The organism is Halomonas sp. IOP_14 (assembly GCF_021021315.1).
In the GTDB taxonomy this organism is placed as follows: Bacteria; Pseudomonadota; Gammaproteobacteria; order Pseudomonadales; family Halomonadaceae; genus Vreelandella; species Vreelandella titanicae.
Genome location: NZ_JAINWD010000044.1, coordinates 1 through 42,979, shown reverse-complemented (window position 1 = coordinate 42,979; position 42,979 = coordinate 1). Strand labels below are relative to the sequence as shown.

The following is a 42,979-nucleotide window of genomic DNA, read 5'->3' as shown; positions in this document are numbered from 1 at the left end:
CGTGGGTGCGGCTGGCGAACTCAACGGTGAGTGCAAACGTCTCCGACAGCGCTTCGCGGTGGGTAAAACTCACCACCGCCGTGTCAGTAGCCCCGGGAAGGGACAAAGTAAACTGAAGACCCGTATTATCAGCCATTGGAAGCCCCCTCTCCGCGGCCACTGCCGATTAAAATACCGCCGCAGACAGCTGCATGATCGGTCAGTGCAACCGGCTTATTGTCCAGCGTGATGATTAAGCGACTAGCCACTACCATTTTTCGTCCCATTACTGTTCCTCCGCTGCTGTTTTTCTAGATTGGGTGACGGCAGTTGTGGCTATCAGCAGCGCTTCACAATCGGCGCTTAAAAGCCTTGGCTGCCGCTGCCTTACTCATCCCATTTTGCTGGCGCTTCGTAGCTCGCCACCTCAAAAGCATCGACGTACATGCGCTGAAACCCCGCCGCTTCCAGGCTTTGAATCGCCGTGTGGCACGCGAGCGGTAGCCGCGTTTGTAGCGGCACACCGCTTAGACTCAGCCGCGCAGCGGTCAGCAGGCGTGCGCCATGGCCGCTGCCTTTCCACTCTTGGCTGATAAAGAAGAAGCGAAGCTGCCAGGCGGCTTCGTCATCGGGTCGGCACGCCAACACCATCCCCAACGGCGGGCCATCCCCATGGCGTAGGGCGAGTAAACGCCCCTGCCAGTGCTCAACGTGCTCTTGCTCGCGCTGCAACCACACCTGGCGATGCAGGGTAAATTCCAGCGCGCGGCGCAGCGTATCCAGGTAGGCCTTATCACGCAGTACCCAGGGCGAATGCCCTTTTGCATCGGCACGCTGGACGGCTTCGATAAAACTATCGATATCCCCTTCGCGGGCGCTTTCAAGCGCGCGGGAAGATGCTTGGCCATTAACATCAGGGCCGCTATCCACATGACCACCTGGGTGGTCATGGGTCGTGCTAGCTGAGGGGGAGAGCCACTGCTTAAGTTTCGTCAGCATAGGGCCCTCGTTCTGCATAGAGTGCCGACGGTAACTGGAAGCCTGCGGCGGGCGAACGGGTAAAGGGGTTGGGGGCGCTATCGGTAAATAGGCGATAACGCATAGCGCCCCCGTCCACGTTGAAACGTAGCTCTAACTCACGCTCATTAACGCTGGTGATGTTTGCCTCTTCCAACAGCCGGAACCAAGCCCAGGCGCCATCGCGGGTTATACTCCGCGGCGAGTGATTTACCTGGCTGGGCACCATGGTGATGCGGCTATCCGTGCCGCCACGCAACGTATTTGGCCAAATCATGGAGACCCGACTACTGGCGCTGTGAGTGTAATCAATGAGCTGGCCATCGGCACTGATCACACTGCGCCGCTTGTCGGGGCTTAAGCTGATCGGCTCAAGAGCGAACTCGACGTCTAGCGCACCATCAGGGCCAAAATAGGCACGGCGAATTTGTTCCGCCTGTGACACAGCGGCAAACACGCTCTCACGCAGTAGCGAATTACCCTGGGTATCCACCAGTTGCTCAGGCGCACCTTCGATAAAGGGCTGCAAGTTATCCTGATAGAAGTTGTCGAGGATACCTTCAGGAGCAAAGAAGGCTTCAAAGTCGCTTAGCGAAGCATCCCGGCTTGCACTGGGCACCAGCGGATAGCGCCCGGCTAAACGCTCTTGATAGGGTGCCACTACCTCATCTATCCAGATATTTTCCAGGTGACTGATAGCGCTTGCCATGATGAGCTGCCAGCTTTGATCCGCCAGGCTTTTCAACATGCTTGCGACAGGCTCGGGCGAGCTGTCAGCAATACGCTGCAGGCGATAAATAGGGTCATCACCGCGCAGCGATAAGCGGTCACGCGCGCCAATGAAAGCGGCGCGCCCTGGGTCGCTGGCTTCTTCTATATCAAGCAGGTAATCACGCAGCTCCGTTACCGCCGATTTGATCTCTTCCAGGGAGGAGGGATCCCCCTCTTGAGGATTGGAGAGCTTGTTAATCGCGGTAAACTGCTGCTCGATATCGTGAGCAAGCTGATAGCGCGGTGAACGCTGCAGCGCTTCACGGGCTTCCTCGTCATCTTCAGGCAGTTCCGGATAGAGACGGGTATTCTGCTCGACCGCTGCTAACAGACGGTCTAGGGGGCGCTCGGCGCTGACCAGCGCATCGGCGACCACCGCTGCCTGATGAATGTCCGGCAGGGGCACAAGCTGGGTATTGCGCAGGGCATCACGCCAACTCACGCGATAGTCACTGACATAATAGTCACGCAGGGCGTTTTGCAGTTGCTGACGGTCAGCGTTGCTGAAATTGATGTCTTCGCGCTGATCCAATACCCACAAGTCGATAAGCGCTAGCTCGGTTGCCCTATCCAACTGCTGCAGGAAGTGATTTTCGAAGCCACCCCGGGTAACCAGATACGGCAGTTGCACATACGAGGGTTCATCGTTACGCGCCATAAACACCGTGTTGAACATCGACCCCACCTGACGGCGCAGATCGAGAGGATCACCGCGACGGCTACTGTCAGCTTTCATGGTGGCGTAGACCCGCTCATCCATCGGCAGGCGTGATAGGTCATCTATCGCGGCGACCAAGCTGCCGCGTAGTGGCGCCATGGCATATTCAGCGCGCCGATTACCAGCGGCAACCCGGCTTTCCAAATCGCTGTGCTGCAGGGCGTAATCTAAATGAGCCAGTAAGCGGTCTTGGATTTCACCACGCTGGGGGAAATCCGACTGCCAACGCTGCGCCATAAAGTCGTGTACGCGTTCGGGCTGGCGGCCACTGGCGTCAGACATCATGCGCAAAATGCGCAGCAGCGCCAGCTTGGCGTTACTGCCCTCCTCTTCGCGGTTCATGTCATCCATGATGCCCACCATCAACGCCGGCAGGAATTGGTATTCCAACATGGCGAGGTAAGCATTCTCTAACTGGCCACCAATAATGTGGCCTTGATAAAGCCCCATATCGGCAAGGAAAGGGGTATGCGTTCGGTAGCCCTCGAAGGTTTGCATCGCATCGCGTAGGCGATCCAACGGCGCCAGCATTTCGTAGCCCGTTGGGTCGTCGCTCTGAAACTCTTCGGGATGGGTGGCCAGGAAAGTTTCCGCCCGATGCTCGACGGTGGAAAGCGAGGTCGCGTTTTTCTGGTAGAAATGACTCCACCCACCGATCATTACCGCAGCCACTAACATGCAGCCAACAATGCATGCTTGGCGAATACGCTGTCGGCGATGGGCGACTTTGGCGTTATCACCGGCCAGCCCCGCTTCTGGATAAATGACTTTCTCAAACAGTTCTTCAGTGAAATACAGCGCGCTGCGCGTCGCACGGTGCGCAGGCTGAACGCTTTCGGACATGCCATAACGGCGTGCCGCAGCATCCACGAAAGGGTCTTCAGGCACCCCCTGCTGATAAACCGAGGTGAAATACGTGCCGCGTACAATCGCCGCGGTGGAAAAACGGTCGCTGGAGAGCGCCTCGTTGAGGAAACCGAGCAGCACATCGCGCAGCCCTGCTAGCTGGCGCACAAAGCGAAATACCGATTCCCGTTCTTCCCGGTCGCGGCACTCTGCCAGCATGGTGGGCATTGCGCGGTTAAGGCGTTCCAGCATGTTGTCGTAAGCGGCGGCGAACTCTTCTTCCCACTGTCCCGGTGTATCAATGGATTTAGCCGAGAAGGTAAAGCCTAACGGCGCCCGCCGTGCAGCACGGGAGTAATGGCGGAAGAAATCGTCAAAACCGTGCAGCAAATCCATTTTACTGAAGGTGACGTAAACCGGTAACCGGCTGCCGTGGCGCTCCATCAACTCGCGCAGGCGGCTGCGTAACAGCGTTGCGTACGCTTTACGAACGGCTACCTGGGCGTGGCTAAGACGGGCTAGATCCAACACCAGCACAACGCCGTCCAGCGGGCGGCGTGGGCGGTTACGCTCTAGCCACTCGGTGAAGTGATCCCATAGGCGGCTATTCAGTTCGTCAGGCTCGCCAGTTTCCAGTGCGCCTTGGGTCAATAACTCGCCATCAGGGTCGATGAGTATCGCTTTATCGCCAATCCACCAGTCAAAACCAAAGCGGTTTTTCTTGCTGCTGATGCCAGAGGCTTTCATGACATTGGACAGCGCAAAGTTTTGCCCAGAGCGGTTGACCAAGCTGGTTTTGCCCGCGTTTTCGACCCCCATGACCAAATACCAGGGAAGGCGATAGCGGCTGCTGTCCCCACTGCCAACGCTATCAATGATTTCGGATAATACGTTGTTCAGCGAGGTTTCCTGCTGGTCGATACTCTCCTGAATAGGGTCTGACTGCTGCGACTCCATATCCTGCGCGAGCTCATCGGCTTCGCGCAGTCGACGGGAAAGCCGAACGCCCCAAATCAGCGCCACTAACGTTACCAGCGCCAAGGTGGCCAGTAACCGATTGACCCAGGGGCCTAATGGGTAACTGTCTCGTACCTCCCAGCTAGGCCCTAACCACCAGATGGCCACTAATAGGAGCACGATTAATACGCCCCACATGGCCATGGAAAGCCGCCCTAACCCCTTGACTCTGTTAGCTTGCGCTTTGGCGCGATTGTGAGTGCTCTGTGCACGTGAAAAGCCGGGCACCCAGCGGCTCAGCTTTGATTTCAATGTTCCCCACATGAGCCTTTAATCCTCGTCCCTAGTGATAAAGTCGATCATCGTTGTCATGTCCTAAGCGATGCCTGAAGCCGCGAAACCAGCGCTGGTTCCCACTGCTCTAAATCAAGTTCATTAACAGTTTGGTGCAGCGTGCTGTAGTGCTGCTGGGCGAGCGTTTCTAGCCCCGCCTCCTGCAGCAAATCAGCGCTGGCCAAGCGCCAGTACGTGCTCTCGCGCAAGGAGCGTGCCGACGCTAACCCCTGGTCAAGCACCTGCAAGGCAGGCCCTAACCCTTCACTCCCCATATAGCTACGCGCTTCCTCTAACCCCGCGTGCCATGTTTCACCGCCACCGGCGCCGTCATTTGCGCCGCTGCCCGCGCCGCTATACAGCCACTGCTGCGTTTCTTTATCTAAAAAAGGCGAGCCATCGTTAAACGTTAACGACTCAATACCGGGGAGCCTTTCCACGAACCGCACCGACTCATCACGAATAGCCTCAGCGCAGCGCGGCCGCCCTAGGCGCTTGGCCAGCTCGGCACTCAAGCGGTGTCCTTCTAGCCAGTAGGGGCTGACCGCAACGCTTTTCTCTATGCGCTGCCAAAGCGCTTCGTCACTGCCCCGGGAAAGCGCCTCTCGATAATCCGCCACACGGTCAGCAGCCACAGGGGCTAACTCGGTACGCCCCCCTTCCCTTGCAGCAGGTAACGCCTGGATGGCGCTCCAGATGGCATAGCGACGCAAGCGGTATGCCAGCGGCTCGCCCGGGTTTTGCTCGTTTAGAAAATCGGCCATTTTGAGCAGAGACTGGCGGTTGGCGCGCTCATTGCCCGCCTCCAGACGCAGTTCGGGGACTTTTGCCCCACCGGGCTGCTCAACCTTTTCAGCACTGCTGGAGGAAGAAGACGCGGCCGTCCGTGCATCGCTACCGGAAGCGTCGCCGCCTTGAGAGGCCGATGCAGCACGGTTTTGATTAGGCTGCTTTTCATCCAGCAGGCGCATCAGCTCGTCAAGTGAGTCAGCGGGCAACTGCTTGTCCGCGGCTAACGTTTGCAGTTTTTCCAACGAGTGGCGGCAGGCCAGAAACTCATCCTCGGCATTATGAAAGTCGAGGCCCGCGGCAAGCTTCAGCGTGCGTTGGGTAAATTGCTGGAACAGCCTGGGCCGCAACTTAGCCCCACGTGCGCCATTGAAGGGGTATGCCAACGCCCACCAGGCTTCAAGACAACCGGCCAGCAGCCTTAGGGAAAGCGCGAAACGCACGCCATTGCCTTCATGCTGCAGGCAGTGCAGCAAGTGTCCCAACACCTTTAGGTCTTTGCCCTTATGGCTGAGCATAGTGATTGCTAATGCTTCTGCCGTGTCCCAATCGACGTCTTGGTGCTGCAATGAGCCGACCTTCATCATTTCAGCCTCAAGGCGCAGGTAGTCGGCGCTGTCCTCCAGCACAACGCCGATCTCCTCACCCTGCTCATTGGCAGGCAGAGGCGCTAGCAGGGGTTCAAGGTGACTATCCGCCGTTATACGCATCACGAACTCCTATACCCACTACCAGCGACAGGCGCTGCGAAGCGGTTGAATTTGCTGACGCAGTCCTGATACATCAAAACGCAGCCCGTCCAGAGCCCCTGCGTCGCTACTCAACACAAGCTCGTTGGCGCTCAATAATTGCCGCAGCGTTTCAATGGCGGGCAGGCCGCGCCCACCGCTTACCACGTGGCCATCATCGCGCACTCTCCACTGTTGAGAGACATCACGCCCATCCGCGACGACCCGCAACGACACGCGGGGCGTATCCAAGGCATTGGGCAGGTGCACCTGGAAGCGGGTAATTAACTTCTCGCAGGCCAGTACTAATACGGGCCGCGGAGGCGTTGTGCCCCGTGCGGGCACCGTCATTAATACCTGGCTTCCCTCGGCGCTCACTATCAGGCCAAAGTCATCGGGATTGCGTTTCTCTTCTTGGCTGACAACTGCGTGCCAAAGTGGCGGCAGTTCAGCGCTATCACTCGGTGTGCTCTGCTCGTCCAGGAACAGATTGTCGTAGCACCCCAGGCGATCCAAACGCGAGCTTTCTTGGCCACACTGATGCGCCTGTTCCAATACAACTGCGCTATCCTCTGCTTGTAGTGCGCTGCTCATGCTTAGTAGCCAGAGGCAAATCAATAGCCTGTGCTGCCATCGGCAACTTACGAATGTCACTTTCATTTAGCATCCAGTTCTAGCAATTGGCATTTGTGGGAGAGCGTTCGCTTGGGTATTCCCAGGCTCTCTGCTGCAAGGGCACGATTCCCGCCGTAGTAAAGCAATCGCTGGCTAATCAATTGCGCTTCATAATCACGAACCGCTTGGCGCAGATCATGGATCTTATTCAGCGTGCCGCTGGTTTCTGGTGTCGCTGAATCAGCGCCACTGGCGGTATCGCTGGGCAGGAGCAAGGCTTCAATATCGCCACCGGCGGGGGTCATGGCGCAGGCATAATCGATCAAGTTTTTGAGCTCACGCACGTTGCCGGGGTAATCACGCTCTTTTAGCTGCCGCAACGCGGCGGGTGTGATGCCCATCTCACTGCGTTCTTCCCGTACACAGAAATCAGCAACAAAGTGCTCGGCCAGAAAGGCGATGTCTTCACGCCGTGCCGACAGCGAAGGCAGCGAAAGCGGGAACTGGCCTAAGCGATAATAGAGGTCAGCGCGAAACCGCTGCTGTTTGATCTGCTCGCGTAGCGGCTGATGGGTAGCCGCAATAAGACGCAGGTCTGCACAGCGTTCTTCATTCGACCCTAAGGGGCGATAGCGGCCGCTCTCCAGCACCCTGAGCAGTTTGGCTTGCAGCGCTAGCGGCATATCGCCGATTTCATCCAGAAACAGCGTACCGCCGTCGGCTTGGGCGATGAGCCCTTCCCTGGCTTGATCAGCGCCTGAAAACGCCCCTTTGGAGTGGCCGAACAGCTCCGACTCGAGCAGCGACTCGGGGATCGCGGCACAGTTAATCGCCATGAACGGCGCCTTGGCGCGTGCCGAGAAACGGTGAATCGCTCTCGCCACGAGGTCTTTGCCGGTACCGGTTTCGCCCTGGAGCAACACCGCTAAATTGGTTTCGGCCGCACGAATCACCTGCTGCCGAAGCTCTTGCATGGCGATGGAGTTACCCAGCAAATCACTCGCAAGCTTGGCCGCTAACCCCTGGCGCCGGGTGTTGTCGTTGAGCTTGGCTAACGAGTCACGCAATACCGCTGATTTCTGACGCTCTCCCTGACTGCTTGCCAGGCGCGACCACAACCGACACAGCAGGGCCTCAAAAGCGACAAAATCGCTACACTCCATGAGGTTCGTCAAGGTTGCCGCTTCCGTGACGAAGGCCAGCACGCCTAGCCACTCCCGCGAACTGTCCTGGAGTCGTAACGGCCTCACGTGTAGCCGCAAGTCGCCACTGAGGGAGGCTATTTGGGCTTGAAAACCGGGATGATCAAGCCGGGTACGCGCTTCCCCCACGCCCAGTGTCACCGGTTTACCGCTGCGGATGGCATGGGCGTAGGGGTGACTAAACTCATCACAGTTGAAGCGCGCCTCACTATTATCACGGCCCACCCAGCGGCCGCTGCTGTCTAGATAGAGGCACTCCACCCACGCCAAGCCCAGGCTATTACCCAGCAGTTGCCGACTGCGTAAGCGCAGCTCCCGTGGTGTGGTACTTTCAACCAACGCAAGCGCCATGGGCATAGCCGCCAGCCCAGCTAAAGGCTGCGCTTCGCTAGCATTGCGCTGGTCAAGAGCCTTTACCTGCATGGCGCTATGCCACCTCCGCAGTAAAGACACCGCTGTCGGCATCCGTGCCCAACACTACCCGGCTAACGTTCTCGCGCCGTGCCATACGCTCAAGCAGGGCACGGGAAAGCGGCGGCAGCAGTTCACCGTCGATCACCGACTCCAGCATGCGTGCGCCGTTTTCACTCCGCGTCGCACGTTTACAAATTGCCTCGGCCAGGCTGTCATCCAGCACCACCTCGGCATGGCGATGGCGCTCACGGATGCGTGTTGCCAAGGTATCCAGCTTGGCCTTGACGATGTCACGCAGGGTATCGCCGTCCAGCGGCAAGTAAGGCACCACTTCCATACGCGCTAATAGCGCCGGTTTAAAGAACTCAGCCAGCACCGGGTAGAGCGCGGCATCCAGCGCTGCTGGGTCATCGCCATAGCTAACGATGGCTTCGTAGCCCAGGTTAGAGGTCAGGAAGAACAGCACGTTTTTGCAATCGATAACGCGCCCTTCCCCGTCGGCCAGTTCGCCTTTATCAAACGCCTGGTAGAAGAGGTTAAGCACATCGGGATGGGCTTTTTCGACTTCGTCCAGCAGCACCACCGAATAAGGGCGCTGACGGATCGCTTCGGTGAGTAGCCCGCCCTCGCCAAACCCGACATACCCCGGCGGCGAACCAATCAGACGTGAAACCGTGTGCTTCTCTTGGTATTCCGACATATTGATCGTGGTAAGAAACTGACGACCGCCATACAGCTGGTCGGCAATTTGCACCACGGTTTCGGTTTTACCCACGCCGCTGGGGCCTACCAGCAGAAATGCGCCCAATGGCCGCCCCGGGCGACGGAGATCCGCACGCGCGGTTAGCAAGTGGCGATGGATACGCTCAATCGCACTGCCCTGCCCCTGGATTAGCGCATCCAGATGGGTCGGCAGTTCGGTGAGGCGGGTTAGCTCGTCGCTGGTCATACGCTCGACCGGTACGCCGGTCCAGTCGCCAATCACCTGGGCAATTTGCGCCTCTTCAACGCTGGGATTAACCAGCGCAAACGTCTCTTGCAGTTGGGCCAGCTGCTGCTCCCGTTCGGCGAGTTCTTGATGCACGCCCTCGGGAAGTTGATCAACGGCATCATTATCCGTTGCCTCTAGCAGTTGGCGGTGTAGCGCCACAATGGCATCGACGCATTCGCGCTGCGCTTGCCAGGCGGCTTCCAGGCTTGCCAACTCCTCTTCCAGCTTGGCTAAGCGTTCGGTTAAGTCGTGGTGGCGTTCACTATCCGGTTCGCGCCCCAGCAGACGTTCACGCTCGACCTGATCGCGCTCACGTAGCGCGGCGATATGTTCACTCTGTAAGTGGCTTAGCTTGCGGGGCGGGGTATCCAGAGCCTGCGCCAATCGGGTACAGGCGGTATCCAGCACATCAATGGCTTTGTCAGGCAATTGCCGTCCGGCCAGGTAACGGGCAGAAAGCGCAGCGGCAGCACGCAGGCCGCTATCGCCGATCAGCACGCCGTGGGCGCGCTCATACACATCCCGCAAACCGCGCAGGATGACCAGTGCCTGTTCTACGCTTGGCTCGGAAAGCGCAATGGGCTGGAAGCGCCGCGACAGCGCCGGATCTTTTTCAAAGTACTTTTTGTACTCACGCCAGGTAGTGGCGGCGATAGTACGCAACTCGCCCCGGGCCAGGGCGGGCTTGAGCAAGTTGGCCGCGTCACCGCCGCCTTCCTGGTTACCAGCACCGATCAGCGTGTGCGCTTCATCTATAAATAGCAGCGTGGGACGAGGGGCGTTTTTGACTTCGTCAATCACCGCTTTAAGGCGCTTTTCAAACTCGCCTTTCACCGCGGCACCGGCTTGTAGCGCACCTAGATCAAGGGTCAGCAACTCAACACCTGCCAGCGCAGCGGGTACTTGTCCCGCCACAATGCGTGCTGCTAAACCTTCTACCACAGCACTTTTACCCACCCCGGCATCGCCAATCACAATGGGGTTGTTTTTGCGCCGACGCCCCAGGATATCGAGCATTTGGTCGATTTCCGGGTCACGCCCCAGCACAGGGTCAAGCTCACCCTTGCGCGCCTGTTCGGTCAGCGAGGTAGCAAAACGGGCGAGTGCGCTGTCATCGCCAGCAGGATGAGCAGCCTGGCGTTGTTTAGCGTCGGCACCCTCCCGAGGTGCTTCGGCTGAATCGGCCGTAAGACGCTCCAAGTGGCGGCGTAGATTTTCGCGATTGATATCTTCCAGTAGCGCCGTGCTCTTCGGACCTAAATAGCGCGGGGCGTTGTGCAGTAGCGCCGTGAAAAGCACGCCGCTGCGAAGCGCTTGATGTCCATACTCGGTGGCTGCCAGTAACCACGCGTCCTGCAGCAGCTCTACCAATAACGGCGAAAAGCTGGGTGTCGACACCTCAAGATCACGAGGCGGACGGCTCTCCTCAGCCATTCGTGCGCGCAGCTCCTCGACATCAATATCAAGCGTTTCCAGCAGTAAGCGCACATCACATAGCGGCTGGTCGACCAGCGCCAGCAGCAGGTGCCCGGTGGTCACCTCCGGTGCTTGCTGCTCTGCGCACAGCACGGCGGCCTGCTCGAGGCCATGACGAGAAATTCCATTCAGTCGACTAATAAGCGCCGGTAGCTCTACCCTAAGCATGCTATCTCCTAACGATAAATCTGATCGAGTAAAGCTCTGACTTGCTCAGCCTGCTGATCCAGCGACCAAGAAAGCCCCAAATAAATACCCACCAACGTAACGCCGAACAGGGCAAAGATGGCCCACAGCGGTAACCCCTCGTGCATCCCTTTGCCACGCCCTTTCACCACATGCCTAAGTGGCTGGGTCAGCATCTCATCTGGCGGCTCATCAAGTGACGCCAGTTGATCGCCCAGCGCGCGTACAATCTGGTCGTACTCTTCACGACCATGGGTTTTCACCCGGTAACGCCCCTCAAACCCAAGGCACAGGCACAAATAGATAAAGGCCAGCATGTCGCGATAGCGATGAGGCTCTTGCTGCAGCCGCGCGAGGATAGAGAAAACTTTTTCGCCACCCCAGGTCTCGTTATGAAACCTCGCTAGCAGCGAGTGCTCAGCCCACACGCTCTGCCTCCCCCAGGGCATGCCCATCACGGTTTCATCGATAAACGAGCAAAGCACATAGCGGTAGGCGAGCAGTGTCGGGCGGTCATACCCCTGTTCGGTTAGCTCAATTTCGATAGAGGCAATTTCGTCCACTACCTGACGATATAAGCGCTCGAGATCATCAGCGCCGTCCACCTGTCGGACGCGCACCGCCATGCCCAGCAGGCTGCTCGATGCATCGACCAGCGGGTTTAAGTTGTGCCCGCGCAGCCGAAACCAGTAGTCCTCGTCAGCATTCAGGTGCTGGGCATGGCTATGCACCAACTGCTCAACGCCGCTGTCTTTTATTTGATCTTCATGGCGAACCGGCTCACCCATCGGGTAGTCGTTTTTGGCGTCATCTTGATGCGTGGCAATATCTTGCATGGCTTAACTCCTGATCGCCCAAAACTGCATCTCCAACCCGGGAAATTCGCCCGCCACGTGGAAGGCAAAACCGCTTGCACCATCCAGCATTCCCCAGGCTTCGCTTTGTCGGCTGAGTTGGAAATAGGTATAGCCCGCGTGATAAGGCAACTCACGAGGGGCCACCGGTAACGGCTCCAAGGGCACACCCGGTAATTGCAGACTAATAAGGTCGCGAATACGCTCGACGCTGGCCACTTTGGTTTGCTGTAGAAACTGCTTACGCAGGCGCTCGCTAGGCATATCGGCGCGCACTGCCAAAATGAACTCGGCTGTTTCGAACAGGCTGGTATCCGAAAGCGGCGCCACAAGTAGGCCGAATTTCCGTGTCTGTATCTGAATGGCGATCGCGCGGGGTTCAAGCACGGTGGAGAGCGCTTGGCGCATCATCTGCATCAAGGGCCGGAATCCGCGCTCGGGATGCTCATGGTCATAAGCAGGGCACTCAGGCGGCAAACGCGACTCATCGGTAAACGTCACCAACTCACAAGCTATTTCGTGCATGGTGTCGTAAAGCCGTTCTGGGTGAACTTGCCCTAAACGCGCCAGATGCTGAAAACGCGGCTGAGCACGGTTCAGTAGCTGCAGCAGCATGAAATCCGTTACGTCGGCCACCCCTGCCTGATTGGGCGTCGACAGCCGCTGAGCAATATTACGCGCCCGTTCTCGCATCAAACCCGCCATCTCACCCACAAACCGCTGCAGGCTTGGCGCTGCTTGCACGTTCATTAAGGTGGGGATAAATTGCTCATCCAGTACCAAGCTGCCGTCGGGGCGACGCTCTAGAATGCGCGTAACGGCCAAGCAGGCATAACCACTGCGGTCTTCTTGCTCTAACAACAAGCGCGGTGAAACGCGCGCCACATCCAGGTCGGCCATATCACCGTCGCGGGAGTGCAGGTCGCGCACGCTGCGCGGCGAAAGGCGATAACGTGCGGGCAGTTCGTCATCGGGCCAGCGCACTTCCCCGACGCTATCCGTGGCTAGCGGCAAGCCTAAATAGACCACCTGGTTAGTAATGCCCGCATCAACAACTTCCAGTGCAGAAGGCTCTAAATCATCCTCAGGCAATTGGAAAGCAACGCCATCGGGCATGACGCCACTCGCCCGGCTAATCGCAATCCGGCCAAAGCTTAAAAACTCGTTGTTCAACTCCAGGGTCAAAAATCCGTACAGATAGTGACTAACCCCTTTAAGCCGCGTATCAATCAACCCTTCAAGGCTGCGCTGCTGCTGTTGAAAGTGCTGCGGCTTGATAAATAGCCCTTCACTCCATACCACGCGATTGCGACTGGCCATCACTCTTCCTTCCTTAGTTCTACTTCACTGTTGCGCAGATGAACCAGCAAGTGATAATTCTCTGAACTGGCCTTCACTTTGACGACTTTCTTCCACTCCGCCTCGTTTGGCTCAGCGTAGAACGCAATCAAACCGATATAGCGCGTGTCCTCTTCAATGGCGAAGGGTTCGTAGAATTTCCACTGGCCAGGTAGCAAGGTGAAGTCGTCATGGGTCAGATAGTTCGTGCCCAATGCCGCCTCCATATCCTCACTTAACTGATCCATGTCAGCCGCCATTAGCATGGAGTCATCTTTAAGCTGCAAAATTTGAAAGCGCAGCGGCGTCCCCTCGCCATCGATGTTTGGGTTCACATCGGGCTCTGCGACCATGCTTAAATCGACCAGCGTGGGCTGATCTTCTGGATAGCCAACCGGTATCGAGGGGTCTAGCATGACTTCCCAGGCTTTACCGGCTGCTTCACGGGTCGAGGCACAGCCCGTGATTGACAGCAGCACTAAAAGCACCCCAACAAGCCCGAGGCTCTTGGCCTTGCTCATGCGCCCTCCCGCTGCTGGCGACGAACAGACTGGTCATACGCCTGCTCGAAAACCTCCCAGAACAGTTTTTGGAAACCTAGCTGGCGGCCTGAGTTAAGCTCGTGGTAGTAGTGGCGGTACATTTCCCAGGCCCAGCTGTTTTCATCTTCAATGCGGGTGCCTGCCCCCCGATAAGCATGGAAACGTTTGAGCAGCGCTTCAGGTGAAAAGGCATCCAAAATAGCGGTTAGGGCGTACTCAATGGCTTCCTCAACTGCCGCTTGGTGATGGCCTTGATGACGCAGGCACTCCCCCACTGCTTCGGGCGCCGAAAGGTGAACCGGGCTGCGCTGGGCCGAAAACATCGTCTCGACAGTGGCCTCGTACGCCTGGCCAAGGCGCAGGGGATTATCTTCGATAGGCTGTAAACGACGATCCCGGAGGGGGTATTTGCTATCGTTTTGGGTTTGCTGCAGAGCACGTAAGCCATTAATAGCAGCCCGTAACGTATGGCCCGCTTCTTCAAGAAACGCCTGCTGCTCTTCGCTATCACGGAAGGGAATGTCGATATCCAACCCCCTTAATAGCGGGTCGGCCCCCACATGGCCAAGGGAACGGCCACTAGGCTTTTGCCAGCGATCCTCTAACTGCTCGCCAACGGAACGTTCGAGGTCATCTATTGCCCGCTCATCCATGCTACTGCTCCTCTTTGTCTGGTTGCCTGCTGTATAGCCGTTTGGCGAATGACTACTTGGTGAATAACCGCTTGGTGAATAGCTGTCCGGTGAATGGCTGCCTAGCTTGCGTTTGATCGCGGGCATGCGAACAGCGCCTTCGCGCCGCTCTTGCTGGTCACGCCCCACACTTCCTTCAACGCGCCGCTCGGAGCCAAGCAACTCAGGCATCTCTTCAATGGATTCGGAAAGCTGAGCATTGGCAGCACGAGGGTCGAGAGCGGCCATTGGGTCTTCGTGCCCCACTCCACGCGCTACCCCGCCAAGAGCCTCCATGGGATCTTCTTTTTTTGCGGCTTCCGCACGTAGCGGCTGGTCTTCTTGAACCAACGGGCGGCCATATGCATCTACCGCCTCCTGCTCTTCATTGACTAACGAGGCCAGAGGTTGAGCACCGGGTTGAGTACTCTGCCGATCACCCAAATGCACTTTAAGACGGTACTCGCCGACTAGCACTTCATCGCCCTCGCTCAAAGCGACCTTACGGTTTCGCCCAATCGGCAGGGTGGCGCGATTGATAAAGGTGTGCCCGCTGCTATCAATCAGGCAGAACTTGCCGTCAATTTTGCTCACTTGGGCATGCTGCGGGCGAATGCGGCCGGCGTGATCTTGCAATAACCAGTCATCATCGGTTGAGCAGCCCAGGGTGCCGCCGATTTCATGAAAGACATGACTACTTGTTGAACGGCCTTCTAGGCGCTCACTATTGGCAATGACCAGCGTTACAGCGGAAATTGGGTTGGCGTTCATTGTTTAACCTGTCATCTGAATACGCACTCGGCGGCGTTTTGAGGCGCTGCCGGACTCGGGATTAACAAAGGTGGTCCAGCCGAGCTGGCAGGTGCCAGCATCGCCTAACCGCATCGGTTTTACGGCGCTGGGTAACAGCTCTAGCTCGAGGTCGTAGGCCAACGGCTCGCGTAGCACAAACTCAACCAAAGTGCGCAATGGGGCATGCTCCCTGCCGTCGGGTAGGAAGTCGCGAAAACGCTCCAAGGTAAGGCCAAATAGACCCAGCACAAATTTGCCGTTAACATCAGCAACGCGCTCACCGGCCACCACATCGCTGCCTAACGTCATTGCTGCCATACCGCTTCGGCTGCGTTGATCCATCGGAATCTGAACCCAGCGATGTACCCACTCTTCAATCTGCACATCATCAAGGTCAAAGCAGTGCCCTACGATGCTGCAGACGACCTCGGGTGAACGCGAACGGCCTGCCAGCAAACCGGCATAAGCCAGCATCTTGCTCCAGTTGATAGGCGTCTCAACGCGCAGGTCACTGTCCGCCAACCCCACCAAAGCAAAAATGGCCGCCGAGAACCCATCGCTAGCACCATCCTGATAGCGGATGTAGTGGCGATATTTACGCCAACTGCGGTGCACTAACGCCAGTAAGCGGTTATTGAAAAAGTCCAGGAAATCGCCTGCAACACCGTCGTGGTGGGCGGCCTCATGCGCTAATGTTTCAAGGTAATAGCTGGGCAGCGGCGACTGAGACCCCTGCAGACCCAAGAAGCTAACTTCCAGCTCATAATGGCCCTCAGGCTGAAAAGCCAGTGAGAGCACATCACTGCTGGGAAAGCCTAGTGACGCTGAAGCGCTATAGCGCACGCGCTCAAAAGCGGGCGCACCTCGCTGAGCGCACTCTAGGTCATCGCCATGATGACGATGCAGAAGCTCTACTAGCTGATAAAAATCGTAACGCCGCGCCTTTGCCATCAAAGGGGCAAGCGCTACATCAGAGGCTGTTGCCCCGACTGTAAGGTCCATTTGTAGCGCTCGTGATTTTGACGGTTAATAACATGCAGCTCATGAAACGAGTTGATGCTGGCGTACAAGGAGAAGAACCGCGCCAGCACACTGCCAAATAAATACAGACTCCCTTCGTCGCCAAAGGCATCTTGATCCAGCGTCATGACCGAACGCAGGCCTCGAATGGGAAGGCCTTTTTTCAGTCGGTCAATGGGCTGCGTTTCAATGCTAACGATGCCTGCCAGCCGTTTTTGAGCCACTCGCTCGGCCTGCCGATCCACCAGGGCTCGGAAATCATAGGCACGCAATACTGAGCACAGAGCATCTCGCTCCAGTAGCGATAAGTAGTTAAGCGATAAATTAGAGATCAGCGTCCATAGCAGGCTGCCGTCTAGCGTGGGCCGTAACACTGGCGTGGGGCGGGTGATATTTTGAAACATGGCATACGAGGGGCTCTCTTCCGTTGAGTAGCAAATATCGCCTACCGTCAAACGCTCAGGCAGCTCTCGATTACTACACGTCAATCCGAGCGAGACGGTTTCGGACATACCGATGTAGCTGCGCTCATCGCCACGCACAAAGGAGATGTCGTGATCAAATCCATCCCCGCGCAAGCTGTCGCGCACGCGAAGACGGTAGTAGGAGGCATCGTTGCCACGGTCTCTCTTGACTTGGTGTTGAAAGCTTTCAAAAGGCACGTACTCACGCGGCGTACCGCGCCCTTTACCGGTCTCGTTCTCTAACCAGCCTTCCACCTTATCGACGCTAAAAATTTCATAGTGTCCGGGAGATCGACTATTGGGGTGAATGCGGTATTCACTGCGCTCCCCGCTGACATCAACAGGCTCTGCATCGTGAGAGAACAGGTTGATCGCCGGCGAGCAATACAGAGCGAAATGCTCGTCTCTCACCCGTGCGTCGGTCGGTAACGTACGCTCAAACTCTAGGCGCAAAATAATTTTGTCTGCGGGAATGGCCGGCAAGTGTTGGCTCAGGGCTGTTACATCAAAGAAATGGAAAGCCTCTGGAAAACACAAGTATTCCTGCAGTATCCGATACCCTTGATACACATTCCTCGGGTAGGGCAGTAGTGCATGATGGCGATCAAAACCAACCGGCTGCAGCAACTGCTTGGGCAGAGGCAGCCGTTTGCCATCAATTTCCAGCTCTACGCGCGCTAGGTAGTGGCTCATCCACAGGTAAAGCGTGCGCGCTGTATAAGCGTCTCCACCCAGGTGCAGACGCAATGTATCAATCCCCATCGCGCTGAGAGGCTGATCACTATGTACATCAAGCGCCAACTCAACAATGGAGGCATCACGTGTATGGCGTGCCTCAACCCCCGCATGCTCCAGCGGATAGAGCGTCACGTCATGACAAGTGCGGAACATGCAGGTAGTGCCATCCACTGGCTTACTGGCCAATTCCGTACCCCGCTCCAGGAGCTGATGGGTACTCAGCGCATGCCACGTAGGGGTAAATTGCACCACGGTCATGCTAGGCACCGGGCGCAAGTAGTTCGGCCATAGCATGCTGATCAGCGAATGGGTAAGTTCGGGGAACTCATCCTCCACTTTTTCGCGCATACGGCCAGTTAGAAAGGCAAAGCCTTCTAATAGACGTTCAACATCAGGATCGGTACTGCGCTCTGACAAGAAGCGACTCAGGCCGGGGTTGCCCTCCGCAAATTCTCGCCCTTGGCGCTTCAGAAAATTGAGCTCGTCCCGGTAATAGCGATTTAGCATTCGGGCCTCGCAAGCCTATCAGTTAAGACACTGATAGCGCTTATTATTGAGCAATAAGTCGATCGTGGCGTGGGCGTTATCTCGCCCTAACGCTACGGTGGCATGTACTTGAAAATGCAGTTGTAAGGGATCGCCATTATTGGGTAATGACTCAACTTCAACGTGCTGAACCCGCGGCTCAAAGCGTTCGATGCATTGCCGAATGGCGCGCTGGATATTCAGCTCTAAATCCAGCACGCCGATCGTTGCATCATTGAAGTCCAGCAACCCCAACTCAGGCTCACAGGCGCTATTGCCCGGATGACTGTTGAGCAACTCCACTAAGTGTCGTTTGATCGACTCAACAGTTTCCGCCAGCCTCTCATCCTCCCCATGCGCTAACGGCTGTTCAGGCATCGCAAGACGCTCAAACAGACGGCTACCTAGCAGGCTGCCATGGTTAATAGCCATGATGGAGAGGTTCCCTTATTCCTTGTCGAGACGTCCGACTAACGACAGCTCAAAGTTGGCACCCATGTACTTAAAGTGCGGGCGCACCGACATAGACACCTGGTACCAACCCGGATCGCCTTCGACATCCGACACCTGAATAGAGGCGGCACGCAGCGGGCGGCGGCTGCGTACATCGGAGGGCGGGTTCTCTTGGTCGGCCACGTATTGGCGGATCCAGGTATTCAGCTCACGCTCAAGGTCTTGACGCTCTTTCCATGAACCGATCTGTTCACGCTGGAGCACTTTAATGTAGTGAGCCAGGCGGTTGATGATGAACATATACGGCAGTTGAGTACCCAGTTTGTAGTTGGTCTCAGCGTCTTTGCCTTCGGGCGTGTTCGGAAATACCTTGGGCTTTTGTACGGAGTTAGCCGAGAAGAAAGCAGCGTTATCGCTGCCCTTACGCATCGTTAACGAAATAAAGCCTTCTTCAGCCATTTCGAACTCGCGGCGATCCGTTACCAGCACCTCGGTGGGGATTTTAGCCTGCAACTGACCTAGCGCTTCGTAGGTGTGGACAGGCAAGTTTTCAACCGCACCGCCGCTTTGGGGGCCAATAATGTTCGGGCACCAGCGGTATTTTGCAAAGCTGTCGGTCAAGCGCTCGGCCAGCAGGTACGCCGTATTACCCCAAAGATAATGGTCGTGATCTTCGCTGACGGTTTCACGATAGTTAAATGTCTTGATGGGGTTTTCGACCGGGTCGTAGGGCATCCGCAGCAAGAAACGAGGCGCCGTCAGACCTAAATAGCGCGCGTCTTCTGACTCGCGCAGACTACGCCAGCGCGCGTACTTGGGCCCTTCAAAGATGGCTTTAAAATCTTTGATATTGGGCAGCTCTTCAAAGCTATCGATGCCGAAGAAGGAAGGCGCCACCGCTGACAGGAACGGCGCATGGGCCATCGCCCCTACAGCAGCCGTGTGCTGCAGTAGTTTCATATCAGGGGTCGAGGGGGTGAAATCATAATGCCCGATAATCCCTGCTACCGGCTCACCGCCAAACTGACCATACCCGCCAGCATAAACGTGTTGGTAGAGCCCGCTTTGGGTAATTTCCGGGGCAAACTCAAAGTCATCCAGCAGTTCTTCTTTGGTGGCGTGAAGCACATCAAGCTTAATATTTTCGCGGAAATCGGTGCGGTCGACCAACAGCTTCAAGCCACGCCACGCAGACTCCAGCTGCTGAAAGCTATTGTCGTGAAGAATCTCATCAACTTGCCGACTAATTTTCCGGTCAAGTTCAACGATCATGCTATCTACAACGGCTTTATTAACCTGCGGGGCAGCGTTCTCGCCGCTTAACAGTTCGGAAATAAAAGCGGCAACGCCTTGCTTGGCAACGTCGTAGCCCTCATCCGCTGGAGCCATACGCGTCTGCGCCATCACTTGGTCAAGTAAAGAAACCTCTTCCTGGGCTTCCACCGTTTGGCTTTTCTTTTGCGCCGTATCACTCATAGAGATGCCTCGAATACAATCCGGTTACTGGACTAGCACGAAAATAAGAATGCTTAATCGTTACGATTAGGGTCAGAATCAAGCAGCTCTAGCTCCGCCAACAGCTGCTGACGCGTTTCGTCACTTTCGAGTAGCTTCTGCAAACGATCACGAAAAGCAGGTACGTTGCCCAGCGGCCCCTTCAATGCCACCAACGCCTCCCTTAATTCGACTAGCTTACGCAGCTCCGGCACCTGCCGAGCGATACTGTCGGGCGCAAAATCATGGAGTGATTTAAATTCCAAATTGACGGCCAAATCGCTTGCTTCACCCTCTTCTTGCAACCGATTGGGAACCGCAGCCTGCAAGCCAAGGTTCGCTTCGCGCATAACAGACTGGAAGTTATTCTTATCAACAGAAACAGCTTCACGCTCCTCAATGGAGGTATCTTCCTCGCCTCCCTTGAAGTCACCGACCACCAATAATTTCAACGGCAGTTCAGTCTCGGCCTGCTGATCACCTGTAGCGGGTACATACTTGATATTGATGCGCTCTTTCGGCGCGACCGTTCCTTGCTTAGCCATGGTTTTCGCCCGTAAAAATTAGAACATTTTCGATTCAAAGAAGAATGCTTATTAATTGCGGGAAAGTACCGGATTTACACCGAAAGTACCAAATGGCTCTAAGCAGGTATTGCGACAATCTGAGAGAAGAAGACTTTCAAGAAGGCGTATTTTACGACCTTTTTCGCGAATTTTAGCAGCACAATAAAAGGAACTAATTAAAACTAACTCTTAAAAACCGCATTTGTAAGAGATCTCTTACAAAAACTGTCAGTGATTTCTTACAAAACGGAGAGCAAAATTCATACAAGAGAGGTGCTTAAATGGGCAGCGCCGTCATTTTTAGCGGCAAAAATATTGCTCCCATGGCCCTATTTCTGCTTAAAATTCCAAGAAAGGCTTTAGTCATAAAGCAAGGTAACGGTAGATGCAACCCAGCGTTACTAAGCGCTTGTAGATGTAACGAGCAAGCAAGCAAGTTCTTGCCCTGCCAGGCAATATCTTGCCCAGCACAGGCAACTTTTTGCCCCGCAGAAAGAAGCGCCCTACACAACAAAAACATAACATATTGATATATAACAAATTTAAAAACTTGGCCCTGAAGTTGCTCTATTGTCTGAGTCCACGTGACATTTCTTTAATTTTTCAGTCAAGGAGCAGACCATGCCAACACCATGTTATATCAGCATCGAAGGCCAAACTCAGGGCAACATCACTTCAGGCGCTTTTACCCCTGACTCCGTAGGCAACATCTACGTTGAAGGTCATGAAGACCAAATGCTGGTGCAGGAATTCAAGCATGTCGTTACCGTACCCACTGACCCGCAGTCTGGTCAGCCGTCCGGTCAACGTGCTCACAAGCCCTTCATCTTCACCGTTGCTCTGAACAAAGCAGTACCGCTGATGTACAACGCACTAGCATCTGGTGAAATGCTGCCCAATGTTGAGCTGAAGTGGTACCGCACCTCTGTAGAAGGTAAGCAGGAGCACTTCTTCACCACCACGCTGACCGATGCCACCATCGTTGACATCAATCTGCGTATGCCCCACGCCCAAGACATCCAAAAATCTGAATTCACCCAGTTGATGGATGTGTCACTGGCTTACCGTAAGATTGATTGGGAACACACTGTTGCTGGCACCTCTGGTTCCGACGACTGGCGCGCCCCGATCGAAGGTTAAGCTGTTGCTAATAGCCTAGCCCTGGCCTGAAAAACAAGGCCTGAAACAAGCGAAGCCCCTTCCACTTGGAAGGGGCTTCGTCGTTTCTGCTCTATTGCTGCAGGTGTTTCGCTATTGGTATTGCGCCAAGGCTCTGGGATTAAACAAACCGCCCCAAACCTACCGTTGAACGGAGACGATCCATCGTTACAACAGCTTCTTCCCGCGCCCGTTCGGCGCCTTTTTGCAACACAGCCTCAATGTGGGCCGGGTCTTCCATCAGCGCATTATAGCGTTCACGCGGCGCGCTCAAGTGTGCATTCAAGTACTCAAACACTTGATCCTTAGCCGCGCCCCAGCCAATACCGTTCACGTACTGCTCACGTAGACTAGCGGTCTCTTCAGGTGTCGCAAAAGCGGAGTAGATTTGAAACAGCGTGCAGGTGTCTGGATCTTTCGGCTCACCGGGCTCCAGCGAGTTGGTCTTAATCTTACGTACCAGCTTCTGCAGTTTTTTCTCAGCGGAAAAGAGCGGGATCGTATTATCGTAGCTTTTGGACATCTTGCGCCCATCCAAGCCATTCAACAGCTGTACTTTGTCGTCTACCACGGCCTCAGGGAGGGTAAAGTGCTGCCCTTTATAAAGATGGTTAAAGCGCCCGGCGATATCGCGCGCCATTTCAATATGCTGAATCTGATCGCGCCCTACCGGCACCTTGTTGGCGTTAAACATTAAAATATCCGCCGCCATCAGCACAGGGTAACCAAAAAGGCCCATCGTAATGCCTTTATCAGGATCCTGGTTTTCCGCCTCTTCGTTTTCAGCCACCGCTGCTTTGTAAGCATGGGCGCGATTCATCAAACCTTTGGCACATACGCAGGAGAGCATCCACATCAGCTCGGGAATTTCGCCAATATCAGACTGGCGATAGAAAATGGCGTTATCGGTATCCAGCCCTAGCGCAAGCCAAGTCGCGGCAATCTCCAGGCGAGACTGCTGCACCCGCTTAGGGTCTTGGCACTTGATGAGGGAGTGATAGTCAGCCAGAAAATAGAACGACTGCACGTTGGGATCCTGGCTTGCCTCAATGGCGGGCTTGATCGCTCCAACATAGTTGCCCAAATGGGGCGTGCCGGTGGTGTTGATACCGGTGAGGACGCGGGTTTTTGCGGTCTGGCTCATGGTTTTTAGGCTCATCATTGAACGTACATTGTCGTATGATACTTGTATGAACCTGGGGATGCGACAGGCAGAATTTGGTTTTACAATATCCGCAGAGAGTGGTGAGGATTTACAAGAGCATTATGCCGTTATCATTCTGAAAGAAATGCTCAATCGATGAAAAGAAAATAGGGGTCACTAAAGGCAAGTGGCTCTTCCTGATCATCATATACAGCTCCAAACGCGACGAAGCACTTTTCTCCATCAACAAGCAAAGGAAAATAAAAACACAGGAAGGCCTCCCCCTCACACTGATCTACGACCTGCCCAAGCCCTTTGATACTCTCCCAATTCATCTTTTCAATATAATTTTGGTCATAAGACTCACTACCCCAGTTTATTGTTTCGAGATTCTCCTCAACCGCTTTTGCGTAAGCCGACTCTGCATTCATATTGGCTTGCGCCACTATCCGGTAGTTACCTGCCAAATGCTCATTTATGATTGCTGACTGCATGCCGGCAGTCCCCAGTAGCAGTGCCCCGGCTAGTAGCGCCATGACGATGACCAATGCAGCGCCTTTCTGACGATTTTGCAGAGTCATCAGTCGTCACCAAAATCGATATTTTCTGACAAACCCTCTAATGCTTGACGCATAGAGAACTCATAACCATATACTGACAGTAACTCCCAAACACTCAGGTCAGCATTAATACTATTGACATTATTGAATACAACAGAGCCATTGGAGATAACACTACCAACAAACTCAACTCCAGACATGCTTAAATTGACACTACCCGCTCCCCAGATAAGTCCTCGAAACAGTGCATTGGTATTATTGCCATTAAAATTAATTTCGCCACCAGCGACAATGGCGACATCAGTGACTGAGGAGTTATCATTCTGCTGTATTGAAATGTCTTGCTCTACTACGACCACCTTTCCACTAAGTTCAGTCACGTTTAACTTATTTATATTTCCATCGCAATAAAAGACCTTGCCCGATGAAAACATGATTTCGTTTTCGGTACAGGTAGCAATCACGCCGTCCAGATTTTTAATGTTATTGATATAGCCTGTATAGTAATCATGCGAGTCGCTTGATTGCGGAGAAAGGATAATCGATGGATCTAAATTTGAGTTAACCGTTGATTCACTTACCAGGATATTTTCCGCCCCGCTCACGGCACCTCCCGCAATCACTGCATCGCCCTTCCCCTTCTGACTGGTAGGAGTATCAAAGAAGCTGGCATATATGCCCTGTCGCTCCATGACATGAAATACAATCGCCTCACCATTGTTCTCTAAGGGCAGTTCCACCCGGTAAAGCGGCGCATCACCCGGCACAAGTTCGCCTAACACGTGCTCGTCCTCATTACACTGGCTTGGCGAATCATGATTCGGTACATCTTTCAGAAAACTTACCAGCGGCTGCCCATTCTCTTCCTGATCCGCCACCGTACAGCTACAGGCATCCTGATTCCGTTCACACCGTAACGTATAGCGACCCGGCCCACTTTGACGAATTTCACTGGTAAGCCTCTGGGCAATAAAAATCAGGTTCTCTTGCTTACGGCTTACCTTGTCAACATTTTGAAAGGTCTGAAAGGTCGTTAGAAACAGTTGGCCAGCCCCAAGGATAATGACCGTGCCGATCGCCAACGCCACCATCAACTCCACCAGTGTAAAGCCCTGCTGACGCTGCCTCATGGTGAGCTCTCGACCTTGGGAAGAAGAAAGAAGTAGCTAAATTGATCGTCATTGTTCTCGCCCAAGGCCACAGTCACGTCAATGCGACAATCACTTCCACTGTCATCTTTTGCAATATAGCTGTGGGAAGAAGAGGCTCCCCGTAGCGGTGTCGCATCACTATTTTGAAACCAATGTTCCTTCCATGCACTCTGCACGCCGGAGATGTAGACATCCTCGCAGGTCTGGCCTGTTTCGAGCGTGGCTAGCTGAGCCCAAAGCCGCTCCTGAGCATCCACAGCCGCAACACTTGCCACCGAACGCTGATAGCCTGCATTGGCACTTTGCAGTGCTTTAAGCTGCATGGCGGCAACGCCGATCAGGCCAATCGAGAGAACCACCAGTGCGATTAGCGCTTCCAATAAGCTAAAGCCGCGCTGAGAATTCATGATTCACTCTCCTTCCTGCGAAGGCTGTCCGATGTGCTAATCACCAGCGTTACAGAAGGAGCTGAAGCACTTTGATGGGTGGGGTTTAACGTCATTTCGCAGGGAGAGTCAGGACAGTTGGAAGTGGCAGCGTTGCCCACACTTTGAAAGCGTTGTCGCCTTAACTCACCAACAGGCATTGGGTAACCTTTCGCCACTCGAACTTAAGGTTATATCCTCTTCACAGCCATCATCTTGAACGGTGCTCGCAGTCAGTAGGTAGCCGTCACCGTTAATACTCTCAGCAATCTCATAATTTTTTTCGGGGGATAACTCGCTGATGGTGCAATCGCTATAGCTGTAAGAGCGCGTGTAACAGCGCTCAAGCTCTGAAGCGGCTTGCATAAGGCCTGCGTGGGCGTCGGTTCGCACTGATTTTTGCACGTAGCGGGTATAGCTGGGGTAGGCAATGGAGGCGACGATACCGATGATCACCAGCACAATCATCAATTCAATGAGGGTGAAGCCGCGCTGGCCATTCAGTAAAGAACGGCCAGTCGAAAGATGAGAGGTATAAGACACGCGGCTTCGCTCCTGTATTAGTGGGCTCATACCGTTTTAGTATGTCGCAAACCAATACGCATTGCATTGCGAGGCCTATGGTTAGCTGCTGGCGATCACCTTTTCACGCAACTCCTTTGGCATAGAGAAAGTAATGGTCTCCTCGCGGCCCTGTAGCTCTTCAGGTAATGCAGCCCCCATGGTCTGCAACTTGGCAATCACACCTTTCACCAATACTTCAGGGGCACTGGCGCCTGCGGTGACGCCTACACGCGCTACGTTCTCAAGCCACTTGGGGTCGATCTGGTCAGCGTTATCGATCAAGTAGGCGGGCGTGCCCATGCGCTCAGAAAGTTCTCGCAAGCGGTTAGAGTTGGAGCTATTGGGGCTGCCCACCACCAGCAATAGATCGCTCTGGGCCGCTAGCTCACGTACTGCATCCTGACGGTTCTGCGTGGCGTAGCAAATATCGTCATTGCGTGGCCCCTGAATCTCGGCAAACTTATCGCGCAGCGCGTCGATCACCTTAGCGGTATCATCCATCGACAGCGTAGTTTGAGTCACGAAGGCCAGCTTTGAGGGATCATTCACCTCCAGCTTAGCGACGTCTTCTTCATCCTCTACCAAGTAGATACGCCCACCGTGGGAGGTGTCATAACGCCCCATAGTGCCTTCAACTTCCGGATGGCCTTCATGACCAATGAGAATGCACTCTTGACCACGCTTGGCGTAGCGCAATACTTCCAAGTGCACTTTGGTGACCAGCGGGCAGGTGGCGTCGAATACCTTCAAGCCCCGCCGCTCAGCATCGGCTTGCACCGCACGGGAAACGCCATGGGCGGAGAAAATGACGATGACATCGTCCGGCACTTCATCCAGTTCTTCAACAAACACTGCCCCACGAGCGCGCAGCGTTTCGACCACAAAGCGGTTATGCACAACCTCATGGCGCACGTAAATCGGCGGGCCAAACACATCCAACGCGCGATTAACGATATCAATCGCGCGATCCACACCGGCACAAAAACCACGCGGATTGGCTAACTTGATCTGTATGGGCTGTGCTTGCGTCGTTTGCATAGTAGCGCCTTGATGCGTAAGCGGCATCGCTTAGTGAATTAATGCGTTGTCACCGGTTTGACGTCGAGCACTTCGACCTCAAAGGTGAGCGTGCGGCCTGCTAACGGGTGATTGAAATCCACCTCGATACGATCACCGTCAATGGTTTTGACCACACCTGGCAATTCCGTTCCCGCTTTATCGGCAAACGACATTACCATACCAATTTCCGGGGCTTCATCGCCAAAATCTGCCCGCTTCAGGGTTTGAATATTTTGCGGGTTGTGCTGGCCGAATGCATGCTCAGGGGTTATCTGAAAGGTACCCTCCTGCCCCGCAGCCAAGCCTTTAATCGGATGCTCAAAACCGGGCGGCAAATTTCCGTCGCCAAACTCGAAGGTAGCCGGTGCTTTGTCTTTGGTGGAGTCCACCAAAGTGCCATCTTCCAGCTTTAAGGTGAAGTGTAGCGTCACCTCCATGCCTTCATCGATCAGATAGTCGCTCATAGCAGTTCTCAATATACGTTGTTCTCAACGTTCAATTAATGGGAAGTCTTGGCCGCTTTTTTGCGCCGCCGCTCGCCCATAATGGATTCCCAGATTAAAGCGACCGCCCCCAGGGTAATCGCTATATCCGCCACGTTAAACGCCGGGTAGTACCACCCAGCGACGTGAAACGATAAAAAGTCGACCACATAGCCATGCACCAGGCGGTCGTAGAGATTCCCCAGCGCCCCGCCAATAATCAGCGGCAGCGCTATCGCCAGTAACTTTTCATCGTGTTTGATGCGTGAAAGCCACACCGTCAACGCCACGCTGGCTCCCACAGCAATCAACGCAAAGAACCAGCGCTGCCAGCCAGGATGCGTGGCTAAAAAGCTGAACGCTGCGCCAGTATTGTGCAGCAGCGTCAGGTTAAAGAACGGCAGTATTTCGACCGGCTGGGCATAGCCCAACTGACTACTGGCCACGTATTTGGTGACCAAATCCAAGGCAATTACTGCCACAGCTAGCCACAGCCAGCGCAGCGGCCGCTGCATTGGCGGCCGTGTGTCGACATCGTCAGACGGTGTTTTAGTTTCTTTAGCTATGTTTTTATCAAGCATAGTAACGAATCTCACCGCTACCTTCGGGAAGATTGCTGATACAGCGTCCACACAGATCCGGGTGGTCCGCATAGGTGCCTACATCGGGACGATGGTGCCAGCAACGTTCGCACTTGGTGTTGTCGCTGGCTTTAACCGCGACTTTCAAGCTATCCAGCTCGGTCGCTTCTGCATCACTCGCAGCAGACAAGGGCTTAAGCGTCACTTCACTGGTTAGCATCACAAAGCGCAGTTCATCACCCAGTTTAGCCAGAGTCGCCTGCAGGTCATCGCTGACATACAGCGTGACTTCAGCTGCCAAGCTGCCTTTAATGACTTTGGCATTACGGGCATCTTCAAGACACTTGTTGACCGAGTGCTTGACTTCCAGCACTTGCTCCCAGAAAGCACGACCCAGTTCAGCATTTTCTTCCAGGCTGCCAAGGTTAGTGTAGTAAGTCTCCAGCAGCACGCTGTCGCCTCGCTTACCGGGGATGTTTTCGTGAATCTCCTCAGCGGTAAAGGAGAGAATCGGCGCAATCCAACGACTCAGCGCTTCCACCACGTGATAGAGCGCGGTTTGTGCACTGCGCCGCGCCAGCGAATCGGTTTGCGTGGTGTACTGGCGGTCTTTAATCACATCCAGATAGAAGCCACCCAGTTCCCGGGCGCAGAAACCATGCACCTGTTGGTAAACATCCAGGAAGCGGTACTCTTCGTAGGCTTTTTCGATCCGCGCCTGCAATTGGTGCGCTCGATCCACCACCCACTGATCCAGTGCCAGCATATCGTCAAACGCTACCTGGTTTTTCTCTGGATCAAACCCGTTAAGGTTCGACAGCAGGAAGCGAGCGGTGTTACGAATCCGCCGATACACATCAGAGGTGCGTTTCAAAATTTCGTCAGAAACGGCCATTTCGCCAGAGTAGTCGGTGGAGGCGACCCACAGGCGCAGAATATCGCCGCCCAGCTTGTCCATCACTTCCTGGGGCGCGACCACATTGCCCAGCGACTTGGACTGCTTGCGGCCCTGGGAATCGACGGTAAAGCCGTGGGTCAGCAGCTGACGATACGGCGGATGGCCATCAATCGCTGAACCGGTGAGCAGCGATGAGTGGAACCAACCACGGTGCTGGTCGGAGCCTTCCAGGTAGAGATCCGCCCGCGGGCCGCTTTCGTGGCCATGGGGGTGCGAGCCGCGAAGTACGTGGCGGTGGGTGGTGCCAGAGTCGAACCAGACATCCAGGGTATCGGTGACTTTATCGTAATCCGCCGCTTCAGCACCCAGCAGCTCTGCCGGGTCGAGTTTGAACCAGGCATCGATGCCTTCCAGCTCAACGCGCTTGGCCGCCTCTTCCATCAACCCAACGGTGCGCGGATGCAGCTCACCGGTTTGCTTGTGTAGGAAGAACGGGATCGGCACGCCCCAGTTACGCTGGCGCGAGATACACCAATCCGGGCGGTTGGCGATCATGCTGTGCAGGCGCGCCTGGCCCCAGGCAGGCGTAAACGCCGTGGCTTCAATACCTTCAAGGGCACGTTCACGCAGGGTTTTGCCATCTTTGCCTTTGATGTCCATTCCCACAAACCACTGCGCCGTGGCACGGTAGATCACCGGCGTTTTATGGCGCCAGCAATGCATGTAGCTATGCTTGATCGGGATATACGCCATTAGCGCACCCACTTCGCGCAGTTTTTCGACGATATGCGGGTTGGCCTTCCAAATCATCTGGCCGCCGAAGAACGGCAGGTCGTCAACGTAAACGCCATTTCCCTGCACCGGGTTGAGCATGTCATCAAACTCCATGCCATGCTCGCGGCAGGTGATAAAGTCATCCATACCGTAAGAGGGCGCGGAGTGAACGATACCGGTGCTACCCACCTCAGACTCGACGTACTCTGCCAGGTAGACTGGCGAGAGCCGATCGTAGAATGGGTGACGGAAATTGATCAGGTCGAGGTTTTTGCCCTGGGTCGTAGCAATTACCTCGCCTTGCAGGCCAAAGCGCTCCAGGCAGCTCTCCACCAACTCTTCCGCCAGCAGCAGCAAACGCTCGCCAGTATCGACCAGTGCATAGGTGAACTCAGGGTGAACGTTGAGCGCCTGGTTGGCCGGAATGGTCCACGGCGTGGTAGTCCAGATCACCACTGCCGCAGGCTTGGCCAGTTCGCTTAAGCCAAAGGCGGCGGCGAGCTTGTCGGCATCTTCTACCGGGAAAGCGACGTCGATGGCGTCGGATTTCTTATCAGCGTACTCGACTTCGGCTTCCGCCAGCGCCGAACCACAGTCAAAGCACCAGTTGACCGGCTTCAAACCTTTAAACACGTAACCCGCGTCGACCATCTCGGCCAAAGCACGAATCTCGCTCGCTTCGTTGGCGAAATCCATAGTGCGGTATGGGTGATCCCAATCGCCAATAATGCCCAAACGAACAAAGTCGGCCAGTTGTGTTTCAACTTGGGCGCCAGCGTATTCACGGCAAAGCTCACGGGCATGTTCCGGCGCCAGGTTCTTGCCGTGAGTGGTTTCTACTTTGTGCTCAATGGGCAAGCCGTGGCAGTCCCAGCCGGGCACATAAGGCGCATCAAAGCCGGCTAAATTCTTCGATTTAACGATAATATCTTTAAGGATCTTATTAACGGCGTGACCAATATGAATACTGCCGTTGGCGTAGGGAGGGCCATCGTGCAGCACAAACAGCGGCGCGCCCGCGCGCGCTTCCCGCAGGCGCTGGTAAATGTTCATATCCTGCCACTGGGAAACCCGCCCTGGTTCCTGCTTTGGCAGCATGCCGCGCATGGGGAAATCAGTTTCAGGCAAATTCAGCGTGTGCTTATAATCCATGGTCTGGTCAGCCGTTGTTAGCATCGGCGGCATCATCCGCCGAAGAAGAATCAGAAGGAATCGTGTTTGAAGACACCGCATTTGAAGACATTGCACTTGAAGACATGGCCTCACGCCCAAGCGGGGCCGAGGCCAGCGGAAGCGAATAGTCCTGTTCAGCGTTCTCTTGGTCAGCGCTGTTTTGCCCACCTATTGCCGCCATTAAATAGTGGCGAGCGCGGGCCTGGTCACGTTCAATTTGCGCTTTAAGTGCCTCAAGGTTGTCAAACTTCACCTCGCCCCGCAGGCGCGCGCAGGGAAACACCGTCATGCGTTGGCCGTAGAGATCACCTTTAAAATCCAGCAGGTGCACCTCCAGCGTTGGCCGTTCCGAACCCACCGTAGGGCGGAAGCCCACATTCGCCACTGCTGGGTAGCGCTCGCCATTTTCAAGCTCAGCCACCACCGCATAAACCCCACGCAGCGTTAATGGCTGGGGCATCAGCGGCAAATTGGCAGTCGGTACACCAATGGTGCGCCCCAACTGCTGGTCGCGCACCACTCGGCCATGTAACGAATAGGCGCGGCCCAGCAAACGCGCAGCAGCAGAAAAATTGCCGCTGGCAAGCAGCGTACGCACCCGAGAACTGGAAACCCGCTCGTCATCCACGGTAAAAGTACGCGTGTGCTCTACGCCAAACCCCTGTTCGCTCCCGACCTCCGCCAGCAGAGCAAAATCACCGCGGCGGTCGCAGCCGAAGCGAAAATCATCGCCCACGACCAAGTGCTTAACGCCTAGCCCATCAATCAACACCTGATCGATAAACTCACGCCCGGTAAGGCTGCGCAGCGCATCGTTAAACGGCAAGCAGAGAACCTGTTCAGCGCCAAAATCGCGGAGCAGCCGGACTTTCTCGCGCAACCGGGTTAAACGCGGTGGTGCTTGATCACCGGCAAAAAATTCACGCGGCTGGGGCTCGAACACCACCACTGTTAACGGCACACTCCAGCGCGCCGCATGCTCTCGGCACTGCTGCAGGATGGCTTGATGGCCGCGATGCACCCCATCGAAATTACCGATGGTGGCAACGCAGCCACGATGAGCCGCTCTCAAGTTGTGCAGACCTCGAATGACGCGCATGGCACCTCAGCCGTTGGAGGACATAAAGCCTCTGATTATAACGAACCCACACCCCAGGATGCAGTGTTATGAGTGCATTTTTAAATGACGAACGCGCAAACCCAGTGCCGCCAGCCACGCAAAGTACAGCGAGCCGCCCAGTATCACTAGCCCAGTGACCCAGCTTATCCGTTGCCAAAGGCCAAACGCGAGCCAAGCCTGCCAGTCGGGCGCAATAAAATAGAGGGCCGCGCACATTAGCCCGCTGCCACCTAGTAACTGCACCGAATAGCGCTTCCAGCCCGGCTGAAAGACCAACACTCCCTGCTTATGCAGTAAGTAACCCAGCAGGCCCGCGTTCAAGAACGCAGAAAGCGCGGTGGCTAACGCCAATCCGGCATGGGCCAGCGGCCAAATCAGCAGTAGGTTAAACACCATATTAGCGACCATGGCGATAATGCCTACCTTCACCGGGGTTTTGGTGTCTTGGCGAGCAAAAAATCCCGGTGCCAATACTTTGATCAGCATAAAGGCTACCAAGCCAAAGGCATAAGCACGCAGACTCATGGCCGCCATCTGGATGTCGTTGTCGGTCATCGCTCCGTAATGAAACAGCGTGATTAACAGCGGCTCGGCCAGCACCGCCAGCGCCAGTGCCGCAGGCAAGCCTAACAGCAATACAATGCGGATCGCCCAATCAAGCATCGCAGCAAAGTGCTCCTTGGACTGGTCAGCATGGCGTTTAGAAAGTGCCGGTAAAATCACGGTACCAATGGCCACCCCAAACACGCCCAGCGGCAGTTCCACTAAACGATCCGAGTAGTAAAGCCACGACACGCTGCCCGCCGCCAGCAATGACGCCAAAACGGTATCCAACAGCAGGTTAATTTGCGACACAGATACCCCAAACAGCGCAGGCCCCATGAGTTTCAGTATGCGTCGCACTCCCTCATGAGCAAAATTAGGCCAGGGAGTAGGCATCAATCCCAATCGCAGCAAAAACGGCACCTGAAAAACCAACTGGGCCGCTCCGGCGATCAACACGCCCCAGGCGAGCGCCATGGCGGGCTCTTCCATTAGCGGCATTAAAAACAGCGCCGCACCAATCAGCGAAAGGTTAAGCAGCACCGGGGTAAACGCGGGAACCGCAAAGCGGTTCCAGGTATTCAGTACGCTACCGGAAAACGCGGTGAGCGAAATCAGCAGTAAATAGGGAAAGGTTAAGCGCAGCATATCCGCGGTCAGCGCCAGCTTGTCCGGCTCACTGCCAAACCCAGGGGCAAATACCCAAATCAGCCACGGCGCACAGAGCATCGCCACGGCGGTAATTAGCGCCAGCACCGCCGTTAAGCTACCGGCAGTGGCATTCAGCAGCGCGCGTATCTCCTCCCGACTACGCTGGGTGGAGTACTCTGAGAGCACGGGTACGAAAGCCTGGTTGAAAGCCCCTTCGGCAAATAGACGGCGCAGAAAGTTAGGGATCTTAAACGCCACGAAAAACGCATCAGCGCCATCCCCTGCCCCTAAGTAGGTAGCGATAACCACATCACGCGCCAGCCCCATCACTCTCGACAGCATGGTCATGGCACTGACTACAAGCCCCGAGCGCATTAGCCCGCGACGCACGACTGTGGTGCCTGGGGATGTGTTGGGTGCTTTCTTCGCTGTCATAAGCTATCCAGAAAAATCATCTAGAAAAATCATCCAGACACAAAAAAACCGGCCGCAGCCGGTTTTTTTATGGCGCCTGCCGGCTTACGCCGCCAGTGCCTTAATACGCTTGTTCAAACGGCTCTTCAGGCGAGCTGCTTTCTTCTTAGACAGCACGTCTTTGTCTGCAATACGGTCAACGACCGGTTGCATTGCCTTGAACTCTTCCATTGCCTTAGCGTGGTCGCCGGTGCCGATCGCTTTCACTACACGCTTGATGTAGGTGCGGACCATGCTGCGCTGGCTGGATTTCAGGACGCGACGGTTCTCGGCCTGGCGGGCGCGCTTGCGAGCTTGCTTGCTGTTCGCCACAGGGTATCTCCTTGGAGAATAAAGGTTGCCGGTAAAACGGCAACGAAATTAAATATGTGTTCGTCTGCTGTGCTGCCACAGCACGACGTTTCCGCAACAACCAATTGATTTGGCAGGCGTATCACCCTACCAAAGTGTGTAGCAGGCAGTCGAAATAAGCTGCCCGCTCACGGGACTTGTCTGAGAGGATGGCGTAGTCTATCACGCGCTTGGCGAGCTTGCTAGCTACGCCTTTACAAGTACAACGTATAACTTTAAAAGCAGGCTGCCCGGCGCAGACCTACTCAAAGGAAACATGTCAGTGTCATTGCGGCGTTTACACACTCGCTTACTACTAGCCATTTGTATACCGTTGATCCTCGTATCGACAACGTTGCTGCCTGTGCTCCATGTCCATATGGAGTCCCGACTAGATAGCCTGCATACCGAAGCAGATGCCTTATTGAAAGCTGGCCAGGAGGCACTAACCCGCGATATTAATGAAAGCCTAAATTACGCGCTGGCGATTGCCGAAATGCCTGCGTTAAGGCGGTACCTGGCAGCACAGGACAACTCGTCGATATCAGCCCAGCCTTATTCGCTTAGCGACTTATCGCAACTTTCAACCTTTCTAAACACGTTGATCAGCCACAACCCTCGCTATACCAAGCTGGTACTCATTGATAATCATGGCAGCGAAGTACTCCGTGCACCTAAAAGTATTCAAACGGGGCCCCGCGTGAATGCCAATCATCATGCCTATACCGACTATTTCAAAGGAGCCTCTTCACTACAGCCACGCGATCTTTATATCTCGCCACCGGGCCGTAACCTCCACTTTGAGCTAATGGGTCGCGACGTGATTCCTGTGGTCAATGTATCTACCCCTGTTTTTGATGCAGCAGGGGAACGCCGCGGCGTGGTGCTTTTGAGCCTCAATTGGGATTACCTTACCAGCGCCCTACGTCAGGCCATGTTGCTTGACCAAGATGCCAATGCGATTTTAATCGACGCCCAAGGACGATGGCTGCTCGATGAAGGCTTCCCGCCATTAAATACGACGAGCTTTGGCAGCGACTTTGCCGCCCTTTCACCTCTCTATTGGCAAGCCATGCAGCAGCGCAACACAGGTCATGCCAAGGTCGATGGTCAGCTATTACGCTTTCAGACTGAAGATATACGCACTCAGCGCTACCGTAGCCTAGCGGGTACTGTTTTCAGCGAAAACGCTTACTACCCTTGGAAGCTGGGCGTGACATTACCACTACCTACTTGGCGATCCTTAATAGAAGAAGAGACCACCGTGCTCTGGTTTCTACTGTTGACCTACGGTGTCGCCGTCGCCTTTGGAATATTCTGGGCTCTCAGCAGCCAGCGTCAGCGCCAACTACGTAGGGCGGCTCAGCGCCACGCTCATGAAGTCAGCGATCTTTATGAAAACGCCCCCTGCGGCTACCACTCGCTCGATGCCACAGGGCGAGTGATCAAAATGAACCGCACCGAGCTCGCTTGGCTAGGCTACACCGACGAAGAAGTTATTGGTCACATCACTTATCGAGAATTGATCACGCCAGAAACCCGTGATCAGTTTGATAAAGCTTTCGCAAACGTAAAACAAAATCAACCCAGTAGCGCTGAATGCAGCCTGCTAACCCGAAACGGCGAGCAGCGTCACGTCATGATTCAAGCCTCAGCCTTCTGCCGCAATGGTCAGTTTGTGCATTCGCGCGCTACCGTCTTTGACCTTACCGAGCGCAAAGAGCTGGAAGAGAAACTACGCGCCCAAGCCATGACCGACCCCTTAACGGGGGTCTTCAATCGGCGCTATTTACAGGCCCAAGCAACGACTGAAATATCCCGGGCGCGAAGGCAAAATCTCCCAATCGCGCTCATCGCCATTGATATTGACCACTTTAAGCACATTAACGATACGTACGGACATGATGCAGGCGATGACGTACTGAAAAACTTCACCAAAATAGTAACCAAACTGCTTCGACAGGAAGACTTGCTATGCCGAGTGGGCGGCGAAGAGTTTGCTATTTTGCTTCCCAACACCTCACTTTCTCAAGCGGAACAGGTGGCCGAGCGAATACGCAGAACAACGGCAGCTACCCCCATTAACGTCACAGCTGAGCACGCCGAACAGGCACTTTGGCTGACTGCTTCGCTAGGGGTAACGACTATTCTAGACAACGAAAAAGCACTTAAGCCTGCCCTAAAACGTGCTGATATAGGGTTATATCAGGCTAAAGAAAACGGCCGTAATCAAGTAGTCGTTAACGCGGCGTAGCAGGATTACGTGCTCGAAGGTACAGCTTACACAGCCAAAACACTGCTGTAATTGCCAATTATGGGTACTTCGATATAGTGCGCAGAATAAACATGACCACTAGCGCTTACTATCCAGTGCTTGAACTATAATATGATAGCAAGATACAAGCAACGAGGTGAGCCCATGGCGATTAAACCTGATTAAGAACAACGACTTGCAGCCCAATCGACGCGTCACACGCGACGCGCTTATCAGGTCTCGTTGAGCAGCGGTCAACACATAGTGGAAATCATCGACGGTGAACTTGTTGAAACACGTCCCGATGGCAGCACGCAGGTTCTGAAGAAAGCGCCTGCTAAGCATAAAGCTCCCATAGGAATGAAGCTCAAGGTTACCTAATGGATGAGACATCCCCGCTTGCGGATGTTTGCTGGGCCCAATGGCCTGAACTCAACCAACAAGTGCAGCACGGGCGTGCCACCAGTCCAAAATCGCCAGCGCGTATTGCAAATCGACCCAGCATGTTCGTCGTCCAGAGTGCCTGATAGCAGCTCAAGCCCGGCTCGTAGATAGGCGCAACTCCACACCCAACCATTGACATCTACAATCAACCCTACTATATTTCATCTATGAAATAGGGAAGGAGCGTATGGATGATCAAGGGCTAGATACTTTATTAGCGCTCGATGGAACTCAGTACGGCATCCAAGGTGATTTTTGGGTCAAGTTTGAGGTGCGGCGAGTCGAGGCAACACCGAACATCCCCCATGGAATAAAATATAGCTTGACCTTGCATCATAAGAGCGGGACACGGCTACTTGGCTTTGACAACGCACATGCTCCAAAAATCAAACGCAGAAAGTTTGCGGGACGACGCGAAGAGTGGGATCACCGCCATTATCGCAGCGTTGTCAGTGATTACTTCTTTGATTCTGCGGCTCACTTGATTGAAGACTTTTGGAAGCATGTCGACGAAATACTCCGAGAGGAAGGAATATGACAACCGTCAAGATCGGCATCATGAACCGTGATGAATTCCGTGAGCGCACAATCTCAATTGCCAAAGGTTTCTATAAACCTGCTCCTGATGAGCCTAAGGTATGGTTTGATAGTGTCGAGTCCATGTCTCGTCTGTTAAACACGAAAAACCTTGAACTTCTCAAAACGATTCGGCGCTGCAAGCCGCAATCATTAGGGGAGCTTGCTGAGATAACCGGGCGTCGAAAAGAAAGTTTGAGTCGCACCATTAAAAAGATGGGCGATTATGGCTTAGTGGAAATCCAAGAAGGCCCACGACATGCCAAGACCCCTGTGGTTACTGCCGATAGCTTTGAAGTCACGTTAATGTAAAAAGTGCAAAACAGGCATTTTTCTTAGCGGTGCACCGCGGACAGTAACTGTATTCAGCATTTAAGGCACAGCCTGCCCCGTGGGCGCTAAAATTTTGCGCAAGAAATGGCGCGTTCGCTCATCTTTGGGTGCAGTGAACAACTCTTCAGGAGGCGCTTCCTCGACGATGCCGCCCTCGTCCATGAAGACAACCCGATCCGCTACTTCCCGGGCGAACTGCATCTCGTGGGTGACCACGATCATCGTCTGGCGCTCTACCGCTAACTGTTTCATCAGGCTCAATACTTCCTCTACCCATTGAGGGTCAAGTGAAGAGGTGGGCTCGTCAAAAAGAATCACGTCGGCGTTGGCGGCCATGGCACGACCAATACCCACTCGTTGCTGCTGGCCGCCGGAGAGCGAAGCGGGATAAGCATCTGCTTTGTCTGCCAGGCCGATGCGCTCAAGGATCTCTCTTGCCCGTGCATGGGCCTTCGCTTTCGGCAACTTATCCACCACGATCATCCCCTCGCTGATATTCTCCAGCGCGGTTTTGTTGGCGAACAGGCCGTAGTTCTGAAATACAAAGGCGGTACGCCGGCGCAATGCCAGGATATCTGCCCGGCTGGCACGCTGGGTATCAACGCTCAAATCACCCACCTGCAAACGGCCTGCATCAGGGCGTTCAAGAAAGTTGATACAGCGCAGCAACGTCGATTTACCTGTACCGGAAGGCCCAATGATCACAATGATCTCGCCCTGAGCAAGACTCAAGTCGATATCTTTAAACACCGTATGGCCACTAAAACGCTTGGTAATGCCTTGCAGCGAAATCATCGTTGGTAGGCCTTATTCAGATAAATTTCTAACCGGCGCTGCCCCCAAGAGAGCACTTCCACAATCGCCCAATAAATCAGCGCCACCAGCAGGAATGCTTCTAAATAGAGGAAGCTGCCCGCGGCCTCTTTTTGGGTAGCGCCCATCAACTCGGTCACCCCCAGCGTAAAGGCCAACGAGGTCGCTTTGATCATGTCGATGAAATAGTTCATCAGCGTCGGCGTTGCCACGCGGGTAGCCTGGGGCAAAATGATACGGCGCATCAGTTGCGACTGGGTCATCCCGATGGAAAGCGCGGCTTCAGTCTGGCTGCGATCAATCCCGACAATCGCCGCACGAATGGATTCGGCCATATAGGCAGAGAAGTGCAGCGTCAGGCCTAGCACAGCGGCGGTAACGCCGGTAATCGAGATCAAGGCGCTAATCAGTTGTGGTAGGCCATAATAGAACAGGAACAGCTGAACCAGCAGCGGCGTACCCCGGAAAAACGAGATAAACAGCAGTGAGAAGCCATTTAAGAACGGCACTTTCGATACGCGAACAACCGCCAGCAGGCACGCCAGTATCAGCGCAAAGATCATGGCAATCGTTGCCATTTGAAGGGTGAGCGGCAAGTAGCGCAACAGAACCGGCAGCAGCCCCCACATATATTCGAGGTTAAGCATGGTAATTAAACATAGGCTAAATCGCTTATAAGCAAACGGCCGTGGCAATGCCACGGCCGCATGAAACGGATAAATTCAGCTGTTACGGCTGAGTGATATCAGTATCAAACCATTTTTCTGATATCTCACTCAGTTCGCCATTATCGCGCAACTCGGAAAGCGCTGCACCTACACGGTCTCGCTGCTCACGACCCGCTTCGTCATCGCGGAACGGTAGCGCGTTCTCAATGGTCGAGAACGGCTGACCCGCCAGCTCTAACGGCAGGCCTTTCTCTTTAATGACTTGCGTAGCGCTCACGCGATCCATCACAAAGGCTTCTACCCTGCCCAGTGCCACATCCTGCTCGATGTTGGATTCATAGGTACGAATATCGATTTCATCGGCGTTCGGTTGTTCACGCAGCAGCTGTTCGTAGTTGGAACCCAGGTTCACCGCCACGCTTTTGCCGGACAAATCTTCAACACCTTCAATGGTGTCATTGCCTGCCCGCACCACGACTTGCGCGCCGTCATACACGTAAGGCTCCGTGAACGCATACTTGGCTTCGCGCTCAGGGGTAATCGTAATCTGGTTAGCAATAGTATCGATACGCCCAGACTCCAGCATGCCCGCCAGGCCAGAGAAGCTAGCGGTAACGAACTCAATGTCATCACCGGTAATCTCACCCACAGCATTCATGACATCAACTTCAAAGCCTTTGAGCTCATCCTGCTCAACGAAGGTAAAGGGGAAGTAACCGCCGGACATACCCACCCGAAGTGTATCGGCTTGAGCGGTCGCGGCGAACAACCCGCTGGCAACGCTTAGCGAAAGGGAGGCCAGAGTGATATTAAGCTTGCGTGGTAGTAGCATGAGTCTGTTTCCTCGTTAGTCGATATCCCGACGGTCCTAATAGCCGCAAAAAAAATGTGGTCTTCATGGCTACTATTTTACCTGCAAGAAAAAAGTATACAAAAGAATATTAAAGATATTTTTTATGCTTATTTTGAATATAGCTGATGTAGGTGTGATAACAGCTGCTGCACAATTGCGTGACGATTTTTTTGCTATGACGGCTCAAAACGAAGACGAGGCAGTAACCTGCAAAAGCAGGTGCCGACAAGATTAGTTATTTACGGGCTTTTTCAAACAAAACACACTAATTAGCTCGACAACATCCCCTTCGTATGAGCGCGCTGCTGTTTAATAGCATCGTCTAAAATACCTAGCAACTTGTTGTAGTCGTCAGCCATCTCATAGTCCATACCCTCCTTCTCAAAGCGAGAGAGCATCTTCTGGGTGTCGTCGATTAGTATTTGAAGCTTATTAATGATGTTTTGATGGTCGCTATCTTTCAATTAACCTCCATAAAACTCTCGATACCATTGCACAAATTGCGCAACCCCTTCATCCACGCTGGTACTAGGCTGGTAACCAAACTGTTCTACCAAATCATCTACATCTGCGTAGGTATCAGGAACATCACCAGGTTGCATGGGCAACAGCTCCTTTTTGGCAGTTGCCCCAAGCGCGTTCTCCAGTGCGGCAATGTAATCCATCAATACAACAGGTTGATGATTACCGATATTATATAAACGCCAAGGTGCACTACTAGAAGCAGGATCAGGTGTAGTCCCTTGCCACGCAGAATTAGGCACTGCGGGCTGGTCCAGTACGCGGATAACACCTTCAACAATATCATCAATATAGGTAAAATCACGCCTGTGTTGGCCGTAGTGATACACAGGGATCGTCTCACCTGCGAGGATAGCGCGAGTAAATTTGAACAACGCCATGTCCGGCCGACCCCAGGGGCCATACACAGTAAAAAACCGTAGGCCAGTAGTGGGAATAGCGTAAAGATGACTATAGGAATGCGCCATCGACTCGTTGGCTTTTTTAGTCGCCGCATAAAGGCTCAAAGGATGATCGACGTTATCGCGGGTCGAAAATGGCATCGTTTCGTTAGCACCATAAATGCTGGAGCTACTGGCATAAACCAGATGTTCGACCCTTTGATGACGGCAGCCCTCCAGCACATTCGCAAAGCCAACCAAGTTACTATCGATATACGCTGAGGGGTTTTCCAAAGAATAGCGCACGCCTGCCTGCGCAGCGAGATGTACAACACGCTGCGGCTTAAAGCGTACAAACTGCTCAGCCATTACTTCACGGTCGGCAATATCAACACGTAAATGCTGATAGTTGGGGTATGCACACAACCGAGCCAAGCGCGCCTCTTTTAACGCCTGATCATAGTAAGCGTTGTGGTTATCTAACCCGATAACTTGTTCGCCGCGCTCTAGTAGACGCTGAGCTACAGCGGCGCCAATGAAGCCAGCTGTGCCGGTAACTAAAATATTCAAAATATCATCTCGACAACCAAAAATAAAAAGATATATGAAATTAAAAATAAAGCTTAAAAATCATATAGATCAAAAAGTCTTAAAAAAATCTAGGAAAAGCGATCTAAATATGCGTTGACTTGCTGAAAAAGAAGAGCCAAAACGTGAGCAACCCACGCGATCTTTAACTTTAAAAGAGACTTGACTAAATACAAAACCTTTTTTAACTCCATAAAGAGCTAATTCAGTACCTATAGAACCATATGAATCAAAGTAACCTAAGCTTTCGTACAAAGAACGTTTGTAAGCCTTTATTCCGCATAAGGGATCATTAACCCCATAGCGAACCTTAGTATAAAAAGCAAAAACATTTTCTGCAAAACGTGGGCATTTATCTCTAACGCCAAGTACTAAATCTGCACCTAAGGCTATATTCTCAACAAATTTTTCTATTAAACACGGTTCATGCTGTCCATCAGCATCCAAAGTAACCACAACATCGTAATTTCTATCAAAAGCCACTTTAAAACCAGTATTCAAAGCTGCATCATAACCCATATTTAGTGAGTGGGATACGATATATGCACCAGCACTAGTTGCTTTTTCAGCTGTAGCATCAGTTGAAAAATCATCAATAACTATCGGCTGTCCAAAAGTCATAGCCGACTTGACAACGTCATAGATGGTTTCTTCTTCATTGAACGCAGGAATAACTATGGCTACTCGATATCTTCCCATCTGACATAATCCCCAGCTGATATACTAACACGTGCTTTTTTGTCGATTACCTCACTCATTAAGTATGGAGGTAAAGCGTCAACTGGACAAGGCCGTAGTAAAACTAAATCTTGACTTTGAATACGCTCACCTGAATGCATATCTTTAGCTAAACGAATAGCGCGACGCTGTAATATTACTGTTTCTTTTTCATTATCTTCTACTCTTTTCACGCCATTACCTAAAGCATTTTCAAGCTCACGGGTACGACTGACCATATCCTTCCAAGAACTAGGTGTCATCGAAAACTTATGATCAGGCCCTTGGCGATTATTATCATCTGTGAAATGTTTCTCAATCATACGTGCACCCAATGCTACTGCGCCTAATACAGTCGCATGTCCCGGAGTATGATCACTCAAACCTAATACTAAGTTAGGATACATTTCACTAAAAACTTTTAATACGTTAAGTTGTATATTTTTGAAATTTTCAAGGCTAGCAGTATAGTTAGTGTTGCATTGCATCAAACAAAGATTAGGATTAATGGCTAGACCTGCCCTTACAGCGCGTTCAACATCTTCCATATTAGATGCACCAGCTGCAAGAATATATGGCTTATTTTTATTCGCAATATATTCAATTATTTCTATCCAAGTTATATCTCCGGAGCCAATTTTATAAGCTGGAACGTAAGGATCTATATGTTCTACTAAATCAATACTATATGGACTGGTAAAAAAAGTTATACCTGCTTGCTCGCAGGTTTTCTTAAGAACTGATGACCATTCTGGATTGACACTGACATCTTGATAAACTTCAAAAACTGACTTCTCCCAAGAAGCTTGATGTGACTGAGCTCCTCCAAGAGTTTTAAAACCATGATCACTAACTATAGTTGAAGCCTGGAAATGCTGAAATTTCGCTGCATCTGCGCCTGCTTCAGCTGCAAGAAAAATCAGGTCCTTAGCACGTTCAATATCGCCATCATGATTAGCAGCTATATCAGCAATAAAATAAACAGGATGATTTTTTCCAACTGTTTTATTATCTATTTTAAAAAAAGAGTTTGCTTTCATTTTAGATATTCCTCTGCAGCTTTTTTTATTTCATCATCCAGAGTAGGCAAATTAACCCCAACAGCGTTTTCAAATCGCTGAACATCTAAGCGCATATCTTTAGGCCGATAAGCTCTTAACAAGCCAGACTTATCAATTGAGCACCGTTCCATGTTATGACAATTAAAACCAAGAACGGTAGCGAACTTATATGCAAAATCAGCTTTACTCAACCCATCCCTTGAA

General features: G+C 53.6%; 40 protein-coding genes. 4 read left to right on the top strand and 36 right to left on the bottom strand.

What is annotated here, in order from left to right; all coding sequences use genetic code 11:
• Nucleotides 1–128: 128 nt before the first annotated feature.
• The 16 genes from K7H09_RS20815 to tssB form a co-directional block, all read right to left on the bottom strand.
• Nucleotides 129–266: a hypothetical protein gene (locus K7H09_RS20815; protein ID WP_161575217.1), complete on the bottom strand. Its 138-nt coding sequence runs from the start codon at nt 264–266 to the stop codon at nt 129–131.
• Nucleotides 267–366: 100 nt separating this feature from the next.
• Complete coding sequence (locus tag K7H09_RS20810; protein WP_041159243.1) at nt 367–978, bottom strand: GNAT family N-acetyltransferase; 612 nt, start codon at nt 976–978, stop codon at nt 367–369.
• Nucleotides 962–4,612 (bottom strand): type VI secretion system membrane subunit TssM, encoded by a 3,651-nt coding sequence (gene tssM / locus K7H09_RS20805; protein WP_041159244.1) that lies wholly within the window; start codon nt 4,610–4,612, stop codon nt 962–964. Before tssM ends, K7H09_RS20810 begins: the two co-directional genes overlap by 17 nt.
• A 44-nt stretch (nt 4,613–4,656) precedes the next feature.
• Nucleotides 4,657–6,120 carry a type VI secretion system protein TssA gene (gene tssA / locus K7H09_RS20800; protein WP_167522522.1) on the bottom strand — a complete coding sequence of 488 codons (1,464 nt, stop codon included), beginning with the start codon at nt 6,118–6,120 and terminating at the stop codon, nt 4,657–4,659.
• Nucleotides 6,121–6,138: 18 nt separating this feature from the next.
• Nucleotides 6,139–6,732: a type VI secretion system-associated protein VasI gene (gene vasI / locus K7H09_RS20795; RefSeq protein ID WP_230805836.1), complete on the bottom strand. Its 594-nt coding sequence runs from the start codon at nt 6,730–6,732 to the stop codon at nt 6,139–6,141.
• A gap of 62 nt (nt 6,733–6,794) precedes the next feature.
• Nucleotides 6,795–8,378 carry a sigma-54 interaction domain-containing protein gene (locus tag K7H09_RS20790; RefSeq protein ID WP_051430514.1) on the bottom strand — a complete coding sequence of 528 codons (1,584 nt, stop codon included), beginning with the start codon at nt 8,376–8,378 and terminating at the stop codon, nt 6,795–6,797.
• Between the two features lie 4 nt (nt 8,379–8,382).
• Nucleotides 8,383–11,004: a type VI secretion system ATPase TssH gene (tssH, locus tag K7H09_RS20785; protein ID WP_155706024.1), complete on the bottom strand. Its 2,622-nt coding sequence runs from the start codon at nt 11,002–11,004 to the stop codon at nt 8,383–8,385.
• Nucleotides 11,005–11,012: 8 nt separating this feature from the next.
• Nucleotides 11,013–11,858, bottom strand: coding sequence for a type IVB secretion system protein IcmH/DotU (gene icmH, locus K7H09_RS20780; protein WP_009287540.1), 846 nt, complete (start codon nt 11,856–11,858; stop codon nt 11,013–11,015).
• A 3-nt stretch (nt 11,859–11,861) separates the two neighbouring features.
• On the bottom strand, nt 11,862–13,196 hold the full coding sequence (tssK, locus tag K7H09_RS20775) for a type VI secretion system baseplate subunit TssK (RefSeq protein WP_041159246.1): 1,335 nt from the start codon (nt 13,194–13,196) through the stop codon (nt 11,862–11,864).
• Nucleotides 13,196–13,735, bottom strand: a complete 540-nt coding sequence (gene tssJ, locus K7H09_RS20770) for a type VI secretion system lipoprotein TssJ (protein ID WP_009287538.1) — start codon at nt 13,733–13,735, stop codon at nt 13,196–13,198. Before tssJ ends, tssK begins: the two co-directional genes overlap by 1 nt.
• The gene (tagH, locus tag K7H09_RS20765) at nt 13,732–15,198 is read right to left on the bottom strand and encodes a type VI secretion system-associated FHA domain protein TagH (RefSeq protein ID WP_141440671.1); all 1,467 of its coding nucleotides are present in this window, start codon (nt 15,196–15,198) and stop codon (nt 13,732–13,734) included. The genes tssJ and tagH overlap by 4 nt, the downstream gene beginning before the upstream one ends.
• A gap of 3 nt (nt 15,199–15,201) precedes the next feature.
• Entirely contained in the window at nt 15,202–16,221 is a 1,020-nt protein-coding gene (gene tssG / locus K7H09_RS20760) for a type VI secretion system baseplate subunit TssG (RefSeq protein WP_027956916.1), read from the bottom strand.
• Nucleotides 16,185–17,948, bottom strand: coding sequence for a type VI secretion system baseplate subunit TssF (gene tssF, locus K7H09_RS20755; protein ID WP_141440670.1), 1,764 nt, complete (start codon nt 17,946–17,948; stop codon nt 16,185–16,187). Before tssF ends, tssG begins: the two co-directional genes overlap by 37 nt.
• An 18-nt stretch (nt 17,949–17,966) precedes the next feature.
• Nucleotides 17,967–18,398, bottom strand: a complete 432-nt coding sequence (gene tssE, locus K7H09_RS20750) for a type VI secretion system baseplate subunit TssE (protein WP_022521991.1) — start codon at nt 18,396–18,398, stop codon at nt 17,967–17,969.
• A gap of 15 nt (nt 18,399–18,413) precedes the next feature.
• On the bottom strand, nt 18,414–19,895 hold the full coding sequence (gene tssC / locus K7H09_RS20745; protein ID WP_009287536.1) for a type VI secretion system contractile sheath large subunit: 1,482 nt from the start codon (nt 19,893–19,895) through the stop codon (nt 18,414–18,416).
• 53 nt (nt 19,896–19,948) lie between these two features.
• Nucleotides 19,949–20,458: a type VI secretion system contractile sheath small subunit gene (gene tssB, locus K7H09_RS20740; RefSeq protein ID WP_009287535.1), complete on the bottom strand. Its 510-nt coding sequence runs from the start codon at nt 20,456–20,458 to the stop codon at nt 19,949–19,951.
• Between the two features lie 642 nt (nt 20,459–21,100).
• Between tssB and K7H09_RS20735 the strand changes: the two genes are divergently transcribed.
• Entirely contained in the window at nt 21,101–21,619 is a 519-nt protein-coding gene (locus K7H09_RS20735; protein WP_035580474.1) for an Hcp family type VI secretion system effector, read from the top strand.
• A 139-nt stretch (nt 21,620–21,758) separates the two neighbouring features.
• Here the strand turns inward: K7H09_RS20735 and K7H09_RS20730 are convergent, their stop codons facing one another.
• The 12 genes from K7H09_RS20730 to rpsT form a co-directional block, all read right to left on the bottom strand.
• Nucleotides 21,759–22,781, bottom strand: a complete 1,023-nt coding sequence (locus tag K7H09_RS20730; RefSeq protein ID WP_022521989.1) for a tryptophan--tRNA ligase — start codon at nt 22,779–22,781, stop codon at nt 21,759–21,761.
• Between the two features lie 149 nt (nt 22,782–22,930).
• Entirely contained in the window at nt 22,931–23,362 is a 432-nt protein-coding gene (locus K7H09_RS20725; protein WP_022521987.1) for a hypothetical protein, read from the bottom strand.
• Nucleotides 23,362–24,471 (bottom strand): PilW family protein, encoded by a 1,110-nt coding sequence (locus tag K7H09_RS20720; RefSeq protein WP_230805834.1) that lies wholly within the window; start codon nt 24,469–24,471, stop codon nt 23,362–23,364. The genes K7H09_RS20725 and K7H09_RS20720 overlap by 1 nt, the downstream gene beginning before the upstream one ends.
• A complete protein-coding gene (gene pilV, locus K7H09_RS20715) occupies nt 24,468–24,899 on the bottom strand; it encodes a type IV pilus modification protein PilV (RefSeq protein ID WP_159177957.1) in 432 nt (143 codons plus the stop codon). Before pilV ends, K7H09_RS20720 begins: the two co-directional genes overlap by 4 nt.
• 165 nt (nt 24,900–25,064) lie before the next feature.
• Nucleotides 25,065–25,460, bottom strand: coding sequence for a type IV pilin protein (locus tag K7H09_RS20710; protein WP_317890281.1), 396 nt, complete (start codon nt 25,458–25,460; stop codon nt 25,065–25,067).
• An 81-nt stretch (nt 25,461–25,541) separates the two neighbouring features.
• A complete protein-coding gene (gene ispH, locus K7H09_RS20705) occupies nt 25,542–26,546 on the bottom strand; it encodes a 4-hydroxy-3-methylbut-2-enyl diphosphate reductase (RefSeq protein WP_009287532.1) in 1,005 nt (334 codons plus the stop codon).
• Between the two features lie 11 nt (nt 26,547–26,557).
• Nucleotides 26,558–27,004, bottom strand: a complete 447-nt coding sequence (fkpB, locus tag K7H09_RS20700; protein ID WP_022521982.1) for an FKBP-type peptidyl-prolyl cis-trans isomerase — start codon at nt 27,002–27,004, stop codon at nt 26,558–26,560.
• Between the two features lie 35 nt (nt 27,005–27,039).
• Complete coding sequence (lspA, locus tag K7H09_RS20695; RefSeq protein WP_053857186.1) at nt 27,040–27,537, bottom strand: signal peptidase II; 498 nt, start codon at nt 27,535–27,537, stop codon at nt 27,040–27,042.
• Between the two features lie 58 nt (nt 27,538–27,595).
• A complete protein-coding gene (gene ileS, locus K7H09_RS20690; RefSeq protein WP_022521980.1) occupies nt 27,596–30,451 on the bottom strand; it encodes an isoleucine--tRNA ligase in 2,856 nt (951 codons plus the stop codon).
• On the bottom strand, nt 30,435–31,547 hold the full coding sequence (gene ribF, locus K7H09_RS20685; protein ID WP_190374639.1) for a bifunctional riboflavin kinase/FAD synthetase: 1,113 nt from the start codon (nt 31,545–31,547) through the stop codon (nt 30,435–30,437). Before ribF ends, ileS begins: the two co-directional genes overlap by 17 nt.
• Nucleotides 31,548–31,613: 66 nt before the next feature.
• Nucleotides 31,614–33,197 (bottom strand): murein biosynthesis integral membrane protein MurJ, encoded by a 1,584-nt coding sequence (murJ, locus tag K7H09_RS20680; RefSeq protein WP_190374638.1) that lies wholly within the window; start codon nt 33,195–33,197, stop codon nt 31,614–31,616.
• A gap of 84 nt (nt 33,198–33,281) precedes the next feature.
• Complete coding sequence (gene rpsT / locus K7H09_RS20675; protein ID WP_022521977.1) at nt 33,282–33,548, bottom strand: 30S ribosomal protein S20; 267 nt, start codon at nt 33,546–33,548, stop codon at nt 33,282–33,284.
• Nucleotides 33,549–33,843: 295 nt separating this feature from the next.
• Between rpsT and K7H09_RS20670 the strand changes: the two genes are divergently transcribed.
• The 3 genes from K7H09_RS20670 (at nt 33,844) to K7H09_RS20660 (ending at nt 37,152) form a co-directional block, all read left to right on the top strand.
• A complete protein-coding gene (locus tag K7H09_RS20670; RefSeq protein ID WP_230805831.1) occupies nt 33,844–35,820 on the top strand; it encodes a sensor domain-containing diguanylate cyclase in 1,977 nt (658 codons plus the stop codon).
• Between the two features lie 631 nt (nt 35,821–36,451).
• Nucleotides 36,452–36,802, top strand: coding sequence for a toxin-antitoxin system TumE family protein (locus K7H09_RS20665; RefSeq protein WP_022521974.1), 351 nt, complete (start codon nt 36,452–36,454; stop codon nt 36,800–36,802).
• Nucleotides 36,799–37,152 (top strand): HVO_A0114 family putative DNA-binding protein, encoded by a 354-nt coding sequence (locus K7H09_RS20660; protein WP_022521973.1) that lies wholly within the window; start codon nt 36,799–36,801, stop codon nt 37,150–37,152. The genes K7H09_RS20665 and K7H09_RS20660 overlap by 4 nt, the downstream gene beginning before the upstream one ends.
• A 60-nt stretch (nt 37,153–37,212) precedes the next feature.
• Here the strand turns inward: K7H09_RS20660 and K7H09_RS20655 are convergent, their stop codons facing one another.
• The 8 genes from K7H09_RS20655 to K7H09_RS20620 all read right to left on the bottom strand — a co-directional run.
• Entirely contained in the window at nt 37,213–37,968 is a 756-nt protein-coding gene (locus K7H09_RS20655; RefSeq protein WP_027956927.1) for an amino acid ABC transporter ATP-binding protein, read from the bottom strand.
• The gene (locus K7H09_RS20650; RefSeq protein WP_230805830.1) at nt 37,965–38,633 is read right to left on the bottom strand and encodes an amino acid ABC transporter permease; all 669 of its coding nucleotides are present in this window, start codon (nt 38,631–38,633) and stop codon (nt 37,965–37,967) included. The genes K7H09_RS20655 and K7H09_RS20650 overlap by 4 nt, the downstream gene beginning before the upstream one ends.
• Before the next feature lie 82 nt (nt 38,634–38,715).
• Entirely contained in the window at nt 38,716–39,486 is a 771-nt protein-coding gene (locus K7H09_RS20645) for an amino acid ABC transporter substrate-binding protein (protein WP_230805828.1), read from the bottom strand.
• A gap of 290 nt (nt 39,487–39,776) precedes the next feature.
• Nucleotides 39,777–39,971, bottom strand: a complete 195-nt coding sequence (locus K7H09_RS20640) for a hypothetical protein (protein ID WP_230805826.1) — start codon at nt 39,969–39,971, stop codon at nt 39,777–39,779.
• On the bottom strand, nt 39,972–40,979 hold the full coding sequence (locus K7H09_RS20635; RefSeq protein WP_230805824.1) for an NAD-dependent epimerase: 1,008 nt from the start codon (nt 40,977–40,979) through the stop codon (nt 39,972–39,974). It abuts the gene before it with no gap.
• Between the two features lie 69 nt (nt 40,980–41,048).
• A complete protein-coding gene (locus K7H09_RS20630) occupies nt 41,049–41,696 on the bottom strand; it encodes a glycosyltransferase family 2 protein (RefSeq protein ID WP_230805822.1) in 648 nt (215 codons plus the stop codon).
• Nucleotides 41,678–42,754, bottom strand: a complete 1,077-nt coding sequence (locus tag K7H09_RS20625) for an N-acetylneuraminate synthase family protein (RefSeq protein ID WP_230805820.1) — start codon at nt 42,752–42,754, stop codon at nt 41,678–41,680. The genes K7H09_RS20630 and K7H09_RS20625 overlap by 19 nt, the downstream gene beginning before the upstream one ends.
• On the bottom strand, nt 42,751–42,979 hold a 229-nt coding region (locus tag K7H09_RS20620), incomplete at its 5' end, for a hypothetical protein (RefSeq protein WP_230805819.1). The genes K7H09_RS20620 and K7H09_RS20625, both read right to left, overlap by 4 nt.

What these genes read in the sequence shown, in the direction of transcription:
- K7H09_RS20815 (WP_161575217.1), bottom strand. Translation starts at nt 266, where the DNA reads ATGGGACGAAAAATGGTAGTGGCTAGTCGCTTAATCATCACGCTGGAC.
- K7H09_RS20810 (WP_041159243.1), bottom strand. Translation starts at nt 978, where the DNA reads ATGCTGACGAAACTTAAGCAGTGGCTCTCCCCCTCAGCTAGCACGACC.
- tssM (WP_041159244.1), bottom strand. Translation starts at nt 4,612, where the DNA reads ATGTGGGGAACATTGAAATCAAAGCTGAGCCGCTGGGTGCCCGGCTTT.
- tssA (WP_167522522.1), bottom strand. Translation starts at nt 6,120, where the DNA reads ATGCGTATAACGGCGGATAGTCACCTTGAACCCCTGCTAGCGCCTCTG.
- vasI (WP_230805836.1), bottom strand. Translation starts at nt 6,732, where the DNA reads ATGAGCAGCGCACTACAAGCAGAGGATAGCGCAGTTGTATTGGAACAG.
- K7H09_RS20790 (WP_051430514.1), bottom strand. Translation starts at nt 8,378, where the DNA reads ATGCAGGTAAAGGCTCTTGACCAGCGCAATGCTAGCGAAGCGCAGCCT.
- tssH (WP_155706024.1), bottom strand. Translation starts at nt 11,004, where the DNA reads ATGCTTAGGGTAGAGCTACCGGCGCTTATTAGTCGACTGAATGGAATT.
- icmH (WP_009287540.1), bottom strand. Translation starts at nt 11,858, where the DNA reads ATGCAAGATATTGCCACGCATCAAGATGACGCCAAAAACGACTACCCG.
- tssK (WP_041159246.1), bottom strand. Translation starts at nt 13,196, where the DNA reads ATGGCCAGTCGCAATCGCGTGGTATGGAGTGAAGGGCTATTTATCAAG.
- tssJ (WP_009287538.1), bottom strand. Translation starts at nt 13,735, where the DNA reads ATGAGCAAGGCCAAGAGCCTCGGGCTTGTTGGGGTGCTTTTAGTGCTG.
- tagH (WP_141440671.1), bottom strand. Translation starts at nt 15,198, where the DNA reads ATGAACGCCAACCCAATTTCCGCTGTAACGCTGGTCATTGCCAATAGT.
- tssG (WP_027956916.1), bottom strand. Translation starts at nt 16,221, where the DNA reads ATGGACCTTACAGTCGGGGCAACAGCCTCTGATGTAGCGCTTGCCCCT.
- tssF (WP_141440670.1), bottom strand. Translation starts at nt 17,948, where the DNA reads ATGCTAAATCGCTATTACCGGGACGAGCTCAATTTTCTGAAGCGCCAA.
- tssE (WP_022521991.1), bottom strand. Translation starts at nt 18,398, where the DNA reads ATGGCTATTAACCATGGCAGCCTGCTAGGTAGCCGTCTGTTTGAGCGT.
- tssC (WP_009287536.1), bottom strand. Translation starts at nt 19,895, where the DNA reads ATGAGTGATACGGCGCAAAAGAAAAGCCAAACGGTGGAAGCCCAGGAA.
- tssB (WP_009287535.1), bottom strand. Translation starts at nt 20,458, where the DNA reads ATGGCTAAGCAAGGAACGGTCGCGCCGAAAGAGCGCATCAATATCAAG.
- K7H09_RS20735 (WP_035580474.1), top strand. Translation starts at nt 21,101, where the DNA reads ATGCCAACACCATGTTATATCAGCATCGAAGGCCAAACTCAGGGCAAC.
- K7H09_RS20730 (WP_022521989.1), bottom strand. Translation starts at nt 22,781, where the DNA reads ATGAGCCAGACCGCAAAAACCCGCGTCCTCACCGGTATCAACACCACC.
- K7H09_RS20725 (WP_022521987.1), bottom strand. Translation starts at nt 23,362, where the DNA reads ATGACTCTGCAAAATCGTCAGAAAGGCGCTGCATTGGTCATCGTCATG.
- K7H09_RS20720 (WP_230805834.1), bottom strand. Translation starts at nt 24,471, where the DNA reads ATGAGGCAGCGTCAGCAGGGCTTTACACTGGTGGAGTTGATGGTGGCG.
- pilV (WP_159177957.1), bottom strand. Translation starts at nt 24,899, where the DNA reads ATGAATTCTCAGCGCGGCTTTAGCTTATTGGAAGCGCTAATCGCACTG.
- ispH (WP_009287532.1), bottom strand. Translation starts at nt 26,546, where the DNA reads ATGCCGCTTACGCATCAAGGCGCTACTATGCAAACGACGCAAGCACAG.
- fkpB (WP_022521982.1), bottom strand. Translation starts at nt 27,004, where the DNA reads ATGAGCGACTATCTGATCGATGAAGGCATGGAGGTGACGCTACACTTC.
- lspA (WP_053857186.1), bottom strand. Translation starts at nt 27,537, where the DNA reads ATGCAGCGGCCGCTGCGCTGGCTGTGGCTAGCTGTGGCAGTAATTGCC.
- ileS (WP_022521980.1), bottom strand. Translation starts at nt 30,451, where the DNA reads ATGCTAACAACGGCTGACCAGACCATGGATTATAAGCACACGCTGAAT.
- ribF (WP_190374639.1), bottom strand. Translation starts at nt 31,547, where the DNA reads ATGCGCGTCATTCGAGGTCTGCACAACTTGAGAGCGGCTCATCGTGGC.
- murJ (WP_190374638.1), bottom strand. Translation starts at nt 33,197, where the DNA reads ATGACAGCGAAGAAAGCACCCAACACATCCCCAGGCACCACAGTCGTG.
- K7H09_RS20670 (WP_230805831.1), top strand. Translation starts at nt 33,844, where the DNA reads ATGTCAGTGTCATTGCGGCGTTTACACACTCGCTTACTACTAGCCATT.
- K7H09_RS20665 (WP_022521974.1), top strand. Translation starts at nt 36,452, where the DNA reads ATGGATGATCAAGGGCTAGATACTTTATTAGCGCTCGATGGAACTCAG.
- K7H09_RS20660 (WP_022521973.1), top strand. Translation starts at nt 36,799, where the DNA reads ATGACAACCGTCAAGATCGGCATCATGAACCGTGATGAATTCCGTGAG.
- K7H09_RS20655 (WP_027956927.1), bottom strand. Translation starts at nt 37,968, where the DNA reads ATGATTTCGCTGCAAGGCATTACCAAGCGTTTTAGTGGCCATACGGTG.
- K7H09_RS20650 (WP_230805830.1), bottom strand. Translation starts at nt 38,633, where the DNA reads ATGCTTAACCTCGAATATATGTGGGGGCTGCTGCCGGTTCTGTTGCGC.
- K7H09_RS20645 (WP_230805828.1), bottom strand. Translation starts at nt 39,486, where the DNA reads ATGCTACTACCACGCAAGCTTAATATCACTCTGGCCTCCCTTTCGCTA.
- K7H09_RS20630 (WP_230805822.1), bottom strand. Translation starts at nt 41,696, where the DNA reads ATGGGAAGATATCGAGTAGCCATAGTTATTCCTGCGTTCAATGAAGAA.
- K7H09_RS20625 (WP_230805820.1), bottom strand. Translation starts at nt 42,754, where the DNA reads ATGAAAGCAAACTCTTTTTTTAAAATAGATAATAAAACAGTTGGAAAA.